Origin of the sequence: Nocardia sp. CA-107356, assembly GCF_050946365.1 — a bacterium.
Taxonomy (GTDB): Bacteria; Actinomycetota; Actinomycetes; order Mycobacteriales; family Mycobacteriaceae; genus Nocardia.
The window spans coordinates 745,444-802,504 of record NZ_CP191992.1 but is presented as its reverse complement, the minus strand read 5'-3'; the positions used below and the strand labels follow the sequence as shown (position 1 = coordinate 802,504).

At 65.9% G+C, this 57,061-nt stretch carries 59 protein-coding genes (1 of these 59 cut by a window edge); 32 read left to right on the top strand and 27 right to left on the bottom strand.

The features are described 5' to 3' along the window. The first annotated feature begins 97 nt into the window (after positions 1-97). Positions 98-1,111, top strand: a complete 1,014-nt coding sequence (locus ACQP1G_RS03745; RefSeq protein ID WP_433198365.1) for an SMP-30/gluconolactonase/LRE family protein — start codon at positions 98-100, stop codon at positions 1,109-1,111. A gap of 194 nt (positions 1,112-1,305) precedes the next feature. Further along, positions 1,306-2,424 carry a DUF6585 family protein gene (locus tag ACQP1G_RS03740; RefSeq protein WP_433198363.1) on the top strand — a complete coding sequence of 373 codons (1,119 nt, stop codon included), beginning with the start codon at positions 1,306-1,308 and terminating at the stop codon, positions 2,422-2,424. Positions 2,425-2,630: 206 nt separating this feature from the next. Here the strand turns inward: ACQP1G_RS03740 and groL are convergent, their stop codons facing one another. Both groL and ACQP1G_RS03730 read right to left on the bottom strand, forming a co-directional pair. After that, on the bottom strand, positions 2,631-4,256 hold the full coding sequence (groL, locus tag ACQP1G_RS03735) for a chaperonin GroEL (protein ID WP_354955562.1): 1,626 nt from the start codon (positions 4,254-4,256) through the stop codon (positions 2,631-2,633). 209 nt (positions 4,257-4,465) lie between these two features. Continuing rightward, entirely contained in the window at positions 4,466-4,765 is a 300-nt protein-coding gene (locus tag ACQP1G_RS03730; protein ID WP_433198361.1) for a hypothetical protein, read from the bottom strand. Between the two features lie 198 nt (positions 4,766-4,963). On the opposite strand from ACQP1G_RS03730, the gene ACQP1G_RS03725 reads away from it, so the two are divergent. Both ACQP1G_RS03725 and ACQP1G_RS03720 read left to right on the top strand, forming a co-directional pair. After that, positions 4,964-5,638, top strand: coding sequence for a suppressor of fused domain protein (locus ACQP1G_RS03725; RefSeq protein WP_433198359.1), 675 nt, complete (start codon positions 4,964-4,966; stop codon positions 5,636-5,638). A gap of 44 nt (positions 5,639-5,682) precedes the next feature. Beyond that, on the top strand, positions 5,683-7,740 hold the full coding sequence (locus ACQP1G_RS03720) for an NAD(+) synthase (RefSeq protein WP_433198356.1): 2,058 nt from the start codon (positions 5,683-5,685) through the stop codon (positions 7,738-7,740). 183 nt (positions 7,741-7,923) lie between these two features. Here the strand turns inward: ACQP1G_RS03720 and ACQP1G_RS03715 are convergent, their stop codons facing one another. The 6 genes from ACQP1G_RS03715 to ACQP1G_RS03690 form a co-directional block, all read right to left on the bottom strand. Further along, positions 7,924-8,652 (bottom strand): Clp protease N-terminal domain-containing protein, encoded by a 729-nt coding sequence (locus ACQP1G_RS03715; protein WP_433198354.1) that lies wholly within the window; start codon positions 8,650-8,652, stop codon positions 7,924-7,926. Between the two features lie 129 nt (positions 8,653-8,781). Further along, positions 8,782-9,876 (bottom strand): NAD(P)/FAD-dependent oxidoreductase, encoded by a 1,095-nt coding sequence (locus ACQP1G_RS03710; protein WP_433198353.1) that lies wholly within the window; start codon positions 9,874-9,876, stop codon positions 8,782-8,784. An 82-nt stretch (positions 9,877-9,958) separates the two neighbouring features. Then, the gene (locus ACQP1G_RS03705) at positions 9,959-11,017 is read right to left on the bottom strand and encodes an RNA polymerase sigma-70 factor (RefSeq protein WP_433198351.1); all 1,059 of its coding nucleotides are present in this window, start codon (positions 11,015-11,017) and stop codon (positions 9,959-9,961) included. 71 nt (positions 11,018-11,088) lie between these two features. Then, positions 11,089-11,988 carry a CDP-alcohol phosphatidyltransferase family protein gene (locus ACQP1G_RS03700; RefSeq protein ID WP_433208119.1) on the bottom strand — a complete coding sequence of 300 codons (900 nt, stop codon included), beginning with the start codon at positions 11,986-11,988 and terminating at the stop codon, positions 11,089-11,091. Continuing rightward, complete coding sequence (locus ACQP1G_RS03695) at positions 11,988-12,710, bottom strand: phosphatidylserine decarboxylase (RefSeq protein ID WP_433198349.1); 723 nt, start codon at positions 12,708-12,710, stop codon at positions 11,988-11,990. The genes ACQP1G_RS03700 and ACQP1G_RS03695 overlap by 1 nt, the downstream gene beginning before the upstream one ends. 173 nt (positions 12,711-12,883) lie before the next feature. Continuing rightward, positions 12,884-13,156, bottom strand: a complete 273-nt coding sequence (locus ACQP1G_RS03690; protein WP_433198347.1) for a GlsB/YeaQ/YmgE family stress response membrane protein — start codon at positions 13,154-13,156, stop codon at positions 12,884-12,886. Positions 13,157-13,378: 222 nt separating this feature from the next. Between ACQP1G_RS03690 and ACQP1G_RS03685 the strand changes: the two genes are divergently transcribed. Continuing rightward, positions 13,379-14,407 carry a beta-ketoacyl-ACP synthase III gene (locus tag ACQP1G_RS03685; RefSeq protein WP_433198345.1) on the top strand — a complete coding sequence of 343 codons (1,029 nt, stop codon included), beginning with the start codon at positions 13,379-13,381 and terminating at the stop codon, positions 14,405-14,407. Positions 14,408-14,425: 18 nt separating this feature from the next. Here ACQP1G_RS03685 and ACQP1G_RS03680 read toward each other — a convergent pair whose 3' ends face one another. After that, positions 14,426-15,118, bottom strand: a complete 693-nt coding sequence (locus ACQP1G_RS03680) for an SIMPL domain-containing protein (RefSeq protein WP_433198343.1) — start codon at positions 15,116-15,118, stop codon at positions 14,426-14,428. A gap of 44 nt (positions 15,119-15,162) precedes the next feature. Further along, entirely contained in the window at positions 15,163-15,618 is a 456-nt protein-coding gene (locus tag ACQP1G_RS03675) for an SRPBCC family protein (protein ID WP_433198341.1), read from the bottom strand. Positions 15,619-15,808: 190 nt separating this feature from the next. Here ACQP1G_RS03675 and ACQP1G_RS03670 point away from each other — a divergent pair, with 190 nt between their 5' ends. The 5 genes from ACQP1G_RS03670 to ACQP1G_RS03650 all read left to right on the top strand — a co-directional run bounded on the left by ACQP1G_RS03670 (position 15,809) and on the right by ACQP1G_RS03650 (position 20,138). Further along, positions 15,809-16,000 (top strand): hypothetical protein, encoded by a 192-nt coding sequence (locus ACQP1G_RS03670; protein WP_433198339.1) that lies wholly within the window; start codon positions 15,809-15,811, stop codon positions 15,998-16,000. 21 nt (positions 16,001-16,021) lie between these two features. Continuing rightward, the gene (locus tag ACQP1G_RS03665) at positions 16,022-17,689 is read left to right on the top strand and encodes an FAD-dependent oxidoreductase (RefSeq protein ID WP_433198337.1); all 1,668 of its coding nucleotides are present in this window, start codon (positions 16,022-16,024) and stop codon (positions 17,687-17,689) included. A 14-nt stretch (positions 17,690-17,703) separates the two neighbouring features. After that, positions 17,704-19,206: an ATP-binding protein gene (locus tag ACQP1G_RS03660; protein ID WP_433198335.1), complete on the top strand. Its 1,503-nt coding sequence runs from the start codon at positions 17,704-17,706 to the stop codon at positions 19,204-19,206. Next, the gene (locus ACQP1G_RS03655; protein WP_433198333.1) at positions 19,206-19,559 is read left to right on the top strand and encodes a UBP-type zinc finger domain-containing protein; all 354 of its coding nucleotides are present in this window, start codon (positions 19,206-19,208) and stop codon (positions 19,557-19,559) included. The genes ACQP1G_RS03660 and ACQP1G_RS03655 overlap by 1 nt, the downstream gene beginning before the upstream one ends. 132 nt (positions 19,560-19,691) lie before the next feature. Continuing rightward, a complete protein-coding gene (locus tag ACQP1G_RS03650; protein ID WP_433198331.1) occupies positions 19,692-20,138 on the top strand; it encodes a hypothetical protein in 447 nt (148 codons plus the stop codon). A gap of 102 nt (positions 20,139-20,240) precedes the next feature. Here the strand turns inward: ACQP1G_RS03650 and ACQP1G_RS03645 are convergent, their stop codons facing one another. Next, positions 20,241-20,849, bottom strand: coding sequence for a hypothetical protein (locus tag ACQP1G_RS03645; RefSeq protein WP_433198329.1), 609 nt, complete (start codon positions 20,847-20,849; stop codon positions 20,241-20,243). A 326-nt stretch (positions 20,850-21,175) separates the two neighbouring features. Between ACQP1G_RS03645 and ACQP1G_RS03640 the strand changes: the two genes are divergently transcribed. The 8 genes from ACQP1G_RS03640 (at position 21,176) to mnhG (ending at position 31,040) form a co-directional block, all read left to right on the top strand. Continuing rightward, positions 21,176-23,443: an AAA family ATPase gene (locus ACQP1G_RS03640; protein ID WP_433198327.1), complete on the top strand. Its 2,268-nt coding sequence runs from the start codon at positions 21,176-21,178 to the stop codon at positions 23,441-23,443. Between the two features lie 103 nt (positions 23,444-23,546). Continuing rightward, positions 23,547-24,878 carry a hypothetical protein gene (locus ACQP1G_RS03635; protein WP_433198325.1) on the top strand — a complete coding sequence of 444 codons (1,332 nt, stop codon included), beginning with the start codon at positions 23,547-23,549 and terminating at the stop codon, positions 24,876-24,878. A 111-nt stretch (positions 24,879-24,989) separates the two neighbouring features. Then, positions 24,990-27,836, top strand: a complete 2,847-nt coding sequence (locus tag ACQP1G_RS03630; protein WP_433198323.1) for a Na+/H+ antiporter subunit A — start codon at positions 24,990-24,992, stop codon at positions 27,834-27,836. Further along, the gene (locus ACQP1G_RS03625) at positions 27,833-28,216 is read left to right on the top strand and encodes a Na(+)/H(+) antiporter subunit C (RefSeq protein ID WP_433198321.1); all 384 of its coding nucleotides are present in this window, start codon (positions 27,833-27,835) and stop codon (positions 28,214-28,216) included. The genes ACQP1G_RS03630 and ACQP1G_RS03625 overlap by 4 nt, the downstream gene beginning before the upstream one ends. After that, positions 28,213-29,829 (top strand): Na+/H+ antiporter subunit D, encoded by a 1,617-nt coding sequence (locus tag ACQP1G_RS03620; RefSeq protein WP_433198319.1) that lies wholly within the window; start codon positions 28,213-28,215, stop codon positions 29,827-29,829. Before ACQP1G_RS03625 ends, ACQP1G_RS03620 begins: the two co-directional genes overlap by 4 nt. Before the next feature lie 49 nt (positions 29,830-29,878). Beyond that, entirely contained in the window at positions 29,879-30,454 is a 576-nt protein-coding gene (locus tag ACQP1G_RS03615) for a Na+/H+ antiporter subunit E (protein ID WP_433198317.1), read from the top strand. Beyond that, a complete protein-coding gene (locus ACQP1G_RS03610) occupies positions 30,451-30,711 on the top strand; it encodes a monovalent cation/H+ antiporter complex subunit F (protein ID WP_433198315.1) in 261 nt (86 codons plus the stop codon). Before ACQP1G_RS03615 ends, ACQP1G_RS03610 begins: the two co-directional genes overlap by 4 nt. Further along, a complete protein-coding gene (gene mnhG / locus ACQP1G_RS03605; RefSeq protein WP_433198313.1) occupies positions 30,708-31,040 on the top strand; it encodes a monovalent cation/H(+) antiporter subunit G in 333 nt (110 codons plus the stop codon). Before ACQP1G_RS03610 ends, mnhG begins: the two co-directional genes overlap by 4 nt. Positions 31,041-31,046: 6 nt before the next feature. Here mnhG and ACQP1G_RS03600 read toward each other — a convergent pair whose 3' ends face one another. From ACQP1G_RS03600 to ACQP1G_RS03580, 5 genes are all read right to left on the bottom strand, one after another. Beyond that, entirely contained in the window at positions 31,047-32,330 is a 1,284-nt protein-coding gene (locus ACQP1G_RS03600; protein WP_433208116.1) for a DUF5933 domain-containing protein, read from the bottom strand. Positions 32,331-32,474: 144 nt separating this feature from the next. Then, the gene (locus ACQP1G_RS03595) at positions 32,475-33,620 is read right to left on the bottom strand and encodes a glutamate--cysteine ligase (RefSeq protein ID WP_433198311.1); all 1,146 of its coding nucleotides are present in this window, start codon (positions 33,618-33,620) and stop codon (positions 32,475-32,477) included. 14 nt (positions 33,621-33,634) lie between these two features. Beyond that, positions 33,635-34,321 (bottom strand): superoxide dismutase[Cu-Zn], encoded by a 687-nt coding sequence (sodC, locus tag ACQP1G_RS03590; protein WP_433198309.1) that lies wholly within the window; start codon positions 34,319-34,321, stop codon positions 33,635-33,637. A 173-nt stretch (positions 34,322-34,494) separates the two neighbouring features. Beyond that, positions 34,495-35,055: a LytR C-terminal domain-containing protein gene (locus ACQP1G_RS03585; protein ID WP_433198307.1), complete on the bottom strand. Its 561-nt coding sequence runs from the start codon at positions 35,053-35,055 to the stop codon at positions 34,495-34,497. A gap of 67 nt (positions 35,056-35,122) precedes the next feature. Beyond that, positions 35,123-35,467 (bottom strand): DUF3263 domain-containing protein, encoded by a 345-nt coding sequence (locus ACQP1G_RS03580; protein ID WP_433198305.1) that lies wholly within the window; start codon positions 35,465-35,467, stop codon positions 35,123-35,125. Between the two features lie 254 nt (positions 35,468-35,721). On the opposite strand from ACQP1G_RS03580, the gene ACQP1G_RS03575 reads away from it, so the two are divergent. From ACQP1G_RS03575 to ACQP1G_RS03565, 3 genes are read left to right on the top strand one after another with little or no spacing between them, the layout of a single operon-like run. Beyond that, positions 35,722-36,312 (top strand): peptide deformylase, encoded by a 591-nt coding sequence (locus ACQP1G_RS03575; protein WP_433198303.1) that lies wholly within the window; start codon positions 35,722-35,724, stop codon positions 36,310-36,312. Between the two features lie 58 nt (positions 36,313-36,370). Further along, on the top strand, positions 36,371-37,336 hold the full coding sequence (locus ACQP1G_RS03570; protein ID WP_433208113.1) for an N-acetylglutamate synthase, CG3035 family: 966 nt from the start codon (positions 36,371-36,373) through the stop codon (positions 37,334-37,336). Between the two features lie 54 nt (positions 37,337-37,390). After that, positions 37,391-38,206, top strand: a complete 816-nt coding sequence (locus ACQP1G_RS03565) for an exodeoxyribonuclease III (protein ID WP_433198301.1) — start codon at positions 37,391-37,393, stop codon at positions 38,204-38,206. 15 nt (positions 38,207-38,221) lie between these two features. Here the strand turns inward: ACQP1G_RS03565 and ACQP1G_RS03560 are convergent, their stop codons facing one another. The 3 genes from ACQP1G_RS03560 to ACQP1G_RS03550 form a co-directional block, all read right to left on the bottom strand. Continuing rightward, on the bottom strand, positions 38,222-38,479 hold the full coding sequence (locus tag ACQP1G_RS03560; RefSeq protein WP_433198299.1) for a Txe/YoeB family addiction module toxin: 258 nt from the start codon (positions 38,477-38,479) through the stop codon (positions 38,222-38,224). Continuing rightward, a complete protein-coding gene (locus ACQP1G_RS03555; RefSeq protein ID WP_433198297.1) occupies positions 38,476-38,748 on the bottom strand; it encodes a type II toxin-antitoxin system Phd/YefM family antitoxin in 273 nt (90 codons plus the stop codon). Before ACQP1G_RS03555 ends, ACQP1G_RS03560 begins: the two co-directional genes overlap by 4 nt. Before the next feature lie 202 nt (positions 38,749-38,950). Next, positions 38,951-40,873, bottom strand: coding sequence for an acyl-CoA dehydrogenase (locus ACQP1G_RS03550; protein WP_433198295.1), 1,923 nt, complete (start codon positions 40,871-40,873; stop codon positions 38,951-38,953). Between the two features lie 151 nt (positions 40,874-41,024). Here ACQP1G_RS03550 and ACQP1G_RS03545 point away from each other — a divergent pair, with 151 nt between their 5' ends. The 3 genes from ACQP1G_RS03545 to fahA all read left to right on the top strand — a co-directional run bounded on the left by ACQP1G_RS03545 (position 41,025) and on the right by fahA (position 44,281). After that, a complete protein-coding gene (locus ACQP1G_RS03545) occupies positions 41,025-41,651 on the top strand; it encodes a TetR/AcrR family transcriptional regulator (RefSeq protein WP_433198293.1) in 627 nt (208 codons plus the stop codon). A gap of 198 nt (positions 41,652-41,849) precedes the next feature. Then, positions 41,850-43,106, top strand: a complete 1,257-nt coding sequence (locus ACQP1G_RS03540; RefSeq protein ID WP_433208110.1) for a homogentisate 1,2-dioxygenase — start codon at positions 41,850-41,852, stop codon at positions 43,104-43,106. After that, positions 43,103-44,281 carry a fumarylacetoacetase gene (gene fahA, locus ACQP1G_RS03535; protein ID WP_433198291.1) on the top strand — a complete coding sequence of 393 codons (1,179 nt, stop codon included), beginning with the start codon at positions 43,103-43,105 and terminating at the stop codon, positions 44,279-44,281. Before ACQP1G_RS03540 ends, fahA begins: the two co-directional genes overlap by 4 nt. 84 nt (positions 44,282-44,365) lie before the next feature. Here the strand turns inward: fahA and ACQP1G_RS03530 are convergent, their stop codons facing one another. Then, positions 44,366-45,055, bottom strand: coding sequence for a TetR/AcrR family transcriptional regulator (locus tag ACQP1G_RS03530; RefSeq protein WP_433198289.1), 690 nt, complete (start codon positions 45,053-45,055; stop codon positions 44,366-44,368). A gap of 96 nt (positions 45,056-45,151) precedes the next feature. On the opposite strand from ACQP1G_RS03530, the gene ACQP1G_RS03525 reads away from it, so the two are divergent. Then, positions 45,152-46,558, top strand: coding sequence for a lipase family protein (locus ACQP1G_RS03525; RefSeq protein ID WP_433198287.1), 1,407 nt, complete (start codon positions 45,152-45,154; stop codon positions 46,556-46,558). Between the two features lie 72 nt (positions 46,559-46,630). On the opposite strand, the gene ACQP1G_RS03520 is transcribed toward ACQP1G_RS03525, so the two are convergent. Both ACQP1G_RS03520 and thiC read right to left on the bottom strand, forming a co-directional pair. Continuing rightward, on the bottom strand, positions 46,631-47,065 hold the full coding sequence (locus ACQP1G_RS03520; protein WP_433198285.1) for a VOC family protein: 435 nt from the start codon (positions 47,063-47,065) through the stop codon (positions 46,631-46,633). Between the two features lie 157 nt (positions 47,066-47,222). After that, entirely contained in the window at positions 47,223-48,848 is a 1,626-nt protein-coding gene (gene thiC, locus ACQP1G_RS03515; protein ID WP_433198283.1) for a phosphomethylpyrimidine synthase ThiC, read from the bottom strand. Between the two features lie 227 nt (positions 48,849-49,075). On the opposite strand from thiC, the gene ACQP1G_RS03510 reads away from it, so the two are divergent. Next, complete coding sequence (locus ACQP1G_RS03510; RefSeq protein ID WP_433198281.1) at positions 49,076-49,270, top strand: hypothetical protein; 195 nt, start codon at positions 49,076-49,078, stop codon at positions 49,268-49,270. Here ACQP1G_RS03510 and ACQP1G_RS03505 read toward each other — a convergent pair. Both ACQP1G_RS03505 and ACQP1G_RS03500 read right to left on the bottom strand, forming a co-directional pair. After that, on the bottom strand, positions 49,263-49,745 hold the full coding sequence (locus ACQP1G_RS03505) for a VOC family protein (protein WP_433198279.1): 483 nt from the start codon (positions 49,743-49,745) through the stop codon (positions 49,263-49,265). The two genes, ACQP1G_RS03510 and ACQP1G_RS03505, sit on opposite strands and share 8 nt — an antisense overlap. Positions 49,746-49,854: 109 nt before the next feature. Beyond that, positions 49,855-50,262: a VOC family protein gene (locus tag ACQP1G_RS03500; protein WP_433198277.1), complete on the bottom strand. Its 408-nt coding sequence runs from the start codon at positions 50,260-50,262 to the stop codon at positions 49,855-49,857. Positions 50,263-50,319: 57 nt separating this feature from the next. Here ACQP1G_RS03500 and ACQP1G_RS03495 point away from each other — a divergent pair, with 57 nt between their 5' ends. From ACQP1G_RS03495 to ACQP1G_RS03485, 3 genes are all read left to right on the top strand, one after another. After that, on the top strand, positions 50,320-50,781 hold the full coding sequence (locus tag ACQP1G_RS03495) for a MarR family winged helix-turn-helix transcriptional regulator (protein ID WP_433198275.1): 462 nt from the start codon (positions 50,320-50,322) through the stop codon (positions 50,779-50,781). Positions 50,782-50,981: 200 nt separating this feature from the next. Continuing rightward, positions 50,982-51,134, top strand: coding sequence for a hypothetical protein (locus ACQP1G_RS03490; protein WP_433198273.1), 153 nt, complete (start codon positions 50,982-50,984; stop codon positions 51,132-51,134). A 48-nt stretch (positions 51,135-51,182) separates the two neighbouring features. After that, complete coding sequence (locus ACQP1G_RS03485) at positions 51,183-51,659, top strand: DUF1772 domain-containing protein (RefSeq protein ID WP_433198271.1); 477 nt, start codon at positions 51,183-51,185, stop codon at positions 51,657-51,659. Between the two features lie 124 nt (positions 51,660-51,783). Here ACQP1G_RS03485 and ACQP1G_RS03480 read toward each other — a convergent pair whose 3' ends face one another. Continuing rightward, on the bottom strand, positions 51,784-52,341 hold the full coding sequence (locus ACQP1G_RS03480; protein WP_433198269.1) for a TetR/AcrR family transcriptional regulator: 558 nt from the start codon (positions 52,339-52,341) through the stop codon (positions 51,784-51,786). A gap of 39 nt (positions 52,342-52,380) precedes the next feature. On the opposite strand from ACQP1G_RS03480, the gene ACQP1G_RS03475 reads away from it, so the two are divergent. The 3 genes from ACQP1G_RS03475 (at position 52,381) to ACQP1G_RS03465 (ending at position 56,625) form a co-directional block, all read left to right on the top strand. Then, positions 52,381-53,625 carry a KasA/KasB family beta-ketoacyl-ACP synthase gene (locus ACQP1G_RS03475; RefSeq protein ID WP_433198267.1) on the top strand — a complete coding sequence of 415 codons (1,245 nt, stop codon included), beginning with the start codon at positions 52,381-52,383 and terminating at the stop codon, positions 53,623-53,625. Positions 53,626-53,717: 92 nt separating this feature from the next. After that, positions 53,718-54,509 (top strand): thioesterase family protein, encoded by a 792-nt coding sequence (locus ACQP1G_RS03470; protein ID WP_433198265.1) that lies wholly within the window; start codon positions 53,718-53,720, stop codon positions 54,507-54,509. 490 nt (positions 54,510-54,999) lie between these two features. Then, complete coding sequence (locus ACQP1G_RS03465; protein WP_433198263.1) at positions 55,000-56,625, top strand: SH3 domain-containing protein; 1,626 nt, start codon at positions 55,000-55,002, stop codon at positions 56,623-56,625. Here ACQP1G_RS03465 and ACQP1G_RS03460 read toward each other — a convergent pair. Together ACQP1G_RS03460 and ACQP1G_RS03455 are read right to left on the bottom strand one after the other, a co-directional pair. Beyond that, complete coding sequence (locus ACQP1G_RS03460; protein ID WP_433198261.1) at positions 56,570-56,977, bottom strand: VOC family protein; 408 nt, start codon at positions 56,975-56,977, stop codon at positions 56,570-56,572. The two genes, ACQP1G_RS03465 and ACQP1G_RS03460, sit on opposite strands and share 56 nt — an antisense overlap. A 13-nt stretch (positions 56,978-56,990) precedes the next feature. Beyond that, a protein-coding gene (locus tag ACQP1G_RS03455) for a hypothetical protein (protein WP_433198259.1) crosses the window boundary here: on the bottom strand, positions 56,991-57,061 show its 3' end. The gene runs 94 nt beyond the window's last position; the window shows 71 of its 165 coding nt (coding positions 95-165); the start codon falls outside the window, past its right edge; it ends in the stop codon at positions 56,991-56,993.

Below are 57,061 nucleotides of genomic sequence, written 5' to 3'. Positions count from 1 at the left end.
TATTAGTCTCTTGACGTTGATTAGAGTTCTAATATAAATTCGTGTTCACTCCACGATGTGAATACATCTGAATGTTCGACCACCAGGAGCTATGAGCATGTTCCGCACCATCTCGACCATCGCCACCGCAGTTGCCTGCACCGCCGTCGCGGCCTGCGGAACAGCGACCGAGACCCCGCAGGCCACCACCGTCAGCCAACCGTCGACGCGCATCAGCACCGCATATGAACTGCCCGGCGATCGCGTCTACCCCGAGGGCATCGCCGCCGATCCCCGAACCGGCGACACCTACGTCGGCTCCTACGCCAACGGCGCCATCTACCGGGCCACCCCTGGATCGAAACGCGCCGAAACCTTCCTGCCCGAGGGGGCCGACGGCCGCAAGACCGCCAACGGGCTGAAAGTCGATGCGGCCGGACGACTCTGGGTGATCGACTCGACGGCCGGAGTCGCGGTGTACGACACCACCAGCCGCGCACTGATCGCCCGCTTCGATGTCACCGGCACCGGTCCACGCCTGGTGAACGATCTGGCCATCACGCCGGACGGCACCGCCTACGTCACCGACAGCCTGCACCCCGTGGTCTACCGGATCACGCCGGACCAGGTCACCGACGCCGCGGCACACGGCGGACGAGCCGATCTGACAACACAATTCGACCTGAGCACGGTCATCAGCGCACACACGCCGAACGCGTTCACGTTGAACGGCATAGTCTCCGACGATTCCGGTCGCTATCTGCTGATCGTCGATATGAACGCCGGCGAGCTGTATCGCATTGCGACCGCCGCGAATTCGCCGAACCCGATCCGCAGGGTCACCATGCGCGGCCCCGACCTGAAGAATGGTGACGGGCTGGAACTGCACGGCGATACGCTGTGGGCAGCCCAGAACGTCAACAATACGATTACCCGTTGGAAGATCACCGACGATGGCGCGAGCGTCCAACTGGAACGCACGGTGACCGATGAATCCCTGCGCATCCCCACCACCTTGATCCGCAGCAATGATCGAACCCTGGTCGTAGCCTCCCAGTTCGACAAGGGCGGGCCGATGGGGCCCGGCGCCCCGACCACACCGTTCGCCGTTCTTGCGGTCGACGGAATCTGATCGAACCTCGAGGCGCCGGTTCGCTGAGCGGACCGGCCTTCGATCTTTCCCGGCGAAACGCCCGGCCGATCCGCGGCGGTGCCGCCGCGATGACGTAAGCTCGATCAACCGTAAGCGATCGGGGCTGGGGTGGCGGCCTTCGGTCGAGTGACATACGCTTCGCCGCGGAGAAAAACCGCCTCATGGAGGGACAATTGACCACTCCGAGCCATGGCGATGTCGGAACCGGCGGGCCACAAAAGGTTCCACTGTCGCAGCTGATCCACCTGATGGCCGAATATCGGAAGCTCGGCACGCACCGACAGACGTTTCTACCAGCGCCTGCCAGCGATACCTTTGTGCGCGGCTGCGGGATCGTCGCAGGCGGATTCGCAGCCGTCGGTGTCATCTGTGCAACGGTCGGGGCATATCCGGGAGCGTTCGCGGTCGGTCTCATCGCCTTGATCCCCGCGTCGATGGCTTTCCTGCGCGGGCGGCGTAATCGTCGGCACCGCGCCGCGCGACTCGATCTGTTCGACTTCGGCATGACCGTGTACCGCTCCGGTGAACAGATCGCCGGATTCCGGTGGGACAACGCCGAAGTGCGCCAGCAGGTCATTCCGTTCCAGAACTCCGCCCCCACCGAATACTCACTGCATATGACCGGCCCCGACGGTGCCGACGCCGCATTCGACGACACCCTGTTCGCCGATGCGCGCGATTGGGGCAGGGCCATCCAGTCGGCCATCACCCTGGCCCAACTCCCCCGCGCCGTCACCGCCATCGACGACAGCAAGACCGTCAATTTCGGCGAGATCGCCCTCGATCTGACCGCGCTCTATTTCCGCAGCAGGGCCTACGCCTGGGAAAACATCCAATTGATCGACGCCAGAAGCGGATTGGTCCGCATGAAGGTGGTCGGCAGTTGGGTATCCCTCACCCCCGTCGGCCAAATCCCGAACTTCTACATCTTCAACGAACTCGCCGAACGGCTGCGCGTCGCCGCTGCCACGGAACTCGAGCCGAACACCATTGCCCCGGTTACCGAGCCCGACCCCGCAACGATTGCCGAGCTCGAACCCGGCTCCGCCGCAGGCGCCCCACCGGTCGCCGAGGCCGAAATCGAGCCGCCCGCGGCCAGCACACCGGTTATCGACGCTGAAACCGAGACACCCGTGGTCACCACAACGGTTGACGACACCAAAACCGAAACACCCGTCATCACACCGACGGAAGGCGACACCGACGCCGAACCAACCACCGCCGTGAAGGTCGACAAGAACAACCAACCCACCGACCACACGCCACACAACCTGAGCATCGCGTCGAATTAACCCCCGCCCCACTACCTTCCAATGCAATAGCTACCGAGCTCGAACTATTCGTTGATACCTCGAGATCCGCGAACGGAATCCCCACCGGGAAGGGCTCTTTCAGGACCGAACATCCCGATGCTCGGCTCCGAGTTCGAAAGACCGAAGGCCGGGCCACCAGTGGTGGCCCGGCCTTCGGGTCTAAAAGTGTTGCTGGGGAGCGGGACTCAGAAGTCCATGCCGCCCATGCCACCGGTCGGGTCGCCCGCGGGAGCGGCGGCCTTTTCCGGCTTGTCGGCGACGACGGCCTCGGTGGTGAGGAACAGGGCCGCGATGGAGGCCGCGTTCTGCAGGGCCGAACGGGTGACCTTGACCGGGTCGGCGACACCGGCGGCCAGGAGGTCCTGGTACTCGCCCGAGTCGGCGTTCAGGCCGTGGCCAGCCGGAAGGTTCGACACCTTCTCGGCGACAACGCCGGGCTCGAGGCCAGCGTTGAACGCGATCTGCTTCAGCGGAGCCGACAGCGCGACGCGCACGATGTTCGCGCCGGTCGCCTCGTCACCGGTGAGCTTCAGGTCGTCCAGGGCCGGAGCCGACTGCAGCAGGGCCACGCCACCACCGGCGACGATGCCCTCCTCGACGGCAGCCTTGGCGTTGCGCACGGCATCCTCGATGCGGTGCTTGCGCTCCTTGAGCTCGACCTCGGTCGCGGCACCGGCCTTGATCACCGCAACACCGCCGGCCAGCTTGGCCAGACGCTCCTGCAGCTTCTCCCGGTCGTAGTCCGAATCCGAGTTCTCGATCTCGGTGCGGATCTGCGCAACGCGGCCCTTGATGGCCTCCGCGTCGCCAGCGCCCTCGACGATGGTGGTCTCATCCTTGGTGATGACGACCTTGCGGGCCTGGCCGAGCAGCTCGATGCCAGCGGTCTCCAGGGAGAGGCCGACCTCTTCGCTGATGACCTCGCCACCGGTCAGGATGGCGATATCGGCCAGCTGCGCCTTGCGACGGTCACCGAAGCCCGGCGCCTTGACGGCAACGGACTTGAAGGTGCCACGGATCTTGTTCACGACCAGGGTCGACAGGGCCTCGCCCTCGACGTCCTCGGCGATGATCAGCAGCGGCTTACCGGCCTGGATGACCTTCTCCAGCAGCGGCAGCAGGTCCTTGACGGTGGAGACCTTGGAACCGACGAGCAGGATGTACGGATCCTCGAGGACCGCTTCCTGACGCTCCGGGTCGGTCACGAAGTAACCGGAGATGTAGCCCTTGTCGAAGCGCATACCCTCGGTGAGCTCCAGCTGGAGCCCGAAGGTGTTGCTCTCCTCGACGGTGATGACACCTTCCTTGCCGACCTTGTCCATGGCCTCGGCGATGAGCTCACCGATGGACGAGTCGCCAGCCGAGATACCGGCGGTAGCGGCGATCTGCTCCTTGGTCTCGACCTCCTTGGCGGTGTCGAGCAGCTTGGTGGTGACGGCCTCGACGGCCTTCTCGATGCCGCGCTTCAGGCCGAGAGGGTTGGCGCCGGCCGCGACGTTGCGCAGGCCCTCACGTACGAGCGCCTGGGCCAGCACGGTGGCGGTGGTGGTGCCATCGCCAGCGACGTCGTCGGTCTTCTTGGCGACTTCCTTGACCAGCTCGGCGCCGATCTTCTCGTACGGGTCCTCCAGGTCGATCTCCTTGGCGATGGAAACACCATCGTTGGTGATCGTGGGGGCGCCCCACTTCTTCTCCAGGACAACGTTGCGACCCTTCGGGCCCAGCGTCACCTTGACCGCGTCGGCGAGGGCGTTCAAGCCCCGCTCGAGGCCGCGACGGGCCTCTTCGTCGTACGCAATTGTCTTGGCCATTGCGTTGAGATCCTCCACATGTTTATGGCTGACACACAGGACGACCGCAGGTTGGATCGCCCCATTTACGCTGGCCAGGTTCGGTGCCCGCGACGGACGACCGAGGGTGTCGATGGAACCCGGTCTCACCGTCCCGACCTGGCACTCACACGTCGAGAGTGCCAAAGCCCTTTTTAGCACTCAGGGGTATCGAGTGCAAGGTCCGCCCCTCAGGCCGAACTGCGGTCGTCCACCCGGAGTATCAACGCGACGAACGCGTCGGCCCGGCGTTGCTCGGGCGTGCGTGGTTCTCCCTCATCGACCGTTACGAGTTCCGCATCGTTGAGCAGCAGCTCAGCCTCCACCCGCATGATCGCCCGAATGAACGGCGGCGCGACATGCGGCGGCAGGTCGCCGTTGATGATGTAGCTGCCGTCGGGCTGCGACTCGGTGGACACATAGGTCAGCGCACGCTCGAGATCAGCGCGTCGTTCCCCCGCAACTAGGTCGGAATCCGCGACATCCGCCATTGCTATAGCTTACCGGTGCGTCGGATCAGGCCTTTCCCGACAGGCCGGCCGGTCCCGAACCGGCACCGCCGTCACAGCCGATATGCCCAGCAAACCGCTGTCGGCCAACCATTCCCGATCCGCGCACCCGGGGCGAGTACGCGAGCGCCGCGAATCGGGTACCGCGCCGGGCAGCTCTTGCCGACTTACAGTGTCCGAGTGAGTGAAAGTCCCGGCTGGAGCGCTATCGACGCCGCGTTGGAACAGCTGTATCACGACATCGAACCCAGCCATTGGGCGACGCGGGTGCCCTGGTCGCTCGGCGGTCCCGATCCGCTGGACGGCATCAGCGCCTATCCGCGCACCGAACCAGTTCCGCACTGGCATTACGTCAGCTATGGCATGACCGAGCTGCACGAGAAGGAATGGGACGATCCAGATGAATCGGGTTGGGGATTCGAGTTCACATTCCGGCTGGTCCGACAGCCGCAAGAGCCCGAACCTCCGGTCTGGCCCGCCACCTTCCTGCAGAATCTGGCACGCTACGTATTCCAGTCCGGGAACGGGTTCGCACCCGGCCACACCATCAAGGCCAACGGCCCGATCGCCGCCGAGCGCGCGGATTCGGATATCCACGCCGTCGCCTTCACCGTCGATCCGGAGCTCGGCGCCATCGACACACCGCATGGACGCGTCCAGTTCCTGCAGATCGTCGGCCTGACCATGCCGGAGTACCGGGCCGCACAGGGCGGGCACACGCTCGCGGTGCTCGACGAACTGGCGCCGCACCTACCGCTGTTCGTCACCGATATCGACCGCGGACCACTGATCGAGGAGCCGAAGGCCAAGGCGGAATGGCCGCGCTGGGGCGGGGGTCTGCGCGGGCGCGCGTAGATTTCGCACTGGAGGAAGATCAACGATCCCGAAGGGGGACGACCTTGCCCGAATTGCCGTTCGACTCGCTCTACCGGCACGGGTTCACGCGGGTGGCGGTCGCGGTACCGCGGGTCCGGGTCGCCGATCCCGCCTACAACGTCGAACAGACGCTGGAGCTGGCCCGACGAGCGGCCGCCGACGGCGTGGTGTTGACCGTCTTCCCCGAACTCGGGCTCTCCAGCTATACCGCCGACGATCTGTTCCACCAAGACGCGCTGACCGACGCGGTGGACGCGGCGCTCGAACGCGTCGTCGCCGAGAGCGCGGAGATCGATACGGTGCTGGTGGTCGGGGCCCCGGTGCGGGCGCAGGGGCGACTGTTCAACTGCGCGATCGCGATGTGCCGTGGCACCGTGCTGGGTGCGGCACCGAAGAGCTACCTGCCGAACTATCGCGAGTTCTATGAGAAGCGCCAGTTCGCGGCGGCCAGGGAGACCCTGGACGACCACATCACGATCGCCGGGCAGCGGGTGCCGTTCGGGGCCGATCTGCTGTTCACCGCGACCAATGTCGACGGCTTCGTATTCCATCTGGAGATCTGCGAGGACGGCTGGGTTCCGTTGCCACCCAGCGGATATGCCGCACTGGCGGGTGCGACCGTACTGGTCAATCTGTCGGCGAGCAATATCGTCATCGGCAAGGCCGACTATCGGCGTGCACTGTGCACATCGCACTCCGCGCGCTATCTGGCCGCCTATCTGTATTCGGCTGCCGGACATGGTGAATCGACCACCGATATGGCCTGGGACGGACAGGCGCTGGTGTGTGAGAACGGCGAGCTGCTCGCCGAAGGTGCGCGATTCTCCGACCATCCCCAACTGGTCACCGCGGATCTCGACATGCAGCGGCTGGCCGCGGACCGCATCCGTACCACCAGCTTCGCCGACAATGTGCACGATCACCGCGACCGGCTGGTCCGGCTCCGGCGCATCGAGGTCGAGCTGCCCGTCCCGACCGGCACGCTGGCGCTGCACCGCGAAATCCAGCGCTTCCCTTACGTTCCCAGCGATCCGGCAGCTCGCAATGAACGCTGCGCGGAGGTGCACCACATCCAGGTCGAGGGCCTGAGCACCCGCTTGCGCGCCATCGGCAGCGAGCGCGTTGTCATCGGCGTCTCCGGCGGACTCGACTCCACCCAGGCATTGATCGTCGCGGCCAAGACCATGGATCGGCTCGGGCTGCCTCGGACGAATGTGCTCGCCTACACCATGCCCGGCTTCGCGACCAGCACCCGTACCCGCACCGACGCGCACGCGCTGATGGAGGCGCTCGGCGTGACCGCACGGGAAGTCGATATCCGTCCGTCCGCCACCCAGATGCTGCGCGATCTGAATCACCCTGCCGCCGAAGGTGTTCCGCAGTACGACATCACCTATGAGAACGTCCAGGCCGGTGAGCGCACCGCGCATCTCTTCCGGCTTGCCAACCAGCACAAAGCACTTGTCGTCGGCACCGGTGACCTCAGCGAACTCGCCTTGGGCTGGTGCACTTTCGGCGTCGGCGACCATATGGCGCACTACAGCGTGAACGCCTCGGTACCGAAGACGCTGATCAAATACCTGATCGCCTGGGCCGTCGACACCGACCAGTTCGGCGATGCAGCGGGCAAGGTGCTGTCATCGATCCTGCAGACCGAGATCTCGCCGGAGTTGGTGCCCAGCGACGACTCCACCGCCCCGAGCCAGAGCTCCGAAGCCACCGTCGGCCCCTATGAGCTGCAGGACTTCCACCTCTACTACCTGCTGCGCTTCGGTTACCGTCCGAGTCGCATCGCCTATCTGGCCCGACATGCCTGGTCCGAGCGCGAACTCGGCAGCTGGCCGGACCTCATCCCCGCCGACCAGCGCAATTCCTACGATCTGCCGACGATCAAACACTGGCTGGCCGAATTCCTCCGCCGCTTCGTGCAGACCAGCCAGTTCAAACGCTCCACCCTGCCCAATGCCCCGAAAGTCGGTTCGGGCGGCTCACTTTCACCGCGCGGCGACTGGCGCGCACCCAGCGACGCCTCCGCCGCCGCATGGTTGGACGAACTCGCCCGCAACGTGCCGGAGCGCTGAGCGCTCAGGCCGCGGCGGGCGGGCGGTATTGCCGCGAACCGACATCCGCCGACCCGCGCCGCACCGATACTCCGCGCGCGCGAACGGCCCGCCGCTGCCGTGCCCTGGCCGCGCGCGTGGACCGAATGCCGATGACTATCCAGGCAATTCGACGTCGGCTGGCAGCAAGCACGGCCCGGATGTTCATGACTTCTCGGCGACGATCACCGAAAGCAGTTCGACCAGATCGGCTTCGGCCTTCGCCTTGTCCACACCGACATCGGACAGGATTCCGGTACCGTTCTCCTGTTCGAGCAGCGCGAGCAGGGCATGTTCGGTGCCGATGTAGTTGTGTCCCAAGCGCAGTGCCTCGCGGAAGGTCAGCTCCAGCACCTTCTTGGCCTCGGAATCGAACGGAATGAGCGCTGGCATATTCGCCTGATCAGTGGGCTGTTCGGCAAGGGCCGCCGCCGCCGCGTTGCGGACGGCAGCGAGCTCGATACCTTGGGCGGTAATCGCCCGTGCACCAAGACCTTCCGGCTGGGAGAGCAGACCCAGCACCAGATGGCCGACGGCGATCTGCGGATGATCGGACGTGCGCGCCGCCTCCTGGGAGACCACCACCATCTTGCGCGCCCGCGGGGTGAACTTCGCGAAGCCCGCATTGGGATCCATGGCCGCCGGATCACCGGGGCCCTTGGGTACGAACCGCTTCTGCGCGGCCTGTTTGGTGACGCCCATGCTGGCGCCGATATCGGTCCACGAGGCGCCGGAGCGGCGGGCCTGATCCACGAAGTGGCCGATCAGATGATCGGCCACTTCGCCGAGGTGCCCGGCCGTGACCACCGCATCGGAGAGTTGTTCGAGCACGTCGTCCGGACGCGCCTTCTTGATGCCCTCGATCAGATCGTCGAGCCGTATGTTTGTTGCCATGCGTCAACCATAAGTTGACGATCTGCTTCCGTCAACCCTTAGTTGACGATTCGGGTCGAAGATCGGTCGGGCATCGGAACACAGCTGGGCACAACGCGATTCGAACGGCACCGCCGCCTCGCGCGGCGGTCAAGGGCGCGCGGCCCGCCCCGCACCCTGAACGATCTGTTCCTTGAACCAGGCCGCCGGCCGGCCGGTCAGCACGGTCCGCCCCGGCGAGTCATCGCTGTGCAAGAACTGGATGACTCCATCGCGACGCCCCAGGCTGATGCACTGGAAGTAGTACCGGAACCGCAGTTCACGGGGCTCGCGGCCGGCCAGCCGCGCGAGGACCGCATCGGCCGCGTACTTACCGGTCGGCAGTGCCGTCGCACAGGCCATCCGCAGGTCGCGGCCATCGGGACCGACGACCACCGCCGCGTCACCGGCCGCGTACACCTCGGGATGCGACACCGAGCGCAACGTCTCATCGGTCAGCACCCGGCCGTGCCCGTCCACCGCGAGCCCCGATCGCCCCGCAAGATCCGCAACACCGAAGCCCGCGGTCCACACCGTCGCCGCGGTCTCGAGCACGGATCCGTCGGCCAACCGCACACCGTCCGGCATCACCTCGATAACCTTTGCATCCGAACGGATCTCGACACCGAGCCGCTCGAGCACCCGTCGCACATGCTCCTGCGCCCGCCGGGAAAGCCAGGATGCGGGCGCATCCGAGCCGACCAGCAGCACCCGCGAATCCGGTTGGTACTCCGCCAATTCCGCGGCCAATTCGATGCCGGTGGCACCGCTGCCGACCACCACGATCCGGGCGGCCGAGATACTTGTCCGCAGCCGCTGCGAATCCTCGGGCGTCGCCACCGAATACGCGTGCTCGGCCACCCCCGGCACACCGGTCGCGTCATTCGTACTGCCCAACGCGTAGATGAGCGAGTCGTAGTCCAGGGCCACTGCGCCATCGAGAATCACCTGCTTACGCACGGTGTCGATCCCGTTCGCCCAGGCCAGGACGAAATGGATCTGCTCGGGCTCGAGCAACTCTCGCAGATCCCACTCCGGGATCGACTGCCCGGCACCGTATTGGTGCAATCGCACCCGTTCGACGAAGCTCGCGCTGGCGTCGACGACGGTGATATGGGCGTCGCGGGCGGTCCGCGCCAGCCTGCGGGCCGCCGCCAGCCCCGCGTATCCGGCGCCGAGGATGACGATTCGATGCTGTCCGGTCATGATGTGGCTCCCTTTCGATCGGCCGACACCCCTTAGACCGGACAGGCCACCGATCCCTGACAGCTTCGGGACATGACCCACGTCACTGCGCGACCACGCCGTCGACGCGGCCGATGTAGGACAGCTTCTCCGGATTGACGATCAAACGCAGCGCCGTCACCACATCATCGAGGGTGTCCACACCGACGACCAGCATGGGCTCCCCCGCCAGCCGGACGACGACGGCGAGCGCGCCGTTGATCTCCTCCAGCGCGATCTTCGTCCCGGGCACCTCCCACCGAAACAGACCGGCCAGGTAGCGCGCGACCGCGGCCGCGCCGACCACCGGCCGACGAGCCGCATTGACCAGGCCGCCGCCATCCGCGGTCGAGGTGACGTCAGCGGCGAGCATCCGCTCCAGCGCCTCGATATCACCGATGCGCGCCGCCTTCAGGAAACGCTCGATCAGCTCGCGGGCCTGGTCGGCCGGAACATCGAAGCGCGGGCGTCCTTCGCGCACCCGCACACTCGCCCGGCGGAAGATCTGCTGGGAATTGGCCTCGGATACCGCGAGCATGTCCGCGATCTCCCGGTGGGCGTAGCCGAACGCCTCGCGCAGTACGAAAACCGCCCGCTCGATCGGATTCAACCGCTCCAGCGCCGTCAGCAGCGCCAGCGATACCAGCTCACGCTCCTCCACCGACTCCAACGGCCCGAGTTCGCCGCGCGCGGTCGGCACCGGCTCCGGCAGCCACGGTCCGACGTAGGTCTCGCGGCGCGCCCGCGCCGAAACCAGCCAGGTGCGGCAGAGATTCACGATCGCAGTGGTCAGCCAGGCCTCGGCCGAGCGGATCATGGCGCGATCGGTGCCATCCCAGCGCAGGTAGGTCTCCTGCACCGCGTCCTCGGCCTCGGTCGCGGATCCGAGCATCCGATAGGCGAGCGCGAACAGGCGCGGGCGATGCGCCTGGAATTCGCGCAATCCATCCGGTTCCACCGCCACCTTCTTCCGCGCTCGGCCGCCGAAGATGACGGTACCGGTCGGGAGCGACCCGACCCCAGAGAGTTCGGTAGGTGGCCCAATGGTGCGGCCACCACCGAAAACCTTGCCGAGATCGAAACCCCAGAGCCCGAAACCCTCGAGCGCCGCAAGAGTACTCATGACTGCGCCTCGCTCATAGCCACAGCATTCCCGCCCGGCCTTGATGATTCCTTACGGAATGCCAGACGAGATCAGTGCTGTAGATCGTCCACCTGACGTTCCTTGCTCGGACTGCGCAGCCGCAGTCGACTGGCCCCGCGGATCACCGGACGACGAATCGCGGGCCGCCGCCGCTGCGCCCGGCGCTGCGCCCGGCGCTCGGATGGCTTGTGCTGCCAGGTCTCCGGGCGCGCGGCGACCCAGCGCTGCGAATGCCAGGCGAACGGGATATGCCCGAGGTACAGCGCGACGAGCACCAACAGCAAGACGATCGGATAGGTGACCAGCGCCGCCGCCGCGAGCGCGGTCAGCACCAGCAATCCGGCCGCGGCCTGCGGCGCGACCGATACGGACTTCATCGCCAGCGTCGGAATCGTGCTGACCGCCAACGCCGCAGCGAAGATCGTCCAGGCCGCGACCTCGTAATAGCCGACCCACCAGCCGTCGCCGAACTGCACATACAGTCCGATCGGGACCAGCGCGATCAGCGCCGCCGCCGGAGCGGGCACACCCACGAAGTACTCGCGCGACCACTCCGGTCGAGTGTCGTCATCGAGCAGCGTATTGAACCTGGCCAGCCGCAACACGATGCTCACCGCGAACACCAGCGCGATGATCCAGCCCGCACTGTTGCTGTCCAGCAATGCGATATAGAGCACCAGACCGGGCGCGACACCGAAGGAGATGGCGTCGGAGAGCGAATCGAGTTCCGCGCCCATCTTGGTGGTGGCGGCCAGCATCCGGGCCAGCCGACCGTCGAGCGTATCGAGCACTGCCGCCGCGCCTACCATCGCCAGCGAGATGTCGAGTTTGCCATCCAGGGCGAACTTCACCGCGGACAGTCCGGCGCAGAGCGCCAGGATTGTCACGATGCTCGGCAACAGCCGGATGGTCCGGCGCCTTCGCTGCGGTGTGGGCAGGGCCTGCTCCATCATGAGTCGGTAGAAAGTACGGCCAGAACGGTTTCGCCCCCGATCGTGCGTTGTCCGGGTTCGACGAGCAGTTCGGAACCCGCCGGGAAGTAGGTGTCGACGCGGGAGCCGAAACGAATCAGGCCGTAGGTTTCGCCGATGGTCAGCGTGTCACCGACCTGGGCGTCGCAGACGATGCGCCGCGCCAGCAGACCAGCGATCTGGACGACCACGATCTGCGCGCCGCCCGCGGTATCGATGACCATGCTATTGCGTTCGTTCACCGCACTGGCCTCGGGCAGATCGGCGGAACGGAAGTGACCGGACTGATGCAGTACGGTGCGCACAGTGCCGGAGATCGGTGTGCGCTGCACGTGCACGTCCAGCACCGAGAGGAAGATGCTCACCCGCGGCAGTGGCTGGTCGCCGAGACCCAGTTCTGCGGGCGGCGTCGCGGTATCGACGAGGGCGATCTCACCGTCGGCCGGGGCAACGACCACACCGGCCCGGTTCGGCGGCACCCGGTTCGGATGCCGGAAGAAAGTTGCGCAGGCCGCGGCGGCCAGCAGACCCGTGCGACGCACCCACTTGCGCTTACCGCCGATCACCGCCACCGCGAGCGGCGCCGCGACAAATGGCAGCCCGGCGGGATGCAGCGGGGGGATCGCGGCCCGGACCAGATCGACGACATGGCCGACTCCGGTCGTTTCGGGCGTGCCGGGCGGGGTGGGACGGCGTGCCACAGGCTCCTCTTTCGTACTCGATGCAGACGGATTGCGCCCCTCAACGATAGGTCGGCGCAAGCGTTCACACCTTACGGGAACGGAGCCTGCGGCACTGCGGCGTTCGGATCAGGCCTGGCGGAGGTCCGGGTCACCACGCAGAGCCCGCGAACGTCGCACATCCAACACAGCTGTCAGTGGGCGGCTCTACGGCCGGTGAACAGCTTGACCAGGAACAGCAGAATTACCGCGCCCCCGAGGCAGGTGAAGAAGCTGAACCAGAGTCCGCCGCCTTCGACATCGACACCGAGCAACTTCAGTAGGAATCCGCCCAGTAGGCCTCCGACGACGCCGACAACGATGTTGAGAAGGATGCCCTGTTGCGCATCCGTCTTCATGAACTTGCTGGCGATCCAGCCGGCGAGACCGCCGATGATGATCCACCCGATAATCCCGAGTCCGAGCATGGTGTCCTCGAATCACTAGTTGGGGCAGCGCCACACCACAGGGCGTGCTTCGAAGGTATACCCGCCGAATGTGAGAATACGCACTGCCATCACGCGCATGGGAGGCTAATATGAGGGGGCCTCATGTCTACGGGGACGTAGGTAGTGGGCCGATGAGGGACTCATTTCGATGCTTCGGGGTACAACCCGGCGGCGCCGCCGCAGGTACATAGGAGACGCATAATGGCCGCTCGAATCGCCCAGACAACGGGTGCAGCGCACACGGCGATCCTCGGGCTCGGCGTATACCGCCCCGCCCGAATCGTCACGAACGACGAAGTGGCCGGGCCGATCGACTCGAGTGACGAGTGGATCCGCACCAGGTCCGGCATCAAGACCCGGCGGTTCGCCTCGGCGGAGGAGACGATCCAGTCCATGAGTGTCGCCGCCGCGCGCGGCGCACTCGAATCCGCTGGCGTCGACGTCGACCAGGTCGATTGCCTCATCGTGGCCACCTCGACCCACCTGCTGCTCACCCCGGCCGCCGGTCCGCGGATCGCGACCGAGCTCGGGATGAACGGGTCGGCGGCCTTCGACGTCGCGGCGGGTTGTGCTGGTTTCTGTCATGCGCTCGCGATGGCCTCGGATCTGGTGCGCTGCGGGACCGCCCAGCACGTGCTGGTGATCGGGGTCGAGAAGTTGACCGACACCGTCAATCCGAAGGATCGCTCCACCGCATTCCTGTTCGCCGACGGCGCGGGTGCGGTAGTGGTCGGTCCGGCGGAGGAGCAGGGCATCGGCCCGACGGTCTGGGGTTCGGACGGCACCCAGCACCACGCGATCCGCCAGGACAAGGACTGGATGGAATACTTCCGCGAAATCGAGGAAAAGGGCCTGGACGCGGTCCGGCCCTATCTCGCGATGGAAGGGACGGCGGTATTCCGCTGGGCCGCACATTCACTGGAGAAGGTGTGTCGCGACGCCGTCGATCGTGCTGGCCTGTCCACCGATGACCTGGACGCGATGATCCCGCACCAGGCCAACGGCCGGATCATCGAGATCATGGCCCGGGTACTGAAACTGCCCGAGCACTGCGCACTTGCCAACGATATCGAGGAGACCGGAAATACCTCGGCCGCCTCGATTCCGCTGGCCATGGAGGCGTTGCTGCGCAAGGGCGAGTCGAAGCCGGGCGATACCGCGCTGCTGATCGCCTTCGGCGCGGGTCTGTCCTATGCCGCACAGGTTGTCACGATGCCGAACTGGCAGTGACAACCTCGCGGCAACAACTCAGCCCAGACCCCAGGTGACCTTCACCGTGAAGGTCACGGTCTGGGTGCCGGGTTCCAACCGGAACGACTCTGCGGCACCGACCTTCGGGGTGTTGTCGTCGCGGCTGCTGGCCTCGTTGATGGTGATGACATCGGTCAACTTCGATCCGGCCAGCACCGCGTACTGATCGGCCCTCGACTTGGCGTCGGCGAAGGCGCGCGAGCGCGCGTCGGCGAGCAGCTTCGAATCGTCCTCGATCGCGAAAGATACCCCGCGCATGCGGGTTTCATTGCCGCCCGCCTTGGTTCCCGCGTCCAGGATCGCCGAGCCCTTGGACAGATCGCGGATCACGATATGCACCGAGTTGGTGGCCCGGTAGCCGGAGATGACGTGTCCATCCGGACCGTACTGCGGCTGGATGGAGACGTCCTTGGTCTGCATATCCTCGCGGGCGAGTCCGGCGGCGACCATGGCGTCGGTCATCGCCTTGGACTTGTCGTTGGCGCCGGCGATGGCCGCGGAAACGTTGTCGGCGTTCACCTCGACGCCGAGATCGGCGTTCAGGGTGTCCGGTGCGCCGCGCACCTGGCCGGTGCCGACCACCGTGACCTCGCGCGCGGGCGCCGAATCGGATTTACCGCATCCGGTGAGCAGCAGGGCCGAACCGACTACGGCGACAATGACTATCGGATAACGCGTGTTGGGTCGCATAGTCGCAACCTAGTCATCCGACCGCACGAAAACACATCCGATGACTAGACCGACGCCTCGACCACCGACTTGATCTTGCCGAGCGTTTCCTGCATCCCACGCTCGAGCAGCTCCTCGAACGGCGCCTCGCCGCCGAGCGCGGCATCGATGGCCCTGCGGGAGAACCAGCTGGTGCCATTGGGTACGTCACGGCGTTCGATCAGCCGGGTGCCGGTGGCGGTCGGCTCCAGCGTGTAGCTCCAGATGCTGTAGTTCTCGTTGATACGAAATGCAAAGGCCTGGTTGGGCTCATAGCGCACGATGCGCGCGGTGGTCGGCCAGTACTTCTTGCCGTCGGTGTTGAGATTGATCGTCCAGGTGCCCGCCTTCGGCGCGCCGAACGCAAGCATCCGCACGCACTGTGGACTGAACTCCGGCATCCGCTTCAGATCGGAGACGACAGCCCACACCCGTTCCGGCGGAGCGGCGATGTCGATCGCGGCTTCGATATTTTTCGGCAACGCTGCCTCCGGGAAGTGCTAGCACGACTTGACGATCACGCAACATCCTAGTCGGCCGCTGTTGGAAGACAAATGGGTCACTTTTTTGCGATTTGTTTGCCGGCCCTTGTAATAGCGCGCGCACAATATCGGATAGATGAAGCATCAGACACTGCCACAAGATTTTCCGTCCAGCGTGAGGTGATCGGCCGTGAAACTGCGCTTACTCTTACATCGTCGGCATGCCGGCGATGTCCCGCTGCTTCCCGCCATCGACTTCGAGAAACCGGCCGCCAAGTACACCGCCGCGCCGCGCAGCAAGCGCAAGATCGCTCAGGAAGAACGACTGGAGCGCCTGCTCACGCCCACTGAACTCGACTTGGTGCGCGAGCATCGCGTTTGACGAGCGTTCCATACTCAATAGGTGACTTCACCCGCTGCCACGAAGCCGGCCATCCTCAGTGTCGACGACGATCCAGGGGTCTCCCGTGCGGTCGTCCGCGACCTGCGCCGCCGTTATGGGGCCGATTACCGGATTCTGCGCGCGGAATCGGGCGCTGATGCGCTCGACGCCTTGCGTGAGATGAAACTGCGCGGCCAGCCGGTCGCGGTACTGATCGCCGATTACCGGATGCCGGGCATGGACGGCATCGAATTCCTCGAACAGGCCATGGATCTGCACCCCTTCGCACGCCGGGTGCTGCTGACCGCCTACGCCGATACCAGCGCCGCGATCGACGCGATCAATGTCGTAGACCTGGACCACTACCTGCTCAAACCGTGGGATCCGCCGGAGGAGAAGCTGTATCCGGTGGTGGACGGACTGCTGGAGGCATGGCGAAGCAACGACCACAAACCCGTCACCGAAACCAAGGTGGTCGGCAATCGCTGGTCGCCGCGGTCCTCGGAGGTGCGCGAGTTCTTGGCGCGCAATCAGCTGCCCTACCGCTGGTATCTGGCCGAGGAGCCGGAGGGCGCGCGGCTGCTGCAGGCGGCGGGCGCCGATCCCAATATCTGTCCGGTGGTGATCACCTCGACCGGACGGGCGCTGGTGCAGCCGAGTGACGGCGAACTCGCCGAAAGTGTCGGTCTCAACACCAATCCGACCGGTGAGTTCTACGACCTGATCGTGGTCGGCGGCGGACCGGCCGGACTCGGCGCCGCGGTGTACGGCGCGTCCGAGGGCCTGCGCACCGTGCTGGTGGAGCGCACCGCTACCGGCGGACAGGCGGGACAGAGTTCGCGCATCGAGAACTACCTCGGCTTTCCGGACGGCCTGTCCGGTGCGCAGCTGGCCGACCGGGCGCGGCGCCAGGCCGCCAAATTCGGGGCCGAGGTGATCACCACGCGCGAGGTGGTCGGGCTCGAGGTGAACGGGTCCGCGCGGACCGTGCGCTTCGCCGACGGTGGCCGGCTCTGCGCGCATACGGTGATCATCGCCACCGGTGTGGACTACCGACGCCATCCCGCGCCGGGCGTGGACGATTTCGCCGGGCGCGGGGTCTATTACGGTTCGGCCATGACGGAGGCCTCCGAATGCGCCGACCACGATGTCTACATCGTCGGCGGGGCCAATTCGGCGGGGCAGGCCGCGGTATTCCTGTCCCGCAACGCGCGCACGGTGCATCTGGTGGTGCGCGCGGATTCGCTGGACAAGTCCATGTCGCACTATCTGATCCAGCAGATCGCCGCGATACCGAACATTCGCGTGCACACCGGTACCGAAGTGACCGCCGCCGACGGCGTCGACCACCTGCAATGGATCGTGCTGCGCAATAACGCCACCGGTGCGGAAGAAAAAGCCGAGGCGGAACGGTTGTTCCTGTTCATCGGTGCCGCACCGCAGACCGACTGGCTCGACGGGGTGATCAAACGGGACGAGGCGGGCTATGTGCTCGCCGGTCCGGATCTGCTCGTCGAGGGGACCAGACCGGCGGGCTGGGAGCTACCCAGACCGCCACACCATCTGGAGACCAGCGTGCCAGGGGTTTTCGTGGCGGGCGACGTGCACGCCGATTCGGCGAAGCGGGTGGCCTCGGCGGTCGGCGAGGGCGCGATGGCGGTCATGCTCGTGCACCGGTACCTGGCGTGATAGGAGGCTGGACCATGAATTCGAAGGAGACAGCGGATCGCAGCAGCCATGTGGTCTGCGATCCCGCGGAACTGCGCAGCCTCTTTCTGTTCGAGAAGCTCGCCGACGAACAACTCGATCTGCTGTGCGCCGATGGACGCATCGAGATCGTCGAGCCGGGCCTGGTTTTCCGCGAGGGCGATCCGGCCACCTGTTTCTACGTCATGATCGACGGCGAGGTGCAGCTCACCAAGCTCTCCGGCGGTTCCGAGATCGAGATGTCGCGCACGGACTACCGCGGTGCGTACGCCGGTGCGTGGACCGCCTACCTCGGCGACAAGGTCGAGCAGAACTACACCGGCTCTATGTATGTGACCCGCCGGACGCGGTTCTTCGTACTCGACGCCGGCACCTTCGCGCGCATGATGCACGAATGGTTCCCGATGGCCGTGCACCTGCTCGAAGGCGCGTTCTTCGGCAACCGCAGCAATATCGAGCGGATCAACCAGCGCGAGCGGCTGCTCGCATTGGGCTCGCTGTCGGCAGGCCTGACCCACGAGCTGAACAATCCGGCCGCCGCCGCAGTACGCGCCACCTCCGGACTGCGCGATCGGATCGCGGGCATGCGGCACAAGTTGGCGATGATGGCCCAGGGCAAATTCGACACCACCTCCTTGGAGGCGCTGGTGCGTCTGCAGGAGGAGGCCGCGGCCCAGGTCGCGAAGGCTCCGGAGCTGACGACGTTGGAGGCCGCCGAGCGCGAAGACATCCTCAGCGAATGGCTGGAAGACCACGGGATCGACGACGGCTGGAATCTGGCGCCGAATTTCGTGCAGGCCGGTGTCGATGTGGACTGGCTGGAACGGGTTTCGGCCACCCTGGAGAGCCGCCAGGACCAGGTGTTCCAGGGCGCGATCCGGTGGCTGAACTACACCATCGAGACCGAACTGCTGATGAACGAGATCGCCGACTCGATCACCCGCATTTCCACACTGATCGGTGCGGCCAAACAGTATTCGCAGATGGACCGGGCGCCGTTCCAGGTGGTCGATATCCACGAACTGCTCGACAGCACACTGGTGATGCTCAGCCGCAAGATCGGCGACGGTGTCAAAGTGGTCAAGGAGTACGAGCGGACGCTGCCCGACGTGCCCTGCTATGCGGCGGAATTGAATCAGGTGTGGACCAACCTGATCGATAACGCGGTGTACGCGATGAACGGTCAGGGCACGCTGACCATCCGCACCCGGCACGAAAACGATTGCGCCGTCATCGAAATCGGCGATACCGGTCCCGGCGTGTCCCCAGATGTGCGCAGCCGCATCTTCGAACCGTTCTTCACCACCAAGCCGGTGGGCGAGGGCACCGGTCTCGGCCTGGACATTTCGTTCCGGATCGTGGTGAACAAACACCACGGCGATATTCAGCTCGACTCCGAGCCGGGCAACACCAGATTCACCGTCTGGCTCCCGCTGCACCGCCCCGAGGGAACCGACGAGAATGAAGCGCAGTCCGAAGCCGATACAGGAGGTCAGTGATGACGCAGGAACTGGATGGCATCGACCCGGCGGTCGCGCCGAGCGGTGCCGGCTGTATGGAATGCGAAGCGGCCAAGGGCTGGTGGGTCCACCTGCGTCGGTGCGCGCAGTGCGGTCACGTCGGCTGTTGCGACACCTCGCCGGAGCAGCACGCCTCCAAACACGCGAAGGACACCGGGCACCCCTTCATCCAGAGCTATGAGCCGGGTGAGGATTGGTTCTTCGATTTCCGGTCCGACGAGATGTACAGCGGTGGACCGGAACTCGCGCCGCCGACACATCATCCGGTGGACCAGCCGGTGCCGGGTCCGCGCGGCCGGGTGCCCGGCGACTGGCAGGCGCATATCCACTGACATCAGGGATCGTTCGAAAAATCGCAGGGGGCACACCGCACTGTGGGCTCCGTGACACCCAGCCGGTCCAACCCGGTACCCTGCACCGGACGCGCCGGAGACTCCGGCGCCGCGAGTTACCGGGGAACGCACGTGATCAAGCGAGTTACCGCCATCGTCCTGGCTACCGGGGCGGTGGCTTTCGCGCTGGCCGGATGTGGCAGTTCGGACGATTCCAGTACCGATGCGAACGGTCTGCGCAAGGGCACGACGGGCACCAGCACGCCCGTGAGCACCGGCACCGCGCGCCCGACCGGTACCGCGCCGACCACTACCGCCGACGCATCGACGACCACCAAGACCACGGCGAGCAACTCCTCGCTCGGCCCGGCGTCGAGTACCACCTGTGGTGAGTTCAAGAAATTGGACAGCACCGAGGAGAAGTCGCTGATCGAGCAGGTGCTCACGGAGAATCCGGGCAGTGCGTTCGAGGGCAGCCCGAATGTCGCCCTCGGCACCGCCAAACTCGTATGCCTGGCCCCCACCTACGCCGACACTCCGGTCGCGGTGGCCGCCGGGATCGTCGACAAGGACAAGTAGGCCGGGCGCCCTCGGCACCAACGCAGAACGCGCGTACGCGGAGACCAACTCCGCGTACGCGCGTTCGCTACGCATACCCGCCGAGCAGCCGCTGGCGCAGACTCAGGGCTGGCCGGTGGCCAGCGCCGTCAACGCGTCGACAAAGGGCTGCCCACCCATCACGGCGCCGCCGGCGAGTGCACCGGCGACCAGGCCGATCGTCCCGGTGATCACGCTGAAGATGCCGAACCCGACCAGACCACCGACGTATCCGCCGAGCACGCCGCCCAGAATCATGCCGAGGATGTTCTGGTTGGCCTGCTGCACGAAGTTGTCGAAGGAATTGATGTTCTTCAGTTCGGCGATATCTTTCGGACTCACCTCAGGAGTCAGCGATAGGCGTCGACCGCTATCGGCGATCTGGTAGCCGACCGGGATGGCATGCCCGGCGACCTCGAAGGTCAGCGGTACTTCGGCGATGACGGCCCCACTATCGGCCTGTACGTTCACCGCGTTGCCATTCGCGCTGAGCACGAACTTTCCGGCATCCAGCGTGGTGGTCACGACCTTGTCATCGGTGGACAGGGCGGTGTTGTAGCCGATTCCCTGCTCGACGCCAGAGGTAGTGACGGCCTGCTCGATGGCCGCCGGTTGCGCGTTCGCGGTGCCCGCGGTACCTCCCACTGCCGCAATGGTCATGACGGCGATCGCGCTGCACTTCCCGAACTTCATTCTTTGTTTCCCCTCCTAAATGTTGGCCGCCCATGTGGACGATTGTCGGTGACGTTCCCATGTCCGCAAATGGCTGGAGCGCAAGGCTTTAGCACGATCGAACCGACCATTCGTACCGATCTTCGGAACGAAATCACTGGTCACAGCTCCCAGCCGGGGAGGCTACATCACCTGGGCCGTACCGCCACGAACTGACGACGTTTCGGTTCCGTGGGAACATTCACAAGGTTGGTTGCAGGCCGAAAATAGCGGACCTGGGGACTCATCTGACGATCGATCCGACGGTCCACCGACCAACCGCGGTCGCGCGCGGGCAGAATGGCACAGTGGCAGAACTGGCGCTCACCGCACGACTGAATCCCTCCGCCGCCGATGCCAGACGCGGGGTGGTCCGACTGCATCCGGAGGCGCTGACCGCACTCGGGCTGCGGGAGTGGGACGGGATCACGCTGGTCGGGTCGCGGCGCACCGCCGCGGTGGTCGGGGTGGCCCCGGCTGGCACACCGGCCGGGGTGGCGCTCCTCGATGACGTCACGCTGTCCAATGCGGGACTGCGCGAGGATGCGAATGTGGTGGTGTCCCCGGCGACCGTGTACGGCGCCAAACAGATCTCGGTGAGCGGTTCGGTCCATGCCACCAGGACCATTCCAGCGGCGACGCTACGGCAGGCACTACTCGGCAAGGTGGTGACCGTCGGCGACGCGGTATCGCTGCTCCCCCGCGATCTCGGCCCCGATATCAGCTCTTCGGCTGCCACCCAGGCACTTTCGCGCACCTTCGGTATCGCGTGGACCACCGAGCTGCTGACCGTCACCGCGACCGATCCCGGACGCGCTGCGGTGAGTGTGCAGCCGAATACCGCGGTCGTCTGGGGCGCTGGTGCGGTGGCGGCCCGGGATTCCGCCGATCGGGCGGCGGCCGGGATACCGGCTCCGACGGGTGAGACCGCGCGCGGCGTCACCGAGGCCGCGGCCCTGCAGACCATGGCCGCGACCGACGGGGCGCGCGCGGGCTGGAGCGCGACGATCGGCGAATCCGCCATCACGGTCGAGGATCTGGCGGGCGCGCACGGGCAGGCCGCGAAACTCCAGGAATGGCTCAGCCTCGCCCTCGATGAACCGGAGCTGCTGAAAGCTCTCGGCGCCACACCACACCTCGGGGTATTGATCACCGGTCCGGCCGGGGTCGGCAAGGCCACCCTGGCGCGTGCGGTGACCGCGCCCCGGCGCATCGTCGAACTGGACGGCCCGACGGTCGGCGCGGCCGAGAGTGGCGCGCGGTTACGCGAGGTCGCCGCCGCGGTGGCCGAAATCAGCTCCGGGCGGGGCGGAATCCTGCTCATCACCGATATCGATGCCCTACTGCCCGCATCGGCCGAACCGGTCGCCACCCTCATCCTGGATCAGCTGCGCGCGGCGATGGCCGAAACCTCCGTCGCATTCCTCACGACCACGGCGCATCCGGCCGGTATCGATCCACGGCTGCGGGCGCCGGATCTCTGCGATCGCGAGCTCGCACTCGCGCTGCCGACCGCGGCGGTGCGCAAGGCGCTGCTGGAGCAGTTGCTGCGCAAGGTGCCGACCAAGGATCTCAAGCTCGATGAAATATCCTCCCGTACACCGGGATTCGTGGTCTCCGACCTGGCCGCACTGTGCCGGGAGGCGGCGCTTCGCGCGGCATCGCGGGCCAGTAAACAGCATTCGGAGCCGGAGCTGACGCAGGCGGACCTGCTCGGCGCCACCGAGGTGATCCGGCCGCTATCACGTTCCGGCACCGAGGAACTCGCGATCGGCAGTCTCAGCCTGGACGACGTCGGGGATATGGTCGAGACCAAAGAGGCACTCACCGAAACCGTGCTCTGGCCGCTGCGGCATCCGGATTCGTTCGCTCGTCTCGGCATCCATCCGCCGCGCGGCGTACTGCTGTACGGCCCGCCCGGCTGTGGCAAGACGTTCCTGGTGCGCGCACTGGCGGGTACCGGCCAGCTCAGCGTGCACGCGGTCAAGGGCGCGGAGTTGATGGACAAATGGGTCGGCGCGTCCGAACGCGCGGTGCGCGAATTGTTCCAGCGCGCACGCGATTCCGCACCGTCGCTGATTTTTTTGGACGAGGTGGACGCGCTCGCGCCGCGCCGCGGCCAGGGCAGCGATTCCGGTGTCGGCGATCGCGTGGTCGCGGCACTGCTCACCGAACTCGACGGCGTGGAACCCCTGCGTGACGTGGTGGTTCTCGGTGCGACCAATCGCCCGGAGCTGATCGATCCCGCACTGCTGCGGCCCGGTCGGCTCGAACGCCTGATCTTCGTGCCACCACCGGACGGCGACGCTCGATTGGAAATCCTGCGGGCCGCCGGAAAGTCGGTACCGCTGGCCGCCGATGTCGACCTCGCCGCACTCGCCACCGACCTGGACGGCTACTCCGCGGCCGATTGCAGTGCCCTGCTGCGCGAGGCCGCGCTGGCCGCGATGCGCCGCGATGTGGATGCCGCCGATGTCACCGCCGCGGATGTCGCATCGGCCATAGCGGTGGTGCGACCGTCACTCGATGCCGATCAGGTCGAGTCGCTGCGCCGGTACGCCGACACCAGGCGATAGCCGTTACCGATGGCCGCGCAACCCTCTGGTAATCCACTCCTTCCTGGGGTTTCCGCAAATCCGACATATTCGGGCTATATGGCCGCAATCACCGGTTCCCGGGTTGCGCGGGGGTAAGTTCGGCGAGGTGCACAAGATCGGCAATGCCGTCGACACGATCACGGCCTGCTTAGGGGCCGTGGTCGCGGGCGTCGCACTGTTCCTGCCGATCAACTTCAGTTGGACCACCGAAAGTTCGGCGTATCGGATGGCCAGCCTCAACAACAGCGTCCCGCGCGGGGCCGCGATCGGGGTGATCGTCGCCGTTGCCGTCGCGGTGCTGGTGATCACCTTCGACAAGCAGGTTGCGGCCTGGGCGGCGGCGCTCTGCGCCGCGGTCGCCATGGACGTCAATCACTTTGCCGGACGCAATGTTTCCTCGGCCGACATGCTGACCACGCAGAACTATCTGGATTCGATCCTGGCCGGTGTGCTGCTCGGCGCATTGGGTGTAGCGGTACTGCGGCGACCGGGACCGGCGGCCGGATTCGCGATCGGCGGCGCGGGATTCTTCGTCTTCGGTGACCCCTCCGAGCTACTGGAGATCGTCACCGGCAACCCGCACGCGGTGCTGGAGACACCGCCGCGCTGGCTCATCGGCGTGGCGGTGGTGTTGCTCATCATCAGCACGCTGCGCAACCGATCCCAGCCCGAGGAGTCGCGTTCGCCGCGGATAGCCATCGAACTTCCGGTGACCCCGATCCTGGCCTCGATGGTGCTCGCTCTGGTGATCCTGGCGATTACCGAATGGCTGGCGCGGCAATATCAGCACGCACCCGATGTCAGTCACGCGGTCGAGATAGGGATGGCGGTGGCAGCGACGGTCATCGCCGCCACCGCCGCGGCCATGCTGCTGCCCGGCCGGGACGGGTACGGGGTGTATCTCGCGGTGTGCCTGGTCGCCGCCGCGGACGCGATCGGCGGTAACACGCGGCCCGGTTGGAGTGTTGCCGCGCTGCTCGCGCTCACCGCGCTCGGACTGCTGGTCGGCATCCGCCTGCCCTCGATGTTCATCGCCATCGTGCTGATCGCGGGGCTCGCGATATTCGCCCTGGTGAAATCGACCAACGACCATCGCTTTGTGATCGCGGCGGCCGGCGGGGCCCTCGCCTTGACCGCCGGCTACTGTTGCGGCGCCGCATGGCCCCGCTACGCGCCGAGCGGTGTGCTTGCCATCTCGGCGCTATATCTGCCCTCGATTATCACCGCACTGCCGCGCGACTCCAACGAATGGCCGCCGGCCGGGAGCGCCGACCACCAGACGCTGGCGGGCCGGACAGCGCTCGCCATCGTCTGCGGCTCGGCCCTTGGTTTGGTGATACTGCGCCGATTCCGGCCGCGCCGCCGACCGAAGCCGGATCATCCCACCGAAGGCGAAACGTTAGCGGACATATAGCCCAGCCGCACGGAGATGACATGGGCCATACTCGCTCGGCCGATGAAAGTCCCAGGCTCCACGTACGATCATTGGGCACCACCCCGCCGCAACGACCCGACGGAGTGCAGTTTGCTCGAAATCCTGCTCGCGCTCGCGATAGCCGCATTGGCGGCACCCCTGTGCGTGCGGACGTTGGGGCGCAACGGTTTCTATGTGCTCGCGCTGGTGCCGTTCGGCTGCCTCGGCTGGGTGATCGCGAATTGGGGTAGTACACAGCGGGTTCGGGTCGGCTGGGCGCCGAGTATCGAGATGAATATCGATCTGCGCTTCGATGCGCTGGCCGCGATCATGTCCGCGCTGGTGCTCGGCATCGGAACATTGATTCTGGCTTACTGCGCCCGGTACTTCGAGGACGACGAACCCCGGCTCGGGGTGTTCGCCGCACAGTTGGTCGCCTTCGCCGCGGCCATGTTCGGGCTGGTCACCAGCGATAACATGTTGCTGCTCTTCGTCTTCTGGGAAATGACGACGGTGTTGTCGTTCCTGTTGGTCGGCCACCATGCCGAGCAGGCCGTCAGTCGGCGGGCCGCGATTCAGGCGTTGCTGGTGACGGGCGCGGGTGGGCTGGCGATGCTGGTCGGGATCGTCATCCTGGGTCAGGTGAGCGGCAGCTATCTGCTGTCGGATCTGCTGGCCGGGCCGCCGACGGGCGTCGCGGTGGATGTCGCGGTCGTGCTCCTGTTGATCGGGGCGTTGAGCAAATCGGCGATCGTGCCGCTGCACTTCTGGTTGCCCGGCGCGATGGCGGCGCCGACACCGGTGAGCGCATATCTGCATGCGGCGGCCATGGTGAAGGCGGGTGTGTATCTGGTGGCCAGGCTCGCACCGGCATTCGCCGGTAGCCCGGTCTGGCATCCGCTGATCCTCACCCTCGGCGTCGCGTCGATGGTGCTCGCTGGGTTGCGATCGCTGCAGGTGACCGATCTGAAGCTGCTGCTCGCCTTCGGAACGGTGAGCCAGTTGGGGTTCCTGATTCTGCTGGTCGGGCTCGGCACTCCCGATGCGGCGCTGGCGGGGGCGGCGTTGATCGTCGCGCACGCGTTCTTCAAGGCGTGCTTGTTCATGGTGGTCGGGATCATCGACCACGGGGCCGGGACGCGCGATCTGCGGGAGTTGTCGGGGCTGGGACGTCGTGCGCCGGTCTTGTGCGCCGTCGCGGTACTCGCCGCGCTCAGCATGGCCGGAATACCGCCGCTGCTCGGGTTCGTCGGCAAGGAGAGTGCACTGGGCGCGATCCTGGACGCGGACATCCTCGCCGGGCCCGCCAGGTTGCTGTTGACCGCCGGTGTGGTGCTCGGGTCCATATTGACTGTCGGCTACAGCATCCGATTCATCTGGGGAGCCTTCGCGGATAAGGACCTACCGGACGCCGATGGCGGAAAATCGCCTGGCGAGCACGGACAGTGGCATGCACCAGGCGTGCCGTTTCTGGCCGCGCCCGCGCTGCTCGCCGTCGCAAGCCTGGTCGCCGGCCTCGCCGCGCCATGGCTGGATCAACTGCTGAACCCCTATGCGAAAACCCTTCCCGGCGTACTCGATTCGCATCTGTCCAGCTGGCACGGATTCAATGCCCCATTGGCGCTGACGATTCTGATCATCTGCGCGGGCATCGTGTTGTTCCGCATGCGCGGTCGCATCGGCGAGTCCGCGACGCTGCTCGGCAATGCCGACCGCGCCTACGACGCCACCCTGCGGACCATGGACCGGCTATCGCTGCGGATGACCGGTGCGGTGCAGCGCGGATCGCTGCCGCTGAGTCAGGCGACGATCCTGGTGACGCTGATCCTGCTGCCGACGGTGCTGCTCGCGGTCGGTACCCGCACCGGTGTTCGTCTGCGCCTGTGGGATTCGCCGTTCCAGGCCGCCATCGCCACGATCATGGTCGCGATGGCGCTCGGCGCGACGGTATTGCGCAACCGGTTGGCCAGTGTGCTGGTCGTCGGTGTCACCGGTTACGGCTGCGGTGTGATCTTCGCGCTGCACGGCGCGCCCGATCTTGCCCTCACCCAATTCCTGGTCGAGACACTGACTTTGGTGATCTTCATGCTGGTACTGCGCGCCTTCCCAGCCGAGATCGACGAAAGTCGCACGGCCGCATTCACAGTGCGCAGAGTGATCCTGTCCGCGCTGGTCGGCGCGACGGTCGCGGTGCTGGCGGCCTTCGCCATCGCCGCCCGATCGACCGAACCCATCTGGCACCTGATCCCCGATGCCGCATACACATTCGGGGGCGGGAAGAACGCGGTCAATGTAGTGCTCGTCGATATCCGGGCCTGGGATACGCTCGGCGAGATCTCGGTGCTCGTCGTGGCGGCGACCGGTGTCGCGTCACTGGTGTTCCGCAGTCGACGCTTCGGCAGCGCCCCGCGCGCGGCGGATGCCCCTAACTACGATCCGGACCTGGTGAGCTGGTTGTCCGCGGGCCGGTTGGTGGCTCGGCGCGACCGATCGATGGTGCTGCAGATCACCACTCGGCTGGTCTTCCCGACCATCATGGTGCTGTCGGTGTACTTCTTCTTCTCCGGCCACAATGCCCCCGGCGGCGGTTTCGCGGGCGGGCTGACCGCCGGACTCGCGCTGACGCTGCGCTATCTCGCGGGTGGCCGCTATGAGCTCGGCGAGGCACTGCCCGTCGACGCGGGACATCTGCTCGGCGCCGGACTGGCACTGGCCGCCGGAACCGCGGCCACCTCGCTGCTGGTCGGCGCGCCTGTGCTGTCCTCGGCGATGCTGACGCTGACGCTGCCGGTGATCGGGCACGTCAAGGTGGTCACCGCATTGTTCTTCGATCTCGGTGTCTATCTGATCGTGGTCGGTCTTGTCCTCGACGTGCTGCGCAGCCTCGGCGCCCGCCTGGACAGCGAACTGGCCACCGCCGAGGACGAATCCTCCTCCGCGCGGGGAGGCTTCCAATGACCGCGAATCTGACGCTGCTGATCCTGATCGGGATTCTCGTCGCGTGCGGGGTCTATCTGATCCTCGAACGCGCGGTATCGAAAATGCTGCTCGGCATGATCCTGTTCGGTAATGCGGTGAATCTGCTGATCCTCACCGTCGGCGGGCCGCGCGGCCGGCCGCCCATCCGCGACGAGGCCGGCCACGCCGGCCAGGAGATGGCCGATCCGCTGGCCCAGGCGATGATGCTCACGGCGATCGTGATCACCATGGGCCTAGCGGCTTTCGTGCTCGCGCTCGCCTATCGCTCCTACATCCTCACCACCACCGAAACGGTGCAGAACGATCCGGAGGACGTCGAGGTCGCCGCCCGGCGCAAGGGCGAGGATCCGGAGCATTGAGCGATCCGCTGACCACACTCGCGCCACTGCCGGTCCTGGTGCCATTGCTCGGGGCCGCGGGCACGCTGGTATTCGGACGGCAGCCCCGCATCCAGCGCACGGTGATGTTGTCCGTGCTCGCTGTCGTGGTCGTCATCTGCGCGATGCTGTTGTATCTGGTCGATCGCGATGGCACCACCGCGGTGCAGGTCGGCGGCTGGGGCACACCGATCGGCATCACACTGGTGGTCGACCGGCTCTCCGCGGCAATGCTTCTCGTATCCGCGATCGTGTTGCTCGCCGTCTCGGTCTACGCTGCGGGCCAGAACATTCGCGACGGTGACGCCCGGCAGCCGACTTCGATCTATCGGCCCACCTATCTCGTACTCACCGCGGGTGTTTCGGCCGCGTTCCTGGCTGGTGATCTGTTCAACCTGTTCGTCGGCTTCGAAATCCTGCTCGCCGCATCCTTTGTGCTGCTCACTGTCGGCGCGACCGCGGAAAGGATCCGGGCCGGTATCGCGTACGTGATGGTCTCGATGGTGTCGTCGCTGATCTTCCTGACCGGCATCGCACTGGCATACGCGACCACCGGAACGCTGAATCTGGCCCAGCTCGCCGTGCGTATGGGCGAGGCGCCCGACGGCATTCGGATGGCGGTCTACGCGGTGCTGCTGGTTGCCTTCGGCATCAAGGCGGCGGTGTTCCCGCTGTCGAACTGGTTGCCCGACTCCTACCCCACCGCCCCGGCCCCGGTGACCGCCGTCTTCGCGGGCCTGCTGACGAAAGTCGGTGTGTACGCGATCATCCGGACCCACACCCTGTTGTTCCCCGACGGCGGTTTCGACGACATACTGCTGGTCTGCGGCCTGCTCACCATGCTGATCGGCATCTTCGGCGCGATCGCGCAGAGCGATATCCGGCGGCTGCTGTCGTTCACGCTGGTGAGCCATATCGGGTACATGGTGTTCGGCATCGGACTTTCCACCACCGCAGGACTTTCCGGCGCGGTGTTCTATGTGGCGCACCACATTCTGGTGCAGACCGCGCTGTTCCTGGTGGTCGGACTGATCGAGCGGCAGGCGGGTTCGGTATCACTGCGCCGACTCGGCGGCTTGGCGGCGGCGAGTCCGCTGCTGGCCATTCTCTTCCTGGTGCCTGCTTTGAATCTCGGTGGTATACCACCGTTTTCGGGGTTCATCGGCAAAGTCGCCCTACTGCAGGCGGGCGCGGCGGCCGGCAGCGTACTGGCCTGGGTACTGGTCGCGGGTTCGGTGGTGACCAGTCTGCTCACGCTGTACGCCGTCGCACGGGTGTGGAGCAAGGCCTTCTGGCGGCCGCGCGCCGAGGCGCCGGAGGGACACCTCACCGCGGCGAAACCGCCGACGCTGATAGAGGATTCGACCGATGTGCGCTATGACGAGCGCACCGATCCAGGGCGGATGCCGGTGCTGATGGTGCTGTCGACGGCAGCGCTGGTGGCAGTCGGTCTCTGCCTGACGGTCTTCGCCGGTCCGATCCTGCGCATCGCCGACCGGGCGGCAACGGACCTGAGCGATCCCACCGTGTATGTCGGTGCGGTGCTCGACGGTTCGGACGCGCATGGCGAAGCGAGGAAGGGACCGATCCGATGAGCGAACACCGCAAGCCGTGCACAGCGCCGGGCACCTGCGAGGTCCTGGCATGAGTACCCGGACCGCGCGATTGCGCCCCGGCCGGGCAGCGGCGGTGCGAATCGGCGTGCTGCTGTGGCTGACCGCCGTGTGGATATCGCTCTGGGGCGATCTCAGTGTCGGCAACCTGTTGGCCGGTCTCGGGGTCGGCGCGCTGATCATCCTGACCTTGCCACTGCCACGGGTCCCGGTATCCGGGCGGCTGCATCCGCTGTCGCTGGCCGAATTGATCGTTGTCAGTATGTATTACGCGTTGGAATCCAGTCTGCAGGTGGCCTGGTTCGCGGTGCGTCCGGCACCGCCGCCCGTCTCCGGTGTGCTGCGGGTGAATCTGAGTATGCGATCCGATCTGGTGCTGGTGTTGTGCGTTGATGTGCTCAATCTGATTCCGGGCACGATGGTGCTGGAGATCGACCGTCAGCGCTGCGTCATCTACGTACATGTCCTGGACGTGGGCAGCGAGGCGGCGGTCGATACGTTCTACCGGACCACCCGACGATTGGAGCGGCTGCTCATCTCGTCGTTCGAGCGCCCCGCCGAATGGCGTTCGGTCATAAGTAGTGCCGACCCTGAGGTGAACCCGTGACTGTTGTCGCCATGGTGGCTGGCATCCTGCTGATGGCTGCCGCCGTGATCGTCAGCTACCGCATCCTCGCCGGACCCAACACCCTGGACCGGGTGGTAGGCATCGACTCGCTGATGGCCATCGCCGCCTCCGGACTCGCGGTCTGGGCCGCCTACAGCGACGACACCACGGTCGTACCCGCGATTGTGGCGCTGGCCCTGGTGGGCTTCCTCGGCTCGGCCGCGGTTTCCCGATTCCGGGTCCGGGATGACGTATGAACCTGTGGCACTTGGCCGCCGGAGCCCTCATGCTCACCGGCGCGACGCTCGCATTGACCGCATCGATCGCCATCGTGCGCTTCCCCGACACTCTCTCGCGTATGCACGCCGCCACCAAACCCCAGGTGATCGGCCTGATCCTGGTGCTGGCAGGTACGGCCATCCAGCTGCGCGGCCAGGGCAATATCTGGCTGCTGGTGCTGGTCGGCCTGTTCACCCTGCTCACCGCTCCGGTCATCGCCCATTTGATCGGCCGTACCGCCTACCGGGAACAGCGCCACCGTGACGGGCTGCTGCGCGTCAATGAACTGCGCGACGACACCCGCTGAGCCGTATCAGGACCGGACGGGAATCCGCTCCTCGGGTGCGCTCACCGGCACCCCGGCGAACCATGTCGCGTGGAACGCGGCGGCCACGGCTACCAGCAGCGCAAGTACGACAGTCCCGGCCAGCACCGGATATTCGGCCATCCAGACCGCGAGATAGCGGAAGGCGAGCAGCAGTGTGCCGAGGATCGCCGCACCGAACAAAACCAGTCGCACGCGGAACCAGCCCCAGCCGCGTTCGGGATCGCGCAATACCGATTCGATGGTCAGGCACAGCACCGCGCCAACGACCAGGTCGACGCCGTAGTGGTAGCCGAAGCCGAGGGTCGCGGTCAACGTCGCGACCAGCCAGAAGGCGCCGAGGCAGCGCAACCACAGCGGGGCGCGGGAGCCGTCGGCGTCCCGGCGGGTATGTAGGAAGACCGACAGCGCCCACGCGGTGTGCATGGAGGGCATGCAGTTGCGCGGTGTGAAGGGGTCGAAGGGCATTGGTGCCGGATTGCGGTCGACCGGGGGGATGACGCCGGGCCAGAAGTTGCCGACCTGCAGGCCGTGGCCGTCCGCGCCGAAGGCGAACATCGGGCCGACCACCGGGAAGATCACGTAGATGACCGGGCCGAGCAGTCCGAGCACCAGGAAGGTGCGCACCAGATAGTGACTCGGCCACACACCGGTCGACACCACCCGGCGCAGCTGCCACACCGCGACGACGATCGCCGCCACCGGAAGTTCGATATAGACCCAGTGCAGCACCGCGTAGACGGCGGGGCCGAGTGCGTCCACCACCCGGCCCATCACCCAGGACGGATCACCGAGGGCGTGGTCGGCGAGCGCCACATAGACGTCGTAGACCTGTGGGCGGGTGACCACCGTGATATGCAGCCACACGTCACCGACCTTGGTGGCCAGGACGAGCAGTGCGCCGAGGGCGGCGGCATGCAGCGCGTTGCGGCGCTCTACCCCGCTCCAGCGCACTGCGGCGACCAGTGCCAGCCCGGTGAGCACGATGGTCGGACCGTTGCCGATGGCGAACGACGCACCGCTGAGCAATCGAATACTCGCCCACACCGCGTCGATGCCCGCCGCGATGCCGACCGCGATCATCCTGCGACGCTGGGAGATTCCGACCAGGGCCAGGATCAGCCCGGCCCACGGCACCGACATGGACTTGGGCGTGCCGACGTAGTCGTGCCACAGACTGCCGAGTGGACCCTCGAAATCGTGCCCGATCGAACCCACCTCTAGGGCGATGAGCAGCACCGGTACGGCCGCGATCGCGGCCGCCACCCAGATCCGCGAGCGTGGCACGCGCACCCGCTCGGTGACGCTGCCGCCTGATTTACCCGGATCTTCGACAAGCACTCGACCATAGTAAACGGGGGATGAACGCCATCCCCCTGGCCAGCTGAACGTCGGCCGACCGTTCGACCGGTGAAACTACTGGTCCAGCTCCTTGACCAGGGCATCGACCACCGCGACCAGATCGCCCTGGGTGCCGGCGGCCACTTTGCGCTGCCGCTGATAGGACGCGCCGCGCTGCGGGATCTCCGCGACGAGCGCGAGTTCATCCGCACATCCCAGCCGCTTGGCGGTCGGCTCCAGCCGCTGCAGCAGATCCATCAGATCGTCGGTGACCAATCGCTCATTGCTGTCGTCGTCGACGATGATGATCGCGTCGAGGCCGTAGCGGGCGGAGCGCCACTTGTTCTCCTGCACATGCCACGGCGGAATGGTCGGCAGTGCTTCGCCATTGTCGAGGCGCTGATCGAGGTCGACGATCAGGCAGTGGACCAGCGCGGCCATCGCCGCCAGCTCCGCGCGGGTCGATATCCCATCGCAGACCCGCACCTCGATGGTGCCCCATTTCGGCGCGGGCCGGATATCCCAGTGCATGCCGCCGAGCTGCTCGAAAACCCCGGTCTTCATCTGGTCGTGCACGAAATACTCGAACTGCGTCCAGTTTTCGAACTGGAACGGCAGACCCGCGGTGGGCAACTGCTGGAACATCAACGTCCGGTTGCTCGCGTAGCCGGTATCCGCACCCGCCCACATCGGTGAGGACGCGGACAGCGACAGCAGATGCGGATACGACAGCAGCAGCGAGTTCAGAATCGGAAAGACCTTCTCGCGGTGCGAGACTCCGACGTGCACGTGCACGCCCCAGATCATCATCTGGCGACCCCACCACTGGGTGCGATCGATCAGCTCGTCGTAATGCGCTGAGCGCGTGAGCTGTTGGGCCGACCACTGGGCGAACGGATGGGTGCCCGCACAGAACAGATCGACGCCGAGCGGATCCGCGGCACGGCGCACGGTATCCATGGTGCCGCGCAGATCCTCGACCGCCTCGCCGACCGAGTTGTGCACACCGGTGACGAGTTCGACTGTGTTGCGCAGCAATTCCTTGGTGACCTGCGGTGTGCCGTCGTACGCGCGTAGCTCGCCGAGCGAATCGAATACGGCCGCAGCGGTATTCGACAGGTCGCGGGTCACCTTGTCGACGAGCGCGATCTCCCATTCGATACCGATGGTCGGCCGGGGCGAGCCTTGGAAGGGAACCCGCGCGATTGCTGCCCCGGCCATATCGGTGAACCTTGCTACTGGATGACGCCGCAGGCGACGCGGCCGCCCGCATCGCCCGTCGCAAGAGTCGTCTCGTCCGGACCGGCAACACCGTCGGCGCGGACATAGCGGTTGGGGATATTGCCGAAGTTATCGGCGTCGGCGTGGATCATCAGGGCCTTGCCCTTGATGTCGTCCAGCGTCACCGCATCGGTGGTGGTGACCAGCTTGGCCGAGCCGTCCGCACGAACTTCGAGCGAGGTCAGGTCGCCGCTGGCCGGATGCACGTTCGCGCTGCCGACCTGCAGGTGGCCACCGGCGGACAGGAAGTCGCCCGCGGGACCGCCGGTGGGCGCGACCGAATTGGGCTCGCACTTGCCGACCTGGTGGATGTGCAGACCGTGGAAGCCCGGGCGCAGACCGTGCGCCTCGATACTGACCTGCAGGTGGTTGCCGTCCTTGGTGATATTCGCGACGGCGACCGAGGCGCCAGCGGGGTCCTTCAGGTCGACCTTCACCCCCTGGTTCGCGTTCGGGCTGCCCGTCTCGGTGCCGAACTCAGTGGCGGGCGGGGTGGACGCGCCGGTCCATACGGGGGGTGTCGTTCCCTTGACATCGCTCGACTCCTGGCTGTTCGAGCACGCGGCCAAGCCGAAGACCGCGACAGCGAGCACCGGGGTCACAGTGCGCCAGGACGGGCGACGAGTTGTGGACGGGGCCATCGGGGGAACTCCTTTACGAGTACCGAGTTTACGAGTAAAGCTGGGTGGACACGTTCGTTACCGGACAAGATGATGCCACGCCCGCCGTGTCGTACCGTGACAGGGCCGTGTCGCGGCGAGGCGGTATTCAATTTGCGGCGCTGCCGGGCCCGTCGCTCACGCCGCCGTACACGTCAGTTACCCGTGACGACCACGGTGACACCCGAACCCGCACCCGGGCGCAGCTCGGCGGTCGCGCCCAGTTCGTCGGCAATGGCCAGTGCGGCCTCTTTCTCACCGGGGCTATTGCCGTAGTACACAGTCGTATTCGTGATGTTGGGGCCGGGATAGTTCCCGACCTCGGCGACCGTCCAGCCGTTGGCGGTGAGCTCGCTCGCGGTGACCGCGGCCAATCCGGCGACCGTGCTGTTGTTCAGAACCCGTACCGGCACCGCGCGATTCGCCGTGGTGGTGGCCGGGGTGGTCGTCGTTGTGGTCGACCGCGTTGTGGTCGTCGACGTTGTGGTCGACGCCACCGAGGTGGTCGTCGCGACCGCCGTTGTGGTGACCGCCGAATTCGTGTTGGCGGCCTGAGGTGTTGCGGTGGTCGAGGATTCACCCGCCCCCGAGGTGTCGGAGTCCGAACTCGACAACGACATCGCGCCGAGCCCAGCGAACACAATGGCCAGCGCGATCAACACCATCGCCAGCGCGCGCAACGGCGGCCCGCCGGAGGTGGGATTCGGATAGCTCACGTTAAAGACCCTATCCGCAAACCGGGCCCCATGGTCGTCGCGCGGGCTCCGGTTTCACGGCGGCGCGTCATACCTGGAAGCCGAGCCTCCGGGCGGCTCGCGCCTTCTGCCTGCTCGCCCGCAGTCGGCGCAGCCGCTTGACCAGCATGGGGTCGGCGGCTAGCGCCTCCGGCCGATCCACCACCGCGTTGAGCACCTGGTAATACCTGGTCGGCGACATGCCGAACAGCTCACGAATGGCCTCTTCCTTGGCACCGGCGTACTTCCACCATTGCCGTTCGAAGGCCAGAATGTCGTGCTCGCGACGGCTCAGACCGTCACTGTCGTCGCCGACCTGCTCGGCCGCGCCATCATCGCTCGCAGAAGGGCCGTCCTGGATCGCGGAAAGATTCCGAGCCGCTGCGCCGTCCATCTTGCTCCCTCGCCGAGTAAAACCACCAGACGAAAAATCATGCTTGTACGTCGCGGATCATTCAACCACGGGCTCGATGGATTGCCCCACCCTCGTTGCGGCGTGTTCGCAGTGCCCACTGCGGCGGTCGGGGGTCTCTCCGTGGTTACGCTCCGCTACCGCCTGCGAGCCCGTCGCTCGCGCCGGACTGGCCGGTAGCGAGTTGCAACGACGCTGGTTCGGGTTCGCGAACGACATCGGCAATAATTGGCGCCATGGCAATCCTCCCCATCGTGATCGTCGGTGACCCGGTACTGCACAACCCGACCGAGCGGGTCACCCAGACGCCGGAGGAGCTGGCCGAGCTGATCGCGGATATGTACGAGACGCTCGATGCCGCCAACGGCGTCGGGCTGGCCGCCAACCAGGTCGGCGTGCCGCTGCGGCTGTTCATCTACGACTGCCCCGATATCGATGCGAAGGGTACGGCGGTACGGCGCAAGGGCGCGGTGATCAACCCGGTGCTGGAGACCTCGGAGATTCCGGAGACCATGCCCGATCCCGACGACAATGACGAGGGCTGTCTATCGGTGCCCGGCGAGCAGTTCCCCACCGGCCGCGCCGACTGGGCGCGCGTCACCGGAACCGACGAGCAGGGCAATCCGGTCGATATCGAGGGCAAGGGTTTCTTCGCTCGCATGCTGCAGCACGAGGTCGGGCATCTCGACGGCTACCTCTATGTGGATGTGCTGATCGGCCGCAACGCCCGCGCGGCCAAGAAGGCGATCAAGCGGAACGGTTGGGGCACACCGGGACTCAGCTGGATTCCGGGTACGGTTCCCGATCCGTTCGGACACGATGACTGATTTCCTGGGAGCGGAGCCTGCCCAGCGACCGGACCGGGCGGAACCGCCGGGTGCTGCATTGTTGCCCGATATCCAGTTGGGTCGGCGCGTTGTGCTGCGATATCGGTTGCCAGCGGGTTATCCACAACCGCTCACCGATGTGATCGGCGAACTGGTTTCGCTGGATCCGCCCACGGTGCGCGCCGCGGACGGGCAGGTGGTCGCGGTCGCCCCGGATCGCGTGGTGGCGATGAAAGCGTTGGGGCCGAGGCCGATTCGCACCAGGGAGATTCGCGCACTGGAGGCCGCGGCGGCGCACGGCTGGCCCGGCATCGAGCAGGCCTGGATCGACGGGTGGCTGCTGCGTGCCGGGCATGGCTATACCAACCGCGCCAATTCCGCTGTGCCGCTTGGCAGCTCGGATGGTCCGGCCGCGCTCGGCGCGGATACCCTGCGGCGGATCGGCGAGTGGTACACCGCACACGGGCTGCCGGTACAACTGGCACTGCCCGATCGACTCGCCCCGGTGCCGCCGGGCTGGCGCGGTCGGCAGGAAACCCGACTGCTGGCCATCGATATCGAGAATTTCGTACTGCCGCAGGGACCGCCGATGGTGCGCATCGCACCCGCGCCCGACGACGCCTGGCTGTCGATGCACCGCTACGGCGGCGAAGACCATGCGATACAGACTGTTTCGACTCCGCCGGTGGTCGAAGTATTGACAGCCGTGCACGACGGCGAGGTGGGATTCGCCTCGCTCGGTCTGCCCCAACCCATCGCGATCGGCCGCGGCGCACTCACCACCGCGCCCGACGGCCGGCACTGGATCGGCCTGACCTGCGTTGCGGTGGCGAGCGAACATCGCAGGCACGGACTGGGTTCGCTGGTGTGCGCGGAGCTGATCCGCTGGGGCGCCGACCGCGGCGCAACCCACGCCTACCTCCAGGTGGAGGCCGAGAACGCCGGGGCCATCGCGATGTACCACGAGTTGGGTTTCCTCGACCACCACACCTACCGCTACGCCACGCCGGACGGGCCTCGCTGAACCACTGGTCCTGCGGTACAACAGAGCTATCACCCATTGCGAAGGAAGGCATCCGTGCGTCTCGCGACCTGGAACGTCAACTCGATCCGCTCCCGCCTCGACCGGGTCGCGGACTTCCTCGACCGCCAGGACATCGATGTGCTCGCGATGCAGGAAACCAAATGCCGTGACGACCAGTTCCCGTTCGAACGCTTCGACGAACTCGGCTACGAGGTGGCCCACGTCGGCCTGAACCAGTGGAACGGGGTGGCCATCGCCTCTCGCATCGGCTTGGACGATGTGGCGGCCGCCTTCCCGAATCAGCCCGGCTTCGACAAGGACGCGGGCGAATCGCTCATCAGCACCCCGATCGTGGAATCTCGCGCACTCGGCGCGACCTGCGGCGGGGTTCGGGTGTGGAGCCTCTATGTCCCCAACGGCCGCACCCTCGATGACCCGCACTACACCTACAAACTGGAATGGCTTGCCGCCCTGCGCGATAACGGCGCCCAATGGCTCGCCGACGATCCGGAGGCTCAGATAGCCCTGGTCGGCGACTGGAATATCGCCCCAACCGACGACGACGTCTGGTCCGTCGAATACTTCGCCGACAAAACCCACACCTCCCAGCCCGAACGTGACGCCTTCAACACCATCGTCGAAACCGGCTTCGCCGACGTCATGCGCCCCTTCGCCCCCGGGCCCGGCGTCTACACCTACTGGGACTACACCCAACTGCGCTTCCCTCGAAAAGAAGGCATGCGCATCGATTTCATCCTCGCCTCCCCCACCCTTGCCGCTCGCGCAAAGGACGCGATGGTGGACCGCGAGGAACGAAAAGGCAAGGGCCCCAGCGACCACGCCCCGGTGATCGCCGAATTCACCGACTGAGAACCGACGCCCGCCTCATTCGTAGTGGTAACGGCAGGCGACGATCTTGGCCGTCTCGTCCTCGATCACGTACACAATGCGGTGTTCAGTTGTAATGCGCCGTGACCAGAACCCGGCGAGGTTCTGCCGCAACGGTTCCGGCTTGCCGATACCCTCGTAGCCGTTGCGGGTGATGTCCTCGATCAGTCTGTTGATCCGCCTCAGTGTTGCCTTGTCGTTGGCTTGCCACCAGAGGTAGTCGGCCCAGGCTTCTGGGGTGAAGAGGATCTTCACTCGTCGTCCCCGTCGTCGGTTTCAACGAGTTCGTGGTGCTCAACGTCACCGGACCGTAGCTGCTCGATGGATCGCTCGAGATGACGCGCGTTGGCCGCGGATCCGAGCAGGTAGGCGGTCTCCTTCAACGACTCGTACTCGCGCAGCGAGATCACAACGGCGGATTCGCGTCCCGCTCGAGTGATGACGACCTCTTCTAGGTCCTCGGTGGCAGAGTCGAGAACGGAGGCCAAGTTGGCGCGGGCCTCGGTGATGGAAATGGGTCGCATGGTGGTCCTCTCGAGCGTGCCTGATCTCAATGTACAGGATCATGTACATTGGTGACCGCCCGCTCTGGCGCGGGGGGCGCGGAGCGGGCGGCGTGGCGGTGAGATCCAGACCGAAATACTCGGGCGGCATCTGTTTTCCCAGGTACGACGCAACTTCGCCGTACCCGAGCAGTACGGCGGCCCGTCGGTACCGGGGGTGCGGCTACGGGTTCATCGCGTAGCGACCGGCGTGCGCTCGAGCCTGTGTGAGCACCTGATCGAATCGCGCCGGATCGGCGACCGGTCGTCGCACAAGATCCAGTGCTCGGGTCTGCTGGGCCTTGGTCGCGGCGGGTTTGGTGTGCAGAGTCAGTGCGTTCTTGGAGAATTCACGCACGAAGACGTCGAATATCTGGTCCAGCACCGCCGTGCTCGTACCTTCGATCTCGGCCTGCTCCAGGATCAGCTGGGCGTAGGGCACTGCGGTGAAGAGCTCGCCGAGTGCGAAGAGGAAGTCGACATCGCGCTGCTGCGCCGCGGTCGGCGGCGCGGCGGCGAGCAGGGTCTGGAACGCGAGGGCCTGCTCCAGGAAGACCGCGACATTCGGCACGTGCGCGAAATTCTCGAAGACCGGCCGCCAGTCGCGGAACCGAATCCGGCCGAGCCCGCTGCTCGCTCCCTGCCGGAACAGGAATTCGTCATCGGCCCCGTCGCGCCGCGTCGGCACGGGATCGTAACCGGCACCGGCCAATTCGGCACGTAGCTTGGGCACCGCCGCACCGGCGCGGGGGGTGAGTTTGCGACTCGACCAGCTCAGCACGCCGGAAACCGCGCGCACCGTACCCTTCGGCGCGACACCCGCGCCCGGCAGGTAACGCAGCGCGACCAATCCGGCATCCGCGGGATGGAACATATAGTTGGCCATGAACTTCAGCGACAGTGCCATATTCACGTGCACGGTGCCTTCGAGCCGCGGCAGCCCGAAGAGTCCGAGCATCGCCATCGGGAAGTACATATCGTTCTCGAAGCCACGGGCCGCGATCACATCCGCGAGATCCTCGATGATCCGCTGCCCCTGCCGCGTCACCGACATCTTCTCGATCGCGTTGAACAGCAGGTAGCGACGGTCATCCGGGGACGCGCAGCGCATATAGTCGATGGCCCGCTCGCTGTAGAGCTTCATCCCGAGCAGCCGCGCGTAGGAGTCGGTCAGCAGCGAGCGCACCTGCGGGAACTCGGTTACCCGGTGCCCGAACAGGATTCGGTTCTCGGCATGGGTAATCGCCTCGTAGAAGGCGTGTTCGCAGGCGCCGACCGCACCGAAGCCGAGATTGAACTTGCCGACGTTCACGGTGTTCATGGCGGCATGGAAGGCGTTCTCACCGCAGTGCAGGATGTCTTCTTCGGCGACCGGATAGTTCTCCAGATCAAAGGCGGCCACATACATTTGGCTGTCGACCACATTGCGGCGCAACTTGTAGTTCTTGTGTTTGCTGTCCGCGACGAAGAACAGATACCCCTCGTAATCCTCCTGCGTCGGTTTGCTCTCCAATGCCTGCGCGCTATCGATGATCGGTTTGTCCGCGAGCCGACCGAATACCGACACCATGCCCGCCAGATTGCCGTTGCCGATGTAATGCTTGCTGCCGGAGGCGGTGTAGCCGCCGCCCCGCTTGGGCGTGAGCACCATATCGGTGGAGTAGACGTCGGCGCCGTGCTCCTTTTCTGAGAGGCCGAAGGCGAAGATTTCACCGGAATCCAATAGCGCAGCGGCCTTTTGCTTGGCGGCCTTGTTCTCGCTCTGCCAAATCGGGCCGAGCCCGAGGATGGTGACCTGCCAGACATACCAGTAGGACATGCCGTAGAAGCCGAGGATCTTGCTCATCATCGCGATCCGGCCGGTATCCCAGCGCTTGTTCGGATCGCCGTTCGCCTCGGCCGCGGGGGTCAGGAAGGTCGCGAACACCCGCTCCCGCTTGACGAAATCGAGGAAATCGGAGTACCAGATCCGCTCCCGGTCATCATGCTTCAACGCCGCCTTGCCCCTGACTTCGAACCACTCGATGGTGGCGCGCAGGAGTCTGCGGGTCTGCGCATCGAACTCGGCGAAGTCACAGGTCTTCGGGTTGAACAGAGTTTCGGGCATCGATGCCTCCTCGGCCGGATAAATAGTCGCCCGGGCATGCCCCGGCGACTTCATTCATGAATGTAGCATTATTGTTCGTCAATGTAGGAATCTGATCATCAGGCTCGGGACCAGCGCGAACCCAAAGTACAACGCTGATATCTTGGTGCGCATGGTTAGCGAGACGGCCGTGCCGCCACGGCAGCGGGCACAGCATTTGGGTCCCGAGCGGCGCCGCCCCCAAGTGCTCGACGCCGCACTCGCGATCGCCGTCGAATACGGCATCGCGGCGGTCACCATGGCCGCGATCGCCGAGCGGATGAAGGTGACCCGGCCCGTGGTCTACGCCTGCTTCCCGGATCGCGTCGAGCTGATCGAGGCACTGATCCAGCGCGAGGAGAGCTTTCTCGTCGGCGGACTGCTCGAGGTGCTGCCGCGCCGCGATGTCGACGCGGGCGAGACCGTATTCATCGATGGTTTTCGCGCGCTGCTGGAGAAGGCGGCAGATCGGCCCGATGCGTGGCGGCTGCTGTACGGCAATCCCGATCCGGCCGTTGCGGATTCGTTCGGGCGCGGCCGCAAGCTCGCCGTCGAGCGCTGCACCACGCTGCTGCGACCGACGCTGCGCGCATGGGGCACCGAGGACGCCGATCGCAAGTTGCCGGCGCTGGTGGAGCTGTGGGTGTCCGCGGGCGAGGGCGCAGTGCGCACCCTGCTCGCGGGCGAGGGCGGCTGGGATCCGCAGCGCCTCGGGGCATTCGTCGGCTCGGCCGTATACCGCGCGCTGCGCCACGCCTGAGCGAGACGCCACCGACTGCGCCGCGCACCCAGCAGACCGGCAGCGGCTCGATAATTGTTCAGCAGTACGACCTATCACTAGGCGGAATGCCGCAGAAGGTGGCGCTGGACCAACAAAATGTCCAACGATCCGGCCCTGCTCCCCACCATCGAGCACTACGATGGAGGCAAATCCAGCGGTCCAGCCGGAGGTACGGTCATGGCGTTCTATCGGCAGGTGGGAGCGGTGCCGCCGAAGCGGCACACGCAGCATCGAGACGACCGGGGACAGCTCTATTACGAGGAGCTGATGGGTGAGGAGGGCTTCTCCGGCGATTCCTCGTTGCTGTACCACCGCGGCCTGCCACCCGCCATCGTCGACTCGACCGTATGGGAGCTGCCCGACCAGTCGCTGACCCCGAATCATCCACTGCGCCACCGTCATCTGCGGCTGCACCAGCTGTTCCCCGGCGACACCCCGGCCGAAACCGATCCTGTCACCGGCCGACGGCTACTGCTCGGGAATGCGGATGTGCGGATCTCCTACGTGGCGGCCAAGGGCGCCTCACCGCTGTACCGCAATGCGATCGGCGACGAGCTGGTGTACGTGGAATCCGGTGCCGCCGTTGTCGAAACGGTCTTCGGCGCCATCCCGGCACGACAGGGCGACCAGGTCCTGATTCCGCGGGCGACCACGCACCGCTGGCTACCGAGCGGCCCCGAACCGCTGCGCGCGTACGTCATCGAGGCATCGAGCCACATCACGCCACCGAAGCGCTATCTGTCGAAATTCGGTCAGCTGCTGGAACATTCGCCGTATTGCGAGCGAGATCTGCACGGACCGTGGGAGCCGTTACTCGCCAACGGAACCGATATCGAGGTCCTGGTGAAGCACCGTCCCGGCGGTCGGGTGGTCGGCACCCGGATGATCTACGCGACGCATCCGTTCGACGTGATCGGCTGGGACGGCTACCTGTATCCGCTCACCTTCAATATCTCCGATTTCGAACCGCTCACCGGCCGGGTGCACCAGCCGCCGCCCGCCCATCAGGCATTCGAGGGGATCAACTTCGTAGTGTGCAATTTCGTACCGCGCAAGGTCGACTATCACCCGCTGTCGATTCCGGTGCCCTACTACCACTCCAATGTCGACAGTGACGAGATCATGTTCTACTGCGGCGGAAACTACGAGGCGCGTCGGGGTTCCGGGATCGGACAGGGTTCGGTGTCGGTACATCCCGGCGGCTATGCGCACGGTCCGCAGCCGGGTGCGTACGAGCGCAGTATCGGTATCGAATTCTTCGACGAACTCGCGGTCATGGTGGATACCTTCCGGCCGCTCGAGCTCGGCGAGGGCGCGCTGGCCTGCGAGGATCCGGGATATGCGTGGACCTGGTCGGGCCGCGGACCACAGCCGGACGGACACCGGCGACCGGATCAGCGCCCGCACGTGGACCAGCGCCGCGGGCCCGCATGAAGACCCGCATCGAAGTTCCCGACGACACCCTCTTCGGCCCCGACAATCTCCCCTACGGCGTGTTCGCACCCGAGGGCCAGGGTTTTCGGGTCGGCGTCCGGATCGGCGAGCACGTCATCGATCTGGCCGCGACTCTGGCGGATCCGGTATTCGCGGAGCCGAATCTCAATGCCTTCATGGCGCAGGGACCACGTCGATGGCGCGAGGTGCGCGACCGGATCCGGGAGCTGATCGATAACGAAGTATCCACGGCCGCAGTGCATCTGCTGTCCGACGTGTACACCAAGCTGCCGGTGCGGGTAGCCGATTACGTCGACTTCTACGCCAGCATCGACCACGCGACGAACCTCGGCAAGCTGTTTCGTCCCGATTCCGAACCACTGCTGCCCAATTGGCGGCATCTACCGGTCGGCTATCACGGACGCGCCGGCACCGTGGTGGTCTCCGGCACCGATATCGTGCGCCCGCACGGCCAGCGCCGAACAGCCTCCGGCACACCGGATTTCGGCCCATCACAGCGTCTCGATATCGAGGCGGAGCTCGGGTTCCTGGTCGGGGTCGGTTCGGAGCTGGGCACGCCGATCGATATCGACCAGTTCGCCGAGCACGTCTTCGGCGTTGCGCTGGTGAACGATTGGTCCGCACGCGATATCCAAGCCTGGGAGTACCAGCCGCTCGGACCGTTTCTCGGCAAGTCCTTCGCGACTTCACAGTCGGACTGGGTCACCCCACTGGCCGCATTGAACGCGGCGCGCATGCCGCTGCCGGAGCAAGCACCCGAGCCCATGCCCTATCTGCACGGCAGCCAGCCTTGGGGACTCGATATCGACCTGGCCGTGCACTGGAACGGCGAAACCGTCTCGCATCCGCCGTATTCCCGGATGTATTGGTCACCAGCGCAGATGCTGGCGCATCTCACCTCGAACGGCGCGGCCACCCGTACCGGCGATCTATATGCCTCGGGCACCATTTCCGGACCGGCACCGGACCAGCGCGGTTCGTTCATCGAATTGTCCTGGGGCGGAGCCGAACCCGTCATGGTGAACGGCCTGCGTCGCACCTTCCTGGAGGATGGTGACGAGGTGGTCATCACCGCCTCCGCCCCCGGTCCGGATGCGCGGCGTATCGGCCTCGGCGAGGTCCGCGGTCGCATTCGGCCTGCCCGCTGGGCATAGCCTCACGCAGCGATTCGATGCGGGCGGGCCAGTCGGCGGCAGGCAGCACGTCGCGGAGCGATTCGATGAGAGTGGCGGCCGGGCTCAGCGTGTGGCGTCGACCCGGACACCCGCATCGACCACGGCGATGAACCGCCGCAGATCTTCGGTGAGCGTATCGACCATATCGGGAGCGCCGCCGTCGTCGTGATGGTGCAGCCAGTCCGCGACGAGTTCGAACATGCCACCGATTGTGGCCAGCGCCAACGCGATTCGCCTGCGCTGCTGCTCGGTGTCGGCGGACGCCGCACCGGACCACTGCCGGTCCAGGAAGGCCGCCGCCCAGCGCCGGTTACCGCGCCGTTGCCGCTCCACCACCGGTGAGATGCCGCCCGCCTCACCGAAGGTCACCCTGGCCAGCCGCGGATCGTCGGCGATGGCGTGCACGAAGGCGGCGATGATCGCCTCGGCACGCTCGGGCCAGGGCAGCTCGGCGGACGCGGTCGCCGACTCGATAGCCCGCTGCTGAATCTGCTCGGTGATATGTGTCAGCAGCGCGACGTAGCACGCTTCCTTGCTGTCGAAATGATCGTAGAACCCCTTGGTTCCGACGAAGCCGCGCTGACAGATCTGTTCGATCGACGTTCCCGAAAAGCCTTGTTCGGCAAACAGTTCAGTGGCCGCGTCGAGCAGTTGGCTGCGCCGTTGCGCGCTGCGCTGCTCGGCATCGAGGCCACGGATACGACGTCGGGCCGCAGCCGGATCGGGCCGCGCGGCGGATTTGCTGCGGGTCATATACCGACCATAGCCGGAGCAGTTTCAACAAGGCTTCTTGTTGGTAATAGGATGCCGTGTTGTAATCACTGTCACGTCGATGAGGAAGGGACAGACGTGTCAGTGATCAATGGAGATCCGACCCGCCGCACACGTCGGCGCGGATTGCGCACGACCGCCGCGATGGTGTCTATGGCCGTTGCGGTGGCGAGCGCACTGCTGACAGGGGGCGTCACTGCCACGCCTGCCGCCGCAGTGCCTGTACCGCAACAGGATTCGTTCTATCGGCCGCCCGCTGGCTTCGAGGCGCAAGAAGTCGGTGCGATCCTGCGCTCGCGCGAGGTACATCTGGCGGTGCTGACCGTATTGCCGCTGAGCGTGCGCTCGTGGCAGTTGCTCTATCGCACCACCGACCTGTTCGGACAGCCGACGGTCGCCGTCAGCACGGTGATCCTGCCCGCGGGCGCGGACCCGAACCGCTCGCGTCCCCTGGTTTCGCTGCAGTTCTACTACGACAGCGCCAGCATAGACTGCGCACCGTCGTTCGTACTGCAGCAGGGTGCCGGACTGCCGGGCGTCGAGGGCATCCACTCACAGAGCGAGCTGATCGCGATCGCCGCGCTTATCAGTCAGGGCTGGGCAATCTCGGTGCCCGACTACGAGGGTCTCGACGGCCATCTCGCGGTGGCCGAGGAACCGGGATATATGACCCTCGACGGCATTCGCGCCGCCGAGCGCTTCGAACCGCTCGGCCTGGACGGCGCGCATACACCGGTGGCGATGTGGGGTTACTCCGGCGGCGGCATGGCCACCGGTTGGGCCGCACAGCTGCAGCCGCCCTACGCGCCGGAGCTGAACGTGCAGGGCGCCGCGCTCGGCGCTCCGGTCTCGGATGTCGAATCCCTGCTGCACGTCAATGGATCCATGTTCTCCAGCCTGATCGGCATCGGTGTCTCCTCGCTGTACCACGCCTACCCGACGTTCCGGGAGGTCAGCGATCAGTACCTGACGCCAGAGGGCAAGGCACTGATGAATCGGACCAACGCGCAGTGCCTGCCGCGCAACGCATTGACCCAGATGTTCACCGATTACCAACGGATACTGACGATTCCGATCGCGCAGTATCTAGCGCTGCCGGAAATCCGCGCGGTCTTCGACGCGACGGTGCTCGGCGCACACACCCCGACCGCGCCGCTGTTCATCTACCAGGGCGTGCTCGACGAAGCCGTCCCGATCTGGACCACCGATCGGCTGAACCAACAGTGGTGTGCGGACGGCGCATCGATCGTCTACAAACGCGACCATCTCAGCGAGCATCTGACCCTGCCGTCGCTCGGCATGGCCGACACCTTCAACTGGTTGAAGTCACGCCTGGCATCCGATGCGCCGGGTCAATTCGGCTGCCGCACCGAGAACGTGGTCTCGATGCTCGCCGACTTCAATGCCCTGCTGACCCAGATCGAAATCAACCTGAACGCCACCTTCGGCGCGCTCGGATTCCCGATCGGCCCCCGCGAACGCTGACCACCCGGCCGCTCGTCCCCGACCGGAACCGGACCGGTCGGGGACGAGCTCAGCCCCAGCGCTCGTCGTGCCTCAGTCCAGGCAGAACTCATTGCCCTCCGGGTCGGCGAGCACGATGTGGCCTGCGTCCAAGCCGCCCGGATCGGTGCGGCTGAGTCGCGTCGCACCGATCGCGACGAGTCGGATCGCCTCGGCTTCCAACGCGGTCATCCGTTCGTCGCCGGTCAGACCGGGCGCGGCGCGTACGTCCAGGTGCACACGGTTCTTCGCGGTTTTCGGTTCGGGCACCTTCTGGAAGAACAGCCGCGGTCCCGCGCCATCGGGATCGAGGATGGCCGACCGGTCGTTGTGATGCTCCGGCGGTACGCCCCAGGCAGTCAACGCGGTCGTCCAATCGGGGAAACCCTCGGGTGGCGGCTGCAGGTGATAGCCCAACGCCTCCGCCCAGAACGTCGCCTGCGCACCTGGATCGGCACAGTCGTACGTCACCTGGAACTGCTTGCCCATCACGGCTCCAATCTGTCCGGCAACCTGTTCGGCCTGGAAACAACCGGCATTGTCGCACCGACCGCTGACAAAGTCCGCGCGAGCGGAGCAGTCGGGCCCGATCCGTACCGCTCGGATCGGGCCTGCTCGCGTCCATGGGTACCGCTGTGGGCGAAACCTACGAGACCACAGGCAGATACACCTGTGCACCGTGGTCGGCGAACTCCGCGGACTTCTCCGCCATCCCCGCCTCGATCGCCTCGACGTCCGAAAGCCCTTGGCGGGCCGCATATTCACGAACATCGGCGGAGATCCGCATGGAGCAGAACTTCGGTCCGCACATGGAGCAGAAGTGCGCGGTCTTGGCGGGTTCGGCGGGCAGGGTTTCGTCGTGGTACTCGCGGGCGGTATCCGGATCGAGGGAGAGCGCGAATTGGTCGCGCCAGCGGAATTCGAAGCGCGCCTTGGACAATTCGTTATCCCGGTCCTGGGCGTGCGGGTGACCCTTCGCGAGGTCGGCGGCGTGGGCGGCGATCTTGTAGGTGATCACGCCGACCTTGACGTCGTCACGGTTGGGCAGACCCAGGTGTTCCTTGGGCGTGACGTAGCAGAGCATCGCGGTACCGGCCTGCGCGATGATCGCGGCGCCGATGGCCGAGGTGATGTGGTCATAGGCGGGTGCGATATCGGTGGCGAGCGGGCCGAGAGTGTAGAACGGCGCCTCCTCGCACAGCTCCTCTTCCAGCCGCACGTTCTCCACGATCTTGTGCATCGGCACATGACCGGGACCCTCGATCATCACCTGCACACCATGGGATTTCGCGATCTTCGTCAGCTCGCCGAGGGTGCGCAACTCGGCGAACTGCGCCTCGTCATTGGCATCGGCAATGGACCCGGGGCGCAGACCGTCACCGAGGGAGAAGGTCACGTCGTAGCGCGCCAGGATCTCGCAGAGTTCGGCGAAATTGGTGTACAGGAACGATTCCTGGTGATGTGCCAAACACCATGCGGCCATGATGGATCCGCCGCGCGAGACGATGCCGGTGACCCGCTTGGCGGTCAGCGGCACATAGCGCAGCAGCACACCGGCGTGCACGGTCATATAGTCGACGCCCTGCTCGCACTGCTCGATCACGGTGTCGCGGTAGATCTCCCAGGTGAGCGCGGTCGGATCGCCGTTCACCTTTTCCAGCGCCTGATAGATCGGCACGGTGCCGACCGGGACGGGGGAATTGCGCAGGATCCACTCGCGGGTCTCGTGGATGTTCTTGCCGGTGGACAGATCCATGATGGTGTCCGCGCCCCAGCGGGTGGCCCACACCATCTTCTCCACCTCCTCCGCGATCGAGGAGGAGACGGCCGAGTTGCCGATATTGGCATTGATCTTCACCAGGAACTTCTTGCCGATAATGGTCGGCTCCAGCTCCGGATGCCTGTGGTTGGCCGGGATGACCGCGCGGCCCGCGGCCACTTCATCGCGCACGAACTCGGCGCTCACGCCCTCGCGCGCGGCGATGAAGCGCATCTCGGGGGTGATGATGCCCTGACGCGCCCAGGCCAGCTGGGTCGGCGGACCTTGCACATCGGGCCTGGTCCAGCCGTCGCGCAGCTTCGGCAGCCCCGCATCGAGATCGATGGTCGCGGCATCGTCGGTGTACGGGCCCGAGGTGTCGTAGACGTCGAAGTGTTCCCCATTGGTCAGATTGATCCGACGCACCGGAATGCGCAGGTCATCGACTTCTTGGTAGTGCTTGACGCTGCCTTCGATCGGACCGGTGGTCACGGAATCGACAGGTGTGCCCATGAATATCCTCCCTACGCCGGCATTACCCGGTCAGGTTCATACGGTCGACGGCCCTGAACGCCCGGATTGGGCTAGCCGTCCTCTCAGCCCGCTGGTGCGAGCCCCCGTTGGGTGTGTGAAATTTTCCCGCCCGACGATACCTTTCCATGTCCGCGTTCCGCCCGGCCATCGGAGGAACATCCAGCGAAGCCCGGGACGGCCGACCGCGCGGCGGTAGATTCGACAAGGTGAAGTTCACCCTCGAGGTAGACCTGGATGTCCTGCCCGACGGCGTCGAAGCGCCTGCCGATCTCGCCGATGAGCTCGGCCGCATCCTGCGCTATTGGGGTGGCAATGTGAAGCACTACCAGTTGATCGAGGGCGACGGTTCGGCCATCTACAACTCCGGATACCGCGAGGTCGGCTCCTGGCAGATCAGCTGATCTTGCCGTCGTAAGCGTCCCGCATGCCCTGCAGGTCTATCTTCTTCATCCCGAGCATGGCCTGCATGGCACGGGTCGCGGCCGCCCGATCGCTACCCGCGAGCATGGCGTCGGCCGCAACGGGCCAGATCTGCCAGGGCACGCCATATTTGTCATTGAGCCAACCACATTCGATCTCCTGGCCGCCGTCGGCGAGCAGCGCCGCCCAGAGCCGGTCGACCTCCTCCTGGCTATCGCAATTGACCAGCAGCGACATCGCATGGGTGTAGTGGTAGTCGCCGCCGCCGTTGATCGCGGTGAACTTCTGTCCGTTGAGTTCGAAATCGACGAGCATGGTGAGTCCGGTTTCGCGGGGCCCGGCCTCGGTGTAGGGCACGACATTGGTGATCTTCGAATCCTCGAACAGCGAACAGTAGAACTCCGCGGCCTGCTCGGCCTGGGTGTCGTACCAGAGGTTCGTGACGATTTTCTGCATGGCGGTCCTCTCGATCGGTGTGCTGGTACCCGCATAGGTGCAGACGTTCGATGAGGCGTGGATTCATCGGCCGGGCGACAATTTTGCTGTCGGAAGAACGCCGTTCAGATCAGTAGGACTGGAGTTCGATCAATCTGCCCTCCGGATCGCGCAGATGCGCGGTCCGCAGGTTCGGTCCCCACTGCGGACGATCCACCGCCGCGGCGACCAGGCTCGCGCCGTTGCGCAGGCACAGCGCGACACTCGCGTCGACATCGGAAACCCGGCACCCGAACATCACCGCGTCCTGCGCGGGTGCCGCGGTCGAGGGCAGGTCGGTGGTACCAGCGACCTCGGCCATCGCGGCGCGGTCGAAGAGCACCAGCACTGCCTGATCGTCGACATCCCAGTTCGCATACGGGCCCGCCGCAGTGCCTGTGATCAGCTTCGCCCCGATCAACTCCGGGAGGACAGCGCTGTAGAACTCGAAGCATTGGGCGAAATGGGTGACGAGCAGTCTGGGATACAGAGCGTCCACGATTCTCCTTATTAGTAGGTGTGCACCTATCGTAGGTTGGGTCCTATAATTTGTCGCATGGAATCCGCGCGGGCACTTCCGCCGAGTCTGCTCGGGCTCGACACCTATCTGCTCTCACGTGTCGGCAAGGTCGCGCGCGGCAGATTCGCCGATCGGCTCGCGGCGCGTGGACTTCGGCTGTGGCATATGGCGGTACTCGCCGCGCTGGCCGATTTCGGCCCGCACGTGCAGCGCGATCTGGGGATCCGGCTCGATATCCACCCGAGCGATGTGGCGAAGATCGTCGACGAATTGGCCAGCGCCGGTCAGGTCGAACGCACCCGCGATCCCGCGGATCGCCGCCGAATATCGGTGCGGATCACCAGGACCGGCCGGGCTGCCCTACGGTCTCTCGGCCAGGAGGCACGGCAGGTGCGCGAGGAGATCCTCGCCCCGCTCGGCCAGGACGAACGAATCGTATTGTCGGACATGCTGCGTCGACTGTTCGAGCACACCCACCCGGATGCCGTCGCGGACTGACCTCCGCCAGCCCGCACCCGGTACACCCGGGTTCCGGCCGAAGTGGGTCACCTGCGCCCGGTACGACGTCCGCGCGACCCCGGTGTGATCGAGCGGACGCCGTACCACGTCAGGCCGCAGCCTGCGTCTCGGACGCAACCGGTACCGCCCCGCCCTGGCCAGCCGGCCCGGAAGCCTTGCCGCGCAAGGGAACTTCCTCGATGAACCAGGCGATCACGAAACCGAGCGCACAGATCGCGCTGGCGGCCAGGAAGACATTCCCGGTGCCGCAGGCGAAGGCCTACCGGTCCGATCGGCGCGGCGGCGGACAGAAATCCGCACGTCTGCGGCAACCGGTTGACGCCTTGATCTAGCAATGCTAGATTCTCTAACAACGCTACATACGAGGAACGGAAGCCGACATGCTCACCACCGCCATTCAGATCATCGCCATCGCCTCGGTCCTCGCGAACGCCGTCGTCTACGGCACCGACGCCTGCTTCGCACTGATCACGCGTTCGGTGTACGACAAACTGGACGACCGAACCGTGACCATATCGGCAGGCTGGGGCCACTACTACGGCGATCGCCGGATGCCGATCGTCGGCATCGGCGGCGTGGTAACCGCCGTCGCGGCAACGATTCTCGCGGCCGTCGGCGGCCACGCCTCGGCAGCGATCGCGGCCGGTATCGCCGTTGTCGCGCTGGTGTCCTGGCTCGGGATCTACGTTCGGGTCGCGAAGCCGGTGAACACCGAGCAGACCGCCGCCGCACAGTCCGGCATCATCCCGCCGAATGCGCGTGCGCTGCAGGAGAAGTGGAACAGCGTCATCGCCGGCCGGGTCGCCCTGCAGTTCATTGCCGTTGCCGCACTGTGCGCCACGATTGCCCTCGCCTGACGCGCATTATCGAAACCCCTGTGTCGGCCGCACATCGGATGTGCGGCCGACACAGGGGTTTCGCTGGTATCAGAGTTTCACTGCCCCGGTTGGCCGGGCTGTTCGCCGCCTCGAAATGCGTTGTTCAGCACACGGTTTGGTTGATCAGCAAGCGCGCGGCCCGGTCGGTGCGCTCGATGTCACCGGTGATCAGCCGATCCTGAATGATGCCACGTAGCCCCGAAACCAACAGCGTGGCAACAGCTTCCGGATCATTGATGGTTCCGATCCTGCGCAACGCGTCGGTGAGCGTCCCGATGAAAATCGCGATCGCGGCGTTCGCGTATTCGCCATAGGGACTGCCCGGCGCGCACGCCGCGCCGAGTACTTGCAGCAGCACGCGCACGCTGGTCGTGGCCTCCCCCGCGATATTCACCGCACAGAACGCACCGAGTCGCTCGCGCAACGAGGCCGCATCGCAGACACCGGCGAAGACGGCGGCGATATCCGGACGCTGCGTGGTGAGCGCCTGGACCAGCAGCTCCTCCTTGGTACCGAAGTAGTGGATCAGCATGCGGGAGCTGGTACCGAGCTCGGCGGCGAGCGGGCGCAGTGACAGATCGCCGAGGCCGTGTACGGCGATGTATTCGACGACACCGGCCAGCAGGTCGACGCGTTTCGCGTGGTCGAGGGGGCGGGCCATGAGTTGACTGTAGCGATTGGTACAGGTATTCATGACATCGTGACTGTAACAATCGCTTCAGAAACTCGGTCGTCGGTCGTGGTCACCGCGGTCGCCGCGACCACATCGATCGCCGATGACATCGACGCGACCTGGTCCGGCCTGCTGGCCGGGCGCAGCGGCATCGGCATGCTCACCGACGATTTCGTCGCCGAGTACGACCTGCCGGTGCGCATCGGCGGCAAATTGAAGTCACATCCGGGCGCTCAACTCACCCGCGTCGAACAGCGACGCCACTCCTACGTCGAGCAAATGGCCCTGGTGCTCGGCCGCCAGGTGTGGCGCAATGCGGGCACACCCGAGGTCGAGGGCGAACGGCTCGCGGTGGTCATCGGCACCGGCCTCGGCGGCGGCGACGCGCTGATCAATGCCGTCGACTCGATGCGCGACGGCGGCTACCGCAAGGTGTCGCCGATGTCGGTGCCGATGGTGATGCCGAACGGCCCGGCCGCCACCGTCGGCCTCGAAATCGGTGCCAAAGCAGGGGTTTTCGCGCCGGTCTCGGCCTGTTCGTCCGGTTCTGAGGCGATCGCGCACGCCTGGCGGCTGATCACCACCGGCGAAGCCGATGTCGTGGTCGCGGGTGGCGTCGAAGGTCATATCGATGCGGTGCCGATCGCGAGCTTCACGATGATGCGCGCGATGAGCACCCGCAATGACGAACCGGAGCGCGCATCGCGGCCATTCGATCGGGACCGTGACGGCTTCGTCTTCGGCGAGGCCGGTGCATTGCTGGTGCTGGAGTCCGAGCAGCATGCGCGCGCCCGCGGCGCGCATATCCATGGGCGCGTGCTCGGCGCGGGGATCACCTCCGACGCCTATCACATCGTCGCGTCGGAGCCGGACGGTATCGGTGCCGCACGTGCCATGCGTAAGGCGATCAGTACTGCCGGACTTCAGGTTTCGGATATTCAGCACGTCAACGCGCACGCCACCTCGACCTCGATCGGCGATGCGTCGGAGGCCAATGCCATCACCGCCGTCACGCCCGAGGCGTCGGTCTACGCACCCAAATCCGCACTCGGCCATTCGATCGGCGCGGTCGGGGCGCTCGAATCCATCCTCACCATGCTGACGCTGCGCGACCAGATCGTCCCGCCCACCCTGAATCTCGATAATCGAGACGTGGAGATCGACCTCGATATCGTCGCGGGCGCACCCCGCGAACAACGCATCGACTTCGCACTCAACAACTCCTTCGGCTTCGGCGGCCACAATGTCGCCCTCGCCTTCGGCCGGGCGTAGCGACCGACGGCGGCACGTTACCGGGGAGTAGCGTCACAATCGTTAACCGGACGAACAATCCACCGGGCAGTTTCGATGGACGGGACAACGACGTGACCGACGCCTTCTACACACCAGATCCGACGAATCCGAACCGGTTCATCTCGACCGAGCTGACCCGCGGTCCATGGTCACCGGATGCCCAGCACGCCGGACCGCCCTCCGCGCTGCTCGGTTACGCGATCGAGCGCTGCGAACCACGGGCCGGATTCCAGATCGGACGTGTCGCAGTGGAGATTCTCGGCCCGGTTCCGTTGGCACCGCTGACGGTGGCGACGCGGGTGGCCCGCCCCGGCCGCAGTGTCGAGCTGATCGAGGCAACCCTGTCCACCGATCGTGGGCCGGTCATGCGAGCGAACGCGTGGCGATTCAAACTCGCCGAGCCGGAACTCGAACTGCCCGAACAGATCCTGCCGAGCGGTGCGCGTCCCGGCCCCGATCAGGGTGCGGCATCCCGGTTTCCATCCGATCAGCCCGTCGGCTTCCACACCGGCATCGACTACCGCTTCGTCGCCGGCTCATTCGACGAGCCGGGCCCCGCGATCTGCTGGATCCGGCTGAAATATCCGATCGTCGCCGGTAGCGCCCCGAGCCCGTTGGAGCGCACACTCGCGGCGGCGGATTCGGGCAATGGGGTCAGCTCGGTGCTGGATTGGTCCCGCTACCTGTTCATCAACACCGATCTCACGGTCACCCTGCACCGGCAACCGGTCGGTGAATGGGTCTGCCTGGACGCCGCCACCTATCCGCAGCCGCACGGCATCGGCCTGGCGGAGTCGGCGCTGTTCGATGAAAAGGGCCCGCTCGGCCGTAGTACCCAAACCCTGTTCCTCGGACCGCGCTAGCTCGACCCCTCGACCTGCGCGGTCGAAGTTTGCGGCCCCATCCAGACGCCTGGCGCGCCGTCGCAGCGGTTGCCCGAGGGACCGGATCAGCGTCGAAGGCGCAGACAACACGGCACAGACTTCGCCCGTAGGTACCACCGGTCGGGCTGTTGCTGAGCGATCGCCGCGTGTGCAACCATCAATGTGATTCGGTCGACCCAAGAACTCTGATGACTGGACACCCGGCAGAAAGCCGCGCACCGCGGACACCGGGCCCGGCGGCCGATACCACTCGCGCAATGGTTTCCGGTCCGGGTCTCGGTGGGTTATGTGCCTTTCTCGGGTGTATTCCGGTCGCACCGCTGTCGGCTCGGGCATACGCGCTAGGACCGTTCCGCGCCTGGTTCCAGTCGATCCGATACGGCGCTCAGTGCGACTTCCCGCGTGACGATCCGAATAAGTTCACCGGGGACTTGCAGCGGGGCGGCCCGGACGCAGGAAGGAGTCAACGGTGTTGAATCCGATGCGCTTCCGACTCACCCCGGACCAACTTGCCGCCGCCTTGTCCATTGCCGGACTGCAGCCGGGGCCCCGGTCCGCGCTGCCGGCAAATACCCCACCGCCCGACTCGGCGGCTCTACGGGACACCGGACTGCTCGAAAAGGACGGCCGGCTCACCGAGGCGGTGACGGGTGCATTGCGGATCGCCGCCGATCCCGCCCACACCGTCGGCATCACCGCCAACCGGGCCGGGCAGGCCAACTGGATAGCCGCGCAGCTGCTCCGCCGGGACGAAGACGACACCTTCGTCATGCAGGCCGGAACCGGCGATGACGGCTTCGACTTCGCCGTCGCGCCCACTCTCACCCAGGCCACCGCGCTGGTGGACGAACTGCTCGATCTCACCTCCTACGGCCCCGGATCCGCATCGCCCCCCATCGACCTCGATCTCATCGCGTTCACAGCCCTGCTCGCCGCCACCGACGCGGCTCAAGCGGCCCGCCTGGCCGCGGTCCTGGGCCGAAAGGTCGCGACCGAACCGCCGGAGCTGCGGGCGCTCGAGTTGGAGGAGCAACTCGCCACAGGGCTTGCCGGCGGCGACACCCGTTGGGCCTTGCCCGCCGCTCAGGGAGCCGCACCGGTGCAACTCGCGGCGGCAGCCGGTCGGATGGCCGAAGGACTGGCCCGGCTGACGTTCCTGGGCCTGGTCCGAGTGGAAGCGCTGGGTAGCTACCGATTCACCGATGCCGGGACTGCGGTGGCACGGTCGTTCAGTCAGCTGTTGACGACCGGGAGCATTGTCGAATTCACCGGTCCGGCAACGGGACGAGCCGCTCTCGCCCATTTCACGGTGTTCCGCTCGACATTCACGACCTGGTTCGTGTTCTGGAGCGGGCTGGCGGTGCGAAACCCGCGCGCGGAATTATTCGAAACCACGACTGAAGCCGCGCTGCGTCTGGTGCGCGACATTCTGGATCCTGCCGCGGTCACGCCGTTCACCGGTGACACACCGACATTCGAGGCAGCCGCCGTACCCGCGGAGGTCGTGCCGGAGGTAGCCGAGCGCAGCGTGGGCCAACCGGCATGGAACCCGACCCACCAGGTGCCCGACGTCGGTATGCCGGCTTGGGCGACGCCCGATCCAACCAGGCCGCCCGTCGCCCGAATCGACCCGCACGTCGAACTCCAGATCCTCGAGCACGCCGGCGACTGGGCGCACATCGCCTGTGACAACGGCTGGACCGCCTGGGTCGACGGCCGCGCGATCGAACCCCTCACCGCCCCTGCCGCAGCACCCTGGAACCCCACCCACTGCGTACCCGAGGGCGGATTGGGTGCATGGGCTTCGCCCGACCCGAGACTCCGCCTCATCGCCCGCATCGATCCCGGCGTCGAACTCCAACTCCTGGAACGCGTCGGGGACTGGGCGCATATCGCCTGTGACAACGGTTGGACCGGCTGGGTCGACGGCCGCGCTATCCAACCCCTGGCATTGCCCGACGCCGCACCTTGGACATCCACCGACAACAGGTACCCGCCGTCAGAACCACCACGTCAACAGCCGGAGGTCGAACCACAAGCTAGGGGCGGGTCGAGATCTGCTGGATGGCCCAGCCGTTACCGTCGGGGTCGTTGAAGAAGCAGAAGCCGACGTTGTCGAGCGGGTCGGGCACCGGGTTCGGATTGGCGCCGAGGACCTGGACATCGCTGACCTCGACACCGCGCTCGACCAATTCGGCGTGCGCCTTGTGAATGTCGGGGACGACGAGTTGTAAGCCCTGAATCGAGCCCGGTTCCATCTTCGGGACCGCGCCACGGCCGAATACGATGGAGCAGCCGGAGCCGGGCGGGGTCAGCTGGACGAGGCGGATGTCATCGCCGAATTCGGTGTCGTGGTCGAGGCCGAAACCCAGCTTGTTCGAGTAGAAGTCCTTGGCTCGGTCGATATCGGATACCGGCACGATCACGACCTCGAGTGTCCAGTTCATGGGAGTTCCAGCCTCATAAGTAGAACAAGGGGTCGTTCGGCGAATGGCGCACCGTCGGCGCCTGCCGCTCCGAGTCCTCGGTGG

Coding starts and splice junctions, on each gene's coding strand:
- ACQP1G_RS03495 (WP_433198275.1), top strand. CDS start 50,320: ATGGAATCCGCGCGGGCACTTCCGCCGAGTCTGCTCGGGCTCGACACC.
- ACQP1G_RS03460 (WP_433198261.1), bottom strand. CDS start 56,977: ATGAACTGGACACTCGAGGTCGTGATCGTGCCGGTATCCGATATCGAC.
- ACQP1G_RS03685 (WP_433198345.1), top strand. CDS start 13,379: ATGGCCGCTCGAATCGCCCAGACAACGGGTGCAGCGCACACGGCGATC.
- ACQP1G_RS03705 (WP_433198351.1), bottom strand. CDS start 11,017: ATGAGTACTCTTGCGGCGCTCGAGGGTTTCGGGCTCTGGGGTTTCGAT.
- ACQP1G_RS03490 (WP_433198273.1), top strand. CDS start 50,982: ATGAACCAGGCGATCACGAAACCGAGCGCACAGATCGCGCTGGCGGCC.
- ACQP1G_RS03545 (WP_433198293.1), top strand. CDS start 41,025: ATGGTTAGCGAGACGGCCGTGCCGCCACGGCAGCGGGCACAGCATTTG.
- ACQP1G_RS03700 (WP_433208119.1), bottom strand. CDS start 11,988: ATGGAGCAGGCCCTGCCCACACCGCAGCGAAGGCGCCGGACCATCCGG.
- ACQP1G_RS03485 (WP_433198271.1), top strand. CDS start 51,183: ATGCTCACCACCGCCATTCAGATCATCGCCATCGCCTCGGTCCTCGCG.
- ACQP1G_RS03575 (WP_433198303.1), top strand. CDS start 35,722: ATGGCAATCCTCCCCATCGTGATCGTCGGTGACCCGGTACTGCACAAC.
- ACQP1G_RS03710 (WP_433198353.1), bottom strand. CDS start 9,876: ATGACCGGACAGCATCGAATCGTCATCCTCGGCGCCGGATACGCGGGG.
- ACQP1G_RS03615 (WP_433198317.1), top strand. CDS start 29,879: ATGAGTACCCGGACCGCGCGATTGCGCCCCGGCCGGGCAGCGGCGGTG.
- ACQP1G_RS03745 (WP_433198365.1), top strand. CDS start 98: ATGTTCCGCACCATCTCGACCATCGCCACCGCAGTTGCCTGCACCGCC.
- ACQP1G_RS03530 (WP_433198289.1), bottom strand. CDS start 45,055: ATGACCCGCAGCAAATCCGCCGCGCGGCCCGATCCGGCTGCGGCCCGA.
- fahA (WP_433198291.1), top strand. CDS start 43,103: ATGAAGACCCGCATCGAAGTTCCCGACGACACCCTCTTCGGCCCCGAC.
- ACQP1G_RS03730 (WP_433198361.1), bottom strand. CDS start 4,765: ATGGCGGATGTCGCGGATTCCGACCTAGTTGCGGGGGAACGACGCGCT.
- groL (WP_354955562.1), bottom strand. CDS start 4,256: ATGGCCAAGACAATTGCGTACGACGAAGAGGCCCGTCGCGGCCTCGAG.
- ACQP1G_RS03580 (WP_433198305.1), bottom strand. CDS start 35,467: ATGGACGGCGCAGCGGCTCGGAATCTTTCCGCGATCCAGGACGGCCCT.
- ACQP1G_RS03715 (WP_433198354.1), bottom strand. CDS start 8,652: ATGGCAACAAACATACGGCTCGACGATCTGATCGAGGGCATCAAGAAG.
- sodC (WP_433198309.1), bottom strand. CDS start 34,321: ATGGCCCCGTCCACAACTCGTCGCCCGTCCTGGCGCACTGTGACCCCG.
- ACQP1G_RS03645 (WP_433198329.1), bottom strand. CDS start 20,849: ATGAAGTTCGGGAAGTGCAGCGCGATCGCCGTCATGACCATTGCGGCA.
- thiC (WP_433198283.1), bottom strand. CDS start 48,848: ATGGGCACACCTGTCGATTCCGTGACCACCGGTCCGATCGAAGGCAGC.
- ACQP1G_RS03625 (WP_433198321.1), top strand. CDS start 27,833: ATGACCGCGAATCTGACGCTGCTGATCCTGATCGGGATTCTCGTCGCG.
- ACQP1G_RS03540 (WP_433208110.1), top strand. CDS start 41,850: ATGGCGTTCTATCGGCAGGTGGGAGCGGTGCCGCCGAAGCGGCACACG.
- ACQP1G_RS03595 (WP_433198311.1), bottom strand. CDS start 33,620: ATGGCCGGGGCAGCAATCGCGCGGGTTCCCTTCCAAGGCTCGCCCCGG.
- ACQP1G_RS03690 (WP_433198347.1), bottom strand. CDS start 13,156: ATGCTCGGACTCGGGATTATCGGGTGGATCATCATCGGCGGTCTCGCC.
- ACQP1G_RS03550 (WP_433198295.1), bottom strand. CDS start 40,873: ATGCCCGAAACTCTGTTCAACCCGAAGACCTGTGACTTCGCCGAGTTC.
- ACQP1G_RS03555 (WP_433198297.1), bottom strand. CDS start 38,748: ATGCGACCCATTTCCATCACCGAGGCCCGCGCCAACTTGGCCTCCGTT.
- ACQP1G_RS03655 (WP_433198333.1), top strand. CDS start 19,206: ATGACGCAGGAACTGGATGGCATCGACCCGGCGGTCGCGCCGAGCGGT.
- ACQP1G_RS03680 (WP_433198343.1), bottom strand. CDS start 15,118: ATGCGACCCAACACGCGTTATCCGATAGTCATTGTCGCCGTAGTCGGT.
- ACQP1G_RS03505 (WP_433198279.1), bottom strand. CDS start 49,745: ATGCAGAAAATCGTCACGAACCTCTGGTACGACACCCAGGCCGAGCAG.
- ACQP1G_RS03660 (WP_433198335.1), top strand. CDS start 17,704: ATGAATTCGAAGGAGACAGCGGATCGCAGCAGCCATGTGGTCTGCGAT.
- ACQP1G_RS03520 (WP_433198285.1), bottom strand. CDS start 47,065: ATGGGCAAGCAGTTCCAGGTGACGTACGACTGTGCCGATCCAGGTGCG.
- mnhG (WP_433198313.1), top strand. CDS start 30,708: ATGAACCTGTGGCACTTGGCCGCCGGAGCCCTCATGCTCACCGGCGCG.
- ACQP1G_RS03480 (WP_433198269.1), bottom strand. CDS start 52,341: ATGGCCCGCCCCCTCGACCACGCGAAACGCGTCGACCTGCTGGCCGGT.